The organism is Streptomyces sp. NPDC013157 (assembly GCF_042899865.1).
In the GTDB taxonomy this organism is placed as follows: Bacteria; Actinomycetota; Actinomycetes; order Streptomycetales; family Streptomycetaceae; genus Streptomyces.
This window is the reverse complement of record NZ_JBIBAK010000005.1, coordinates 450118-505602: the sequence shown is the minus strand read 5'-3', so window position 1 is coordinate 505602 and position 55485 is coordinate 450118. Positions and strand designations below refer to the sequence as shown.

Here is a 55485-nt window from a genome sequence, read left to right as displayed (position 1 = left end):
TTCCTGGACGTCGTACGGGGGCTGTGGGAGGGCAGGACGGTCGATCTGGACGGGGAGCACCTGCGGGTCGAGGACGCCAGGCTGGCAAGGGTGCCGGAGCCGGTCCCCGAGGTGTACTTCGGGGGGTCCTCGCCGGTCGCGGGCGAGGTCGCGGCCCGGTACGTCGACGTGTACCTGACCTGGGGAGAGCCGCCGGCCCAGGTCGCCGGGAAGATCGCCCGGATCCGGGGGCTCGCCGCGGCACACGGGCGCACCCTGCGGTTCGGGATCCGGCTGCATGTCATCACCCGGGACACGTCCGGTCAGGCGTGGGCCGAGGCCGGCCGGCTGCTGGACGGGTTCGACCCGGAGACCGTGCGGTCGGTGCAGTCGGGGCTCGCCCGCAGCGAGTCCGAGGGACAGCAGCGCATGCTGGCCCTGCACGGCGGTCGGCGGGACGCGCTGGAGATCCACCCCAACCTGTGGGCCGGCATCGGGCTGGTACGGGGCGGCGCCGGGACGGCCCTGGTCGGCTCCCACGACGAGGTCGCCGAGCGGATCAGCGAGTACGCGGCGCTGGGCATCGAGGAGTTCGTGCTGTCCGGGTACCCGCACCTGGAGGAGGCCTACTGGTTCGGGGAAGGGGTACTGCCCCGGCTGGCCGCGCAGGGCGTGTGGCGGCATCCGGCCGGGAAGAGCGAAGCGCCGTCGGCGCAGGTGCCGTTCGCCTCCTGAGGGCCGCTTCGCCCCGGTCGCCCGAAGAGAGCAGCAGAACGTGCGTCACTCGTCCGGCGGGCCTGGCGTGCAGTCGATCGGAGTAGCCGGGAGTCTAGGATCCATCACCGGGCAAACGGGGCATCTGCCGCCTTGTCGGCATGGGCGGGTCCACCTCACGACCGAAGGAGACGACGGGATGTCGCACCGCGCCGGGAGAACCCGCTGGAGACGCTTCGCGGTGATTCTGGTGCCCGGCGTCGCCGTCTGCGCGACCGTCGGCCTCGCCATGGCGCAGGGAGTGCTCGCCGCCTCGTTCTTCATCTCCGGCCAGAAGTTCCAGCTCTACGCCGAGACGCTGACCGCCCGTGGGTTCAGCCTCTACGGCATGGTCGACGTGACGAGGAAACACGAACTCGTCCCCGTCGTGGTCTCCGGTTTCCGGCATGCCACGATCAACACGCTGTGCCAGTCCGTCGTCGTCGACGTCCCGGTGCTGGGCACGCAGACCCTGCGGGTCACCGGCGGTTCCGGCCGGCCGGTCGAGACCTCGAACTTCTACATCGACGCGACGGCCGAGTCGGTCGGTGAGGGGAACTTCACCGGCCTCGACATCGGCGTCGCCCAGGGAGCCCTCACCAAGGGCCCGGTCAGGTCCGGTGACCGGAACTCGCAGTTCTTCGATCCCGACGGCGTCGGCCAGCAGGCGACGTCGACCGTCCTGAACGACGTGCGGGTGACCGCGGTCGCGGTCTCCGCGGGCACGTTCAGCATTCCCGGCCTGCGCGTGCGGCTCCGGCAGGGCGACCACGCCTGCTTCTGACCCCGGCGGCCGCACGCCGGGGACCCGACTCCTCCGCCCGGCACCAGAACCCCATCCACCAGGACAGGACGCGTGATCACCAATCCCTTCGCCGGAGGACGTGAACTGCTCGCCAGGGCGCCGGAGTTCCGGCGCAGATTCCGCACCTGGCGCGGTGAACGTCCCTTCTGGGCCGGGCTGTTCACCTTCGCCGCCGGTCTGCCCATCCTCTACTGGCCCTACGCGAACCTGAACCTGGGCGGGATTCCGCTCGCCCTGTCGACCACCTCCGGCGCCGGGTCCCTGGTGATCGGAACCCTGCTCCCGACCCTGGGCATCGCACTGTGCTGCCGCCCCCATCTCCGGGTGTTCGCCGGGATCGCCACCCTCCTGCTCGCCATCGTCTCCTTCCCCGTCGCGAACTTCGGCGGCCTCTTCCTCGGTGTGGCCTTCGGTCTGGTCGGCGGTTCCCTGGCCTGCGCCTGGCTGCCGCCCCCGGCCGACGGGCCGTCGACGGCGCCGGACGACCGGCCGGCCGCGACGGTCGCCACCGATGCGACGGATGCGACGGATGCGACGGCCGTGACGGCTGCGGCGGGGGAGGGGTGCAGTGACGCCTGACCCGCGCGCTCGTACGGCCGGTCCCGTGCCCGGTCGGGTGGCCCTGCCCCTCGCGGGTGCCCTGGCCGTGGTCGCCGTGGCATTGCTCCTGCGCCCCGACGTGCCGCACATGCCCGGCGGCGGTTCCGGTGCCCGGCTCGGTTCGGCGCCCCCGGTCCGCCCCGCCAAGGGCCCCTGCGTGCTACGCGCCGACCGGCTCGTACTCCACGGCGCGAGGTTCCGCGGGGTGGTCTCGGTGCGTACCGGGACCGGCAGCGTCCGCGCCCTGAAGTTCACCGTACGGTCGCTGGACGCCGTCAGCCTCGATCTGACCGCGGGCCGGGGCCGTGCGGCGATGCGCCTGCGGGCGAGGCCGGCGACCACCTCCACCCTCAAGGGGTCGGGTGCCGGCGGGGTGGCGACCCTCTACGTCCGCAAACTGACCGGCAGGGTCACGGGCCTCGGCGGCGGCCGGCTCCCGGCGGACCGCACCGTCTCCGTCACCCCCGACGCCGTACCCCGCTGGCTCTCGCACCCGGTCACCCGCACCCGGACCATCACGCTCGCCGGGGCGACCGCCTCCCAGATCACCCAGTTCGGCGGGCGGCTGTCCATCAAGGGCCCGGAGCTGCGGACGACGGCACGGGTCCCGCGCGGTGCGTGACACCGGGTGTGACCCGTGCAGGAGATGACCAACGGATGTGGCAGGAAAGGCCGTTGAGGGACGTGCCGTCGGCGGGGCCATCAGACGGGTGCCGGACACGGACGGGGTGTCAGACGCCGGGACACCTCGTGGCGGCTTCCTCGAAGCGCCGGCCGCCCGGGAGCGTGACCGTCACCGGCTCGGGTTCGGCACCGGGGTCGGCGACGTGCTGTGCCGCGTCGGCCGTGCAGGCGATCTGTGCGGCCGCGAGGCCGGGATCGCCCGCGTCGCCGGCCGCGGACGACAGCCGGACGGAGATCCGGTGGTCGGCCGCCGTCACCTTCACGAGGCCGGCCCAGGCGGACGCCTCCGGTACGACGGTGGCACCGCCGTCCGCCGGGACGGCCGGGACCGCCGTCGGCAGGCCCGTGGGCAGGGGCAGCCGCGTGGTCACTCCCTTGCGCAGCTCCGCCTCGGTCGGGCCCCGGAGCAGATCCAGCACCGCCGACCCGACGTCGCCCGGCGCGTCGGTCGGGCGCAGGACGGCGAACAGGGCGCCGTTCCGCACGAAGTACAGCCGTGCCTTCGGCACGACGCCGACGGCGGGACCGCCCGCCTGCACGACACCGGTCGCGGGGATGGAGCAGGAGGCCAGGACGTACATGGCCGCGGGGACCAGGAGGGCGAGCCGGGCCCGGCGCCGGAGGGTCACCACCGGTCCCCCCGGAGCGGCTCGTCGGCCGGCAGGGGAAGCCGTACGGTGAAGACGGCGCCGCCCTCGGGCCGGTTCGCGGCGCGCACCGTGCCGCCGTGCACCCGGACGTTCTCCGCGGTGATCGCGAGGCCCAGGCCGCTGCCCTCGGTGCGGGTGCGGGCGGCGTCCGACTTGTAGAAGCGTTCGAAGACCTGCGGCAGCACGTCGTCCGGGATGCCGGGCCCGCTGTCCAGGACCTCGATCACCGCGAGCCGTGCCCCGCCGGACTCACCGCCGGGTTCCCCGCCGTCGTACAGGCGCAGTACGACGGGCCGGGCGCCGTGCCGCAGCGCGTTGCCGACCAGGTTGGCCACGACGACGTCGAGGCGGCGTGGGTCGACGCGGCCGCGCAGGGTGCCGGGCGGCGGCAGGTCGCACTCCACCAGGCCGGTCCAGGCACGGGCGTCGAGGGTGCGCCGCAGGGACTCGGCGAGGTCGATCTCGTCCAGGTGCAGCACCGCGGCGCCCGCGTCGAAACGGGAGATCTCCATCAGGTCGTCCACCAGCCGGGCCAGCTTCACGGTCTCCTCGCTGATCAGCCGGACGGCGGTGGCGGTGTCCGGGTCCAGGCGGGCGGCGTCCTCGTCGAGGACGTCGGTGACGGCGGACATGGCGGCGAGGGGCGTGCGCAGTTCGTGGGACACGTCCGCGGCGAACCGGCGGGCCCGGGCTTCCATGCCGCGCAGCTCGGCCACCGACTTCTCCAGCGCGGCGGCCGTCTCGTTGAACGTGTGGGAGAGATCGGCGAGTTCGTCGGATCCTTCGACGGCGAGCCGGGTGTCCAGGTGCCCCTCGGCGATGCTGCGGGTGGCGCGGCGCAGTGCCCGCACCGGGCGCAGCACCCCGCGGGCGGCGAGCAGCGCCAGCAGCACGGCGAGCGTCAGCGCGGGCACGGCGGCGCGTTCGGCGGCGGTGACCAGGGCGTCGACGTAGGCGCGTTCCGTGGTCTGCGGCACGGTCAGGAAGACATGGACACCGGAGGTGTAGACGCCCTTCGCGGGTGCCTCGGCGAAGGTGACCGACATGCCGACGACGAGTGCGGTGCGGTCGCCGACGGCCACCCGCTGGAAGACCGTGGCCATGCTGGAGCCGACGGCCTCGCGGACGGCCGGGGTCAGCTCCGGGAAGCGGTCGCCGGGTGTCGAGGTGGCGCTCAGGCTGCCGTACGTGGCCAGCACCCGCCAGGTCCCGGAGGGCTCGGAGTCGGCCACGTCCGCCGCGAAGCCGGCCAGTGCGGCCCGGTCCGGCGGGAAGGCGAGGTCCCGGGCGAGGCGCCCGACCTGGGTGCGCAGCTGCTGGATCACGGCGTCCTGGCTCTGCTGGAGCACACCCGTGCGGGCCTCGCGGAAGGTCAGGGCGCCGGTGGTGGCCGCCGTGACGGCGGCCACCAGCGTGAAGGCGAGCACCAGGCGGATCCGCAGGCCGCGCAGCTGCGGCAGACGCGGGCGCCTCACCGGGCCGTGAACCGGTAGCCGAAGCCGCGCACGGTCTGGATGAAGCGCGGTTCGCGCGGCGGCTCGCCCATCTTGGCGCGCAGCCGCCGTACGCAGGCGTCCACCAGCCGCGCGTCCCCGTGGTAGCTGTGCTCCCACACCGCCTCCAGCAGCTGCTGCCGGCTGAACACCTGCCCCGGTGAGGCGGACAGGGTGAGCAGCAGCCGGAGTTCGGACGGGGCGAGCGGGATCGGCACCCCGCCGCGGGCGACCGCGAGCCCGGCCCGGTCGACGGACAGGTCCCCGTAGGTGTCGATCTTCGGTATGCCGCCCTCGGCGGGCGGGCCGCCCGCCCGGCGCAGCACCGCCCGGATGCGGGCCTCCAGCACCCGCGCCTGCACGGGCTTGACCACGTAGTCGTCGGCGCCCGCCTCCAGGCCCACGACGATGTCCTCGTCGTCGCCGCGCGCGGTCGCCATGACGATCGGCAGGGTCTGGTCGAGGCCGCGGATCCGGCGGCACACGTCGAGCCCGGGCAGCCCGGGGAGCATGAGGTCCAGCACCACGACGTCCGGCCGGAAGGACCGCACCCGTTCCAGCCCGTCCTCCCCGGTCGGGACGGCGGCGACCTCATGGCCCTGACGGCGCAGGGCGAGGGCGACCCCCTCCCGGACGGCACGGTCGTCTTCGATCAGCAGAACGCGTGGCATGCGCTCAAGTATCCGCATGGAGTCCGCACAGCTGTCCGGTTGTTACGGGATGATCATATGGGCGGACAACCCCTCGCCCGTTATCTTTTCGTTATCACTTGCGCCAGGTCCGATCACATTCCGATCACAGCCTGACCGTCATGACCACGCGCACAGCACATCCCTCCCGTGGCCGCCGTCGGAGCGGTCCCTCCCACGCAGTCCACCGCGGGCGGCAGGGGAGAGGCCCGGTCCTGGTGGCCGTGGCCGCGCTGGCGGTTCTGGGAGCCGCCGGGTTCGCGGCCGTCGACGGGGGTTCGTCCGGTACGGGGGCAACCCACGCCGGCGACAAGGGCCAGGCCACCGAGCGGGCCAGGTCCGGGCGTGTCGGTGCCGCCGGCCCGGCGCACGGCTCCCGCTCCCCGTCGCCCGGTCCGGCCACCACCTCCGCCTCCCCGAGTCCCCGCACCTCGCCCACGCCGGAGATCCCGGCCACCGGACCGGGCACGTTCGTCACCGCGGCCGGCGGCAGCACCCGGGTCGGCTCCGGCACACTCCTGCGCTACCGGGTCGACGTCGAGAACGGCATCGACCTCTCCACGGCGGACGTCGCCCGGCAGGTCGAGCGCATCCTGGCCGACCCGCGCGGCTGGACCGCCGGCGGGCGCTCGGCGTTCCAGCGGGTGTCGAGCGGTCCGACCGACTTCGTCGTCCGGGTCGCGACGCCCGGCACGGTGGACAGGATCTGCGGGGAGTACGGGCTGGACACCGGAGGCGAGGTCAACTGCGACGTGGCCCAGCAGGTCATGGTGAACCTCAAGCGCTGGCTGCTCGCGACCCCGGTCTACGCCCACCGCGTCAAGGACTACCGGGCGCTGATCATCAACCACGAGGTCGGCCACTTCCTCGGCCACGGGCACGTCGGCTGCCCCGGCCCCGGGCAGCCGGCCCCGGTGATGATGCAGCAGATCAAGGGCATGCACGGCTGCCTGCCCAACGTCTGGCCGTACGACGAGAAGGGCCGGTACCTGACCGGACCGGCCGTGTCCTGACCCGGCCGCGGACGCCATGGGCACCCCGCCGGCGTGCAGAGGACCGGGGCGGCGAGGCCGATGACGTGGGCGGTGATGCCGACCCGTGCCGGGGCGTCCGGCGCGCCGCCGACGGCGATGAGGGTGAAGCCGCCCCCCGCCGTACTGGCCGGCGTGATGCGTGCGAGGGCACGGCGGGACCCGCCGTGACGCTGCCGGCCGCGGCGGTCTCGGTGCCCGGCTCGTTGCTGGCCGGGCGGTTCGTCGAGCCGGACCGGGGCTTCACCCCGCAACACGGCTACCCGGCCCTGTCGTTGGCCGACGGGCCCACCCTGCGTGCCGCGGCGGGTTCCGTGCTCCACCTGGCTCTGATCGGCCTGCCGAGCCTGGGCCTGGCCGTCGCCGTGCGCGACTCGGCCACCGCGATCGGCATCGTGCTGGCCCTGCTGTTCGTCTTCCCGATCCTGGCCCGCGTCGTGGCCGACCCGGACTGGCAGCGGCGCCTTCAGCAGGTCGCGCCGATGACGGCCGGCCTGGCCGTCCAGGCCACCGTCGGCACCGACCGGCTGCCCATCGGCCCCTGGCAGGGACTGGGCGTCCTGGCCCTCTGGGCGGTGGCCGCCGCCGCGGGTGGGTCAGCCCTCGATCCAGCCGTGGTTCTTCGCGAACTGGGCCAGCGACCCCCGGACCCGCACGATCTCCTCTGCGGTCAGCGTGGGCGCCGACGCCAGCAGCGTCTCGGTGACCTCACGGGTGAACTCGTCCGCGCTGAGCAGATCGCACAGCGAGTCGTCGTCCGGGCCGAGCGTGCGGACGTCGGCGCCCCGCGCGAGCCGTACACCGGACGCCTTCGGACCGCGCTCGCCGGCCTCGATCTCGAACTCCACCGCCACGCCCGGGCGGACGTACGACTCCGACATCTGCATGTCGTTCACGTGCAGGAAGACATCCTCGCCACCACCGTCCGGAGCGATGAACCCGTACCCGCGCGAGCTGTCGAACCGCACCACACGACCACTGACCATGAGAAACCCCCAACCAAACCGGGCCACTTGCCCGGACACCTGGGCCCGATGGTAGTCAGGTCCGGCCAGGACGGTCGACCGGGTCCCGCCCGCCGTGCCGCGGACGCGCTCGCGGACGGGCGGCGGAGGGGGAACTCGGTGCACCGATAAAGAAGTTGATATGGAAAGCTGTCGCCAGCCGTCGGTGAGCCAAGGGGGGCCGGGACGGTCGTCGAGAGGAGCGCACGTGACGCAGGACGGCATCGGGGCCGTGGAGATCGACACCAGCAAGCCGCATCCCGCGCGGATCTACGACTACCTGCTGGGCGGCAAGGACAACTACGAGGTGGACCGCAAGGCCGGTGACCAGCTCGCCTCCGTCGCGCCCGAGGTGTGGATATCCGTCCGGGCCAACCGCGGCTTCCTGCAGCGCGCGGTCCGGCACGTCGTCGACAGCGGCGTCCGCCAGATCCTCGACATCGGCACCGGGCTGCCCACTTCGCCGAACGTGCACGAGATAGCCCAGGAGCTGGCGCCGGACGTCCGCGTCGCCTACGTCGACAACGACCCGATCGTGAAGGCCCACGGCGACGCGCTGCTCAGCCGCGCCGGCACCACCAGCATCGTCCTCGCCGACCTGCGCGACCCGCAGGCCGTCGTCGAGCACCCCGAGGTCCGCCGGATCATCGACTTCGGCGAGCCCGTCGCCCTGTTCCTCGTCGCCATCCTCCACTTCATCCGCGACGAGGAGGAGCCCGAGCGGATCGTGGCCACCCTGCGCGACGCGCTCCCGGCCGGCAGCTTCCTGGTGCTCTCGCACGCCACCGACGACTTCGCCGACGACCGCAGCGAGGCCCAGGCCGTCTACAACAACGCGACCGCGTCCATGAACCTGCGCCCGAAGGCCCGGATCGAGGGCTTCTTCGACGGGCTCGAGCTGGTCGAACCCGGCGTCGCCCAGGTCCCGTTCTGGCGCCCGGACGCCACCCCGCCGGCCGGCTCCGAGGAGATCGGCTTCTACGGCGGAGTGGCCCTCAAGAAGGCCTGAGCCGCCGTCGGGAAGGCCCGGTCCGCCGTCCGGGCGGACCGCGCTGCCGTCAGGGCACTCCGAGCTCGAACAGGGCGTAGCCCGCGTACGAGCCGGAGGCCAGCGCGGCGATGCCCAGCAGGACGCACAGGCAGGGCAGGCCGACGCGGCGCAGCGCGACCGCCAGGGGGACGAACAGCGGGAAGGCGGGCAGCAGATAGCGCGAGACGTTCGCGAAGTACTGCTGACTGCCCAGCACCAGCGCGAGGGTGAGCACCGTGTGGACGACCAGCACCGCCGGCGGCCGCAGCCGGAACAGCAGTGGCAGCAGCGCCAGGTCCAGCAGGACCACCCCGACCCCGATGACGTCCGCGAAGGGGAGCGCGAAGAGATAGCCGAAGTGGCCCACGGGGACGGAGGTCAGGACGTCCGGGGTCTGCCTGCCGTAGTCGAACTCGTGTCCCCACGCGCCCGACTGGAGCTCGAAGTAGCCGCCGTACCTGGGGACGCAGAACGCTGCACCCGGCCGGGGTGATCCGCGTCACGTGCGGGCCGGGTCCGTAATTGCCTCGCCGACCGGGGCGGGGCCGTCGTATGCTCCCGGCGATGACCACTCACTCTGCTGTCAGATTGGGGGTCCCGTCCACGTCAGGTGAGTGCTGATGGCCACTCACCTCACGGACGGGGACACCCGCCTCTCCCTGTGGCGGCGTGTGCGCGAGTTCGCCGTGCCGCCCGCCATGATCGAGACCGCGACCGCTCGCCGCGCCGCCGGCGACTGGGCGGGAGCCTGTGCCGCCGCCGGTTTCGACATCGACCTCGACCTGCGCGCACTGGCCCGTGCGTGGGGCCGGGACGTCCGGGAACGGATCCGCGCCGACCTGCGCCGGCTGGCGCCCGACCTGCTGCGCTGGCATCTGCCGAGGATCGCGCCCGACGGGTTGCTGCGGCCGGGGCTGACGATGCCGCTCGCCCGCTACGACGCCGGGGAAGGCTCCCTGTGCCTCGTGGTCCGGACACCGCCCGCCTGGGCGGACGCCGGGCAGCGCATCGGCCTCACGCTCTGGGACGGCACACTGAGCGACCCCGCCGCCCGGGGGCATCCGCATCCACGCCCCAGCCGACGGTTCCGCTTCGACCTGCACCGGCATCTGTGGGACGCGGGTGCCGCCGACGAGCTGCGGACCCGGTCGGGCGCCGACCGGTCGGCGGGCGGTGAACGGATCTTGTGCGGCACTCAACTCCCTTTTTCTGAAAAGGAGTTGTGCGCCACGGAGCGGTGGGTGGACGAGGCGCGGATCGTGCTGGGCGCCGAGGGGCGGGACAGCGGGACCGTCGTCGTACGCCTGGGCGGCCGACAGCGGCTCGCGTTGTACCTCGCGGCCGACGGAACCGTGACCACCGGCCCGGACATCGCCGTCCGGGACGCCGGTGCCGGCGCACGACCCGTCCTGCCCGACGCGGCGACCTGGATCCTCCCCGATCTGGAGCTGCTGCGCGCCGGGTTGGTCGACCCCGGCCGGCTGCATCCGCTGGTCGCCGCGGCACTCGCCCCCGGGCACTCCCCGGCCGAACGGGACCCGTACCGCGGCCCGGCCCGGCAGCCGGGCCTCGTGGAGTGCCGGGGCGGCCGGCACCGCATCGGCATGGTCGACGGGGTGCTGTCCCCGCTGGACCACTCCCCGGACGAACTGCGGCGCGAGGAACTCCTGGTGGCGCTCGGCGGTCCGCCCCTGCCCTGCCTGCGGGTCATCGACGAGGCGCACCGCCGCCCCGACTGCCTCACCGGCGTCCGTGAACGCCTCGACCACGGGGACATCGCCGGGGCGCTGGCCGTCGTCGAAGGACTGCTGGGGCCCGAAGCGGTGCTCCGCGACGGCCCGTTGAAGGACGAACTGGAGGCGGCCGCGCAACGCCGGATCGCCTACGGCCTCTACCGGGCGGGCCTCGCCGGATCCCGCACCGGGCCGGTCCGGGCGCGGCGACTCCGGTCCGTCCGCGACCCGCGCCTGGGTCCACGCCTCGCCAACCGGCGCTGACACCCACCCACTTGCCCTCTCACATCCCCAGGTGATCACTCATGACCATTCATGCCCCTGACCAACTCGCCGTCGCGGACACCCTGTCGGCGTTGCTCGGCGACTCCACCACCGAACCCCGGCCCGACACGCAGCTGGAGGCGCTCACCCTCGCCGTCGCGGCCGACCTGCCCGTCCTCCTGTGGGGCGAGCCCGGCATCGGCAAGACCGCCGCCCTGAACCGGCTGGCCGAGGCGCTCGACCTGCCGCTGACCACGGTGATCGCCAGCGTCCACGAGCCGTCCGACTTCTCCGGTCTGCCCGTCGTGGGCGACGACCCCGCCGTCCAGGGCGTCCCGATGGCCCCGCCGGACTGGGCGGTACGACTGGTGCAGGCCGGCCGGGGCCTGCTGTTCCTCGACGAGCTGTCCACCGCGCCCCCCGCCGTACAGGCCGCCCTGCTCCGGCTGGTCCTGGAGCGTCGCGTGGGCGCTCTCCGGCTCCCGCCCGGCGTACGGATCGTGGCCGCCGCCAACCCGCGGTCCTCGGCCGCCGACGGCTGGGAGTTGAGCCCGCCGCTGGCCAACCGGTTCGTGCACCTCCAGTGGGCCCACGACCACGAGGTCGTCGTCCGCGGTCTCGGTGGCACCTGGCCCCGGGCCACCCTGCCCCGGCTCGACCCGGACCGGCTGCCCGCCGCCGTGGACTTCGCGCGCCGCGCGGTGTGCGGCCTGCTCGCCACCCGCCCCACGCTCGTCCACCGGCTGCCGAACGGCGAGATGCGCCGGGGCGGCGCCTGGCCGTCGCCCCGGAGCTGGGACATGACCCTGCGCCTGGTCGCCTTCGCGCACGCCGCCGGCTCCTCCCGGGACGTGCTCTCCCTCCTGGTCAGGGGAACGGTCGGGGACGGCCCGGGGCTCGAACTGCTGGCGAGCGTCGACCGGATGGAGCTCCCGGACCCCGAGACGCTGCTCGCGGACCCGGCCGCGGCCGACCTGCCCGAGCGCGGTGACCTGCGCCAGGCCGTGCTCGACGGCGTGGTCGCCGCGGTCCGCGAACGGCCGGACCGGGCCCGCTGGGACGCGGCCTGGGCCCTGCTGGTGCGGGCCCTGGACACCGGAGCCCCCGACCTCGTCGTCGTCCCCGCCACCACCCTGGCCTCGCTGCGCCGGGACGACTGGGACGTCCCGGCGGCGATCGAACGGCTCGCGGGCGTGGTGTCCGTGTCCCGCCGGGCCGACCGGGCCGCCGACCGCGTCGCGGCGAAGGCGGGCCGATGAACCCCGAACCGGGCGCCGAACCGGGTGCCGAGTCGACCGCCGCACCGGACACGGCACCGGGCGCCGTCCCGGCCGGGGCACTGGACCTGGACAAGCTCTACGCCGCCCGGCTCCAGGCCGCCCGGGCCCGGCCCTACCTCGCCACGGCGCTGTTCGCCCTGCACGTAGTGGCGGACCGGCAGGTGCCGACCATGGCCGTCGACAAGCACTGGCGGTGCTACGTCTCGCCCGCTTTCGTCGACCGGATGCCGGAGGAGGACCTGGCCGGCGTGTGGGTGCACGAGGTGTCCCACCTGCTGCGCGACCACCACGCGCGCAGCGACCGGGTCGCGCGGGAACGCGGGCTGACCGGGGCCGGCGAGCGGCTGCGGATGAACATCGCGGCGGACCTGGAGATCAACGACGACGCGTACGGCGACGGGCTGGTGCAGCCCCGGGGCGCCGTCCGGCCGTACATGCTGAGGCTGCCCGAAGGCCAGTTGATGGAGGACTACCTGCGCCAGTTCCGGCTCGGGCCGCTGACGCAGGACCTCACCTGGCTGGACTGCGGCAGCGGGGCCGACGGCCGGGACCGGGAGTGGGACCTGGGGCCGGACGGCGCGCACGGCCTCAGCGAGCAGGAGCGGGACGGGGTCCGGTTCCGGGTGGCGCAGGCCATCACCGGCCGCCCGGGCAGCACCCCGGACGGCTGGCGGCGCTGGGCCGAGGACGCCTTCCATCCGCCGCAGCCCTGGCGGGAGTTGCTGGGTGCGGCGGTCCGCTCGGCGGCCTCGGCCGCGGGTGCCGGCGACGACTACAGCTACGGCCGCCCGTCGCGCCGCTCGGCCGGCCTGCCCGGTGTCGTCCTCCCGAGCCTGCGCCGCCGCCCGCCCCGGGTCTCGGTCGTCATCGACACCTCCGGCTCGGTCAGCGACGCCGAACTGGGCAGCGCCCTCCTGGAGGTGGCCGCGATCGCCCGCGCCGTCGGCGGCCGCCGGGATCTGGTCTCCGTGCTGTCCTGCGACGCGGCCGCCCGGACCGTGCAGCCGCTGTGCCGCGCGGAGGGCATCGCACTCGTCGGCGGTGGCGGCACGGACCTGCGCGCGGGCTTCGCCAGGGCGCTGCGGGCACGGCCGGCCCCCGACGTCGTGGTGGCGCTCACCGACGGTCAGACACCCTGGCCCAGGACACAGCCCGCCTGCCGGACGGTGGTGGGCCTCTTCCCCCGGCAGTACGGCGGCACGTCGTGGCAGGAGGACGAGCCCGACTACGTACCGGACGCGCCGCCACACTGGGCGCGGGTGGTCGACATCGGCTGAGCGCTCCGCTGGAAGTGCCGCGATCTGCCGTCTGCCGTCTGCCGTCTGCCGTCTGCCGTCAGCCGTCCGTCTGCGGCGCCGTTGTGGCTGGTCGCGCAGTTCCCCGCGCCCCTTCGGGGCGCTGCCGTGCCGCGGACAGGTAGGTGTACGCGGAGGCCCGGGAGATGCCGAGGCGTCCGGCGACCTGCTGGACCGCGCCGCGCACCGCGAAGACGCCCTGCCGGTCGAGGTCCCGGAACAGCTCCAGCCGTTCCTCGCGGCTGAGCTGGGGCCACGGCTTGGGCCGGCGCAGCTGGCGGGCGTCGACGATCGAGTCCAGTACGGCGGCGATGTCGTCGCCGAACGTGGTGGTCGGCGGTGCCTCGGGGACGGCGGTGACGTCGGCGAGGCCGCCGATCAGCGCGTGCACCTGGTGCACGGCCGTGACGTCGAGGTTCACGCAGAGCGCCCCGAACGCCGTACCGGCCGAGTCGCGCAGCACCATCGTCGACGACTTGACCAGCTTCCCGTCCCCGGTGCGGGTCAGGTAGTTCAGCTCGTCGCGCGCGTCGTCGCCGGCCGCCAGCAGCTTCATGCCGATCTCGCTCATCGACCCGCCGACACCCCGGCCGGTGACCGACCCGGCGAGGGCCACGACGGAGCGTTCCGGGCGGCGGAAGTCGTGGACGACGACCTCGCAGAAGGAGCCGAAGGTCGCCACGATCCCGTCGACGACCGGGGACAGCGCCGCGATGATCGCGTCCTGCTCGGCCCGCGTCGCGTCGGCGCCGCTCGCTGCCGCCGCTCCGTCTGTCATCGCTGCCCCCAACCGGGATCGGGTCTGGACTTCCCGTCCAGATGATAGACAATATTTCCAGACCGTCGACACTCACCCGGCGCCCGCCGGCGCCCGGAACGGAGGACGAAGATGCCCGACACCCCGCCCGTGACCCTCCAGGACGTGCACGACGCGGCCGCACGGATCAAGGGGGTGGCCCACCGCACCCCCGTACTGCGCTCGCGCACCCTGGACGAGCTGGTCGGCGCCGAGGTCTTCCTGAAGTGCGAGAACCTCCAGCGCATCGGCGCGTTCAAGTTCCGGGGCGCCTACAACGCCGCGTCCCGGCTCTCCGCCGGACAGCTGGCCAAGGGCATCGCCGCCTACTCCTCCGGCAACCACGCCCAGGCCGTCGCCCTCGCCGCCCGTGAACTCGGCACCACCGCCGTCATCGTGATGCCCGAGGACACCCCGCGGGCCAAGCTGGAGGCGACCGCCGGATACGGCGCGGAGATCGTGACGTACGACCGCTACACCGGTGACCGGGTCGCGATCGGCGAGGCCCTCGCCGCCGAACGAGGGCTCGCGCTCATCCCGCCGTACGAGCACCCGCACGTCATCGCCGGGCAGGGCACGGCCGCTCTCGAACTCATCGAGGAGGTCGGCGAACTGGATGCTCTGGTGGTGCCCGTCGGGGGCGGCGGGCTGATCGCGGGCAGCGCCACCGCGGCCAAGGGCCTGCTGCCCGGGATCCGGGTCGTCGGCGTCGAGCCGGAGGCCGGTGACGACACCAGGCGGTCCCTGGCGGCGGGGCACCGAGTAGCGATCCCGGTGCCGAGGACCATCGCCGACGGCCAGGCGGCCGACATCCCCGGCGAGCTGACCTTCTCCGTCAACCAGCGCCTGGTGGACGACATCTCACTGGCCACCGACGACCAGATCAAGGACGCGATGCGGTTCGCCTTCGAGCGGCTGAAGTCCGTGCTGGAGCCGAGCGGTGCCAGCGGCCTGGCCGCGCTGCTCGCCCACCGGGTGGCGCCGCTGCCGCGCCGCATCGGGGTCGTCCTGTCCGGGGGCAACGTCGGCGCGGAGCGGTTCGCCGAGATCGTCGTCGGCTGAGCCGGGTAAGGGCGGCGGGACCCCGACGGGATGCCTCCGCCCGGAGCGGGGCTCAGGAGGCGGCGCGTTCCTGCTCGGCGAGCCGGCGATCGAGTACTACCTCCGCGAGGGCCTGCTCCCGACGGGCCGTCGGACCGCCGCCACCCAGGCCGGGTACGTCGAGCAGCACCTGCGGCGGCTCCCGCCGATCCGCGCCCTGACCGCAGGCCCGGGCCGCGGCCGGTGCGGTTTCCCGGAGCCTGCATGGCCGACCGGCAACTCAGCAGTCGCGGAACTCCGGCGACTGGTTGAGGATCTGTGCGCGCGTCGAGGTGAAGCGGGTGTGCGTCTCGCCGCCCCGCGCCTCCGGCGGGAACACCGCGACCCGGTGGCAGTTCTGGAAGGCGAGGGCGACCCCGAAGTGCCGTTCCAGGCTGCCCCGGATCGCGTCGGAGGACAGCGCCCGCAGCAGCTGCCCGCGCTCCTTCTCCGAGGGGGGCGGGGTCTGGTTGTCGGCGAACTCGGCGGTGCCGCCGCGCAGTTCAGTGGTGAGCCGGGCGACGAGGTCGTACGCGTACGGCAGCGAGCTGCGGACGGTTTCCACGAATTCCTCCTCCCGCACCGCGCCGTTCTCGGCTTCGGCGAGCAGCTGCGGGGAGACGTCGAGCGACATGTGGCGGTGTCCTGTTCTTCTCAAAGTGGTTGTCGGAAAGGGATGTTCGAAGGTCGGCCCGGCCCGGAGGCCGATCGGGGGCGCTCAGGCGAAGGCGGGCAGCGCCGCCGGTCCGTGCCGGAAGTCCGGATCGACCTGGGCGGCCAGGTCCTGGCCCGTCGCCGCGTCGGCCCAGGCGGCGGCGTTGCGCAGATGGAACTCGACGGCGTGCCGTTGGAAGGCCTCCCAGTCCTTGCCCCGCGCGTCCACCGCGGCCCGCAGCCGTTCCAGGGTCCGGGAGTTGTGCTCCTCCAGCGCGCCGCTGCCGCGCCCCTGTTCCTGGGCGCGGACGTACGGCGACAGCTCGCAGTGGGCCAGCAGATCGTCGCCCACCCGCTCGCGCAGGAAGGCGATGTCGTCCGCACCGGTCACCTTGTTGCCGACCACGGCGACCGGGATGCCGAACTCGGCGGCGTGGTCCCGGTACTGGCGGTACACGGACAGGCTCTTGCGGGTCGGCTCGACCACCAGGAAGGTCATGTCGAAACGGGTGAACAGACCGGAGGCGAAGGCGTCGGCGCCCGCCGTCATGTCGACGACCACGTACTCGCCGGGGCCGTCCACCAGATGGTTGAGGTACAGCTCCACCGCGCCCAGCTTGGAGTGGTAGCAGGCCACCCCGAGGTCGCTCCCGGCGAACGCCCCGGTGACCATCAGCGGCACCCCGCCGACCTCCTGGACGTGCCGGGAGTGCACCTCGTCGTCGCCCAGCAGCCGCAGCAGCCGTGAGCCGTGCCCCGGCGGCGTCGTCTTGACCATGGCCTCCCGGGACGTGATCCGGGGGTTGGTGCCGCGCAGGTAGTCCTTGATCTCACCGGTCCGCGCGCTCAGCGGCGGCGCCGCGAAGAGTTCGTCCTCGTCGAGGCCGAGGGCGTGGGCCAGGTGCTGGTTGATGTCACCGTCGATCGCGACGACCGGTGCGCCGGACCGTGCCAGGTGACGGGTGAAGAGGGCGGACAGCGTCGTCTTGCCGCTGCCGCCCTTGCCGACGAAAGCCACGCGCATCGCTAGCCGGCCCTCCTTTTGAAAATGGATTTCATGAGCACAGACTGGAGCCGGTCGCCGGCGGTGTCAAATCGGGGTGGTCCAACCGGGTTGCGCACCCGTGCGGTTGACGGAGCCGCAGGTCCGGCGGGTGCGGAGTGGAGCCCTGCCGGGCGCCGCGGGCCGGTTCGGGTCCGATCCGGTCTGATCGTTCGTCCTTGACCCCTGTCGCCGGGCCGACCTAGCCTCCAGCCAACACACCTGGACAGATGGGCCGACGATGGCGGACGCACGGGAACCCGGCAGACAGCTCCAGGTCGAGACGCACGGGCTCGACGTGATCGGCGACGCCGACCGCAAGGGCACCCCGCGCACCCTGTTCTGGCCCTGGTTCGGCGCGAACGTCTCCGTCCTCGGGATGAGCTACGGTGCCTTCGCGCTCGGCTTCGGCATCTCCTTCTGGCAGGCGCTGGCCGCGGGGGTCCTCGGCATCCTCGCCTCCTTCCTGCTCTGCGGCTTCGTCGCGGTCGCCGGGAAGCGGGGCTCGGCACCCACCATGGTGCTCAGCCGGGCCGCGTACGGCGTCCGGGGCAACCGGCTGCCGTCGGTCGTCTCCTGGGTGCTCACCGTCGGCTGGGAGACCGTCCTGATCGCCCTCGCCACCATGGCCACCGCGACCGTCTTCACCCGTCTCGGCTGGGGCGGCGGCACCGGGACCGAGGTGGTCGCGCTGATCGTGGTGTGCGCGCTGACCGTGCTCGGCGGGGTGATGGGCTTCGACCTGATCATGCGGCTGCAGACCGTGATCACGGTGGTGACCGGCGTCCTCACCGTCGTCTACGTCGTCCTCGTCGCCGACCACATCCACTGGGCGACGGTGAACGCGATCCCGTCCGGCTCCGCCCAGGAGTTCGTCGGCGCACTGGTGTTCATGATGACCGGCTTCGGCCTCGGCTGGGTCAACGCGGCCGCCGACTACTCCCGTTACCTCCCGCGCGCCTCCTCCGGCCGGGGCGTGATCGGCTGGACCACCTTCGGCGGCTCCGCCGCCCCGCTCCTCCTGCTGGTCTTCGGCCTTCTTCTCGCGGGCTCCTCCGCGACCCTGGACAAGGCGGTCGCCGCCGACCCCATCGGCGCGCTCACCACGATCCTCCCCACCTGGTTCCTGGTCCCCTTCGCCGTCGTCGCCGTCCTCGGTCTGGTCGGCGGCGCCGTCCTGGACATCTACTCCTCGGGACTGGCCCTCCTCTCCGCGGGGCTGCCCGTGCCCCGCTACCTCGCCGCCCTGGTCGACGGCGTCCTGATGATCGCCGGCTCGGTCTACATCGTCTTCTTCGCCGACGACTTCCTCGGCCAGTTCATGGGCTTCCTCACCACTCTCGGCGTGCCGATCGCCGCCTGGTGCGGGATCGTCCTCGCCGACCTGGTGCTGCGCCGCCGCGACTACGACGAGACCGACCTCTACCGCCCCGCCGGCCGCTACGGCGACGTCCCCCTCCTGCCCCTGCTCCTCACGCTCGCCGCCACGGCCCTCGGCTGGGGCCTGGTCACCAACACCGCCGCGAGCTGGCTGACCTGGCAGGGCTACCTGCTGGCCCCGCTCGGCCTCGGCGGCAGGTCAGGAGCCTGGGCGTACGCCAACCTGGGCGTCCTGGCCGCCCTGGCGCTCGGCTTTTTTGGCACCCTCGCCCTGGGGCGCGGCCGGGTCCGGGCCCAGGAGAACCTGCCCGCGAGCACCCCGGCGACGACCGCATGAGCACTCCTCCCGGCCTCCTGGCCGTCATCGACATGCAGCACGTCTTCGCCGACCCCGCCGGCCCCTGGGGCGCCCCGCGCTACGCCGAGGCGGCGGCGGGCGTACGACGCCTGCTCCCGGCGTTCGGCAACCGCACGGTCTTCACCCGCTTCGTCGCCCCCGCCCACCCCACCGGAGCCTGGCAGGCGTACTACGACCGGTGGCCGTTCGCCCTCCAGCCCCCGGACGCCGAACTGTGGCGCCTGACGGACGAGTTCGAGCGGCAGGCCGAAGTCGTCCTGGACGCACCGACGTTCGGCAAGTGGACCCCCGAACTCGCCGAACTCACCGCCCCGCACGGACGCCTGGTCCTGGCCGGCGTCAGCACCGACTGCTGCGTCCTGTCCACCGCCCTGCCGGCCGCCGACGCCGGCACCGAGGTCCTGGTCGTCGCGGACGCCTGCGCGGGCGCGGACGGCGACTCCCACGCCAAGGCGCTGCACCTGCTGGACCTGTACCGCCCGCTGATCCGGGTGACGACCACTGCCGAACTGCTGGCCTAGTCCCGGCGGGACACCTCCACGTTCTCCAGGATGCCGAGGGCGTCCGGGACCAGGACGGCGGCCGAGTAGTAGGCGGTGACCAGGTAGGAGGCGACCGCCTGTTCGTTGATGCCCATGAAACGGACGGTCAGGCCCGGCTCCGTCTCGTCCGGCAGGCCCGTCTGGAGGAGGCCGATCACGCCCTGGTTCTGCTCGCCGGCGCGCAGCGCGATGACGGACGAGGTGCGGGCCCCGGTCACCGGGATCTTGCCGCAGGGGAGCAGCGGGACGCCCCGCCACGCGGGGAGGTGGTGGCCGTCGACCTCGACGCCGCCGAAGTACAGGCCGCGCCTGTTGCACTCCCGGCCGAACGCGGCGATCGCCCGGGGGTGGGCGAACAGGTGCGTGGTGTCCCGCCGCATGGCGAGGAGTTCGTCGAGGTCGTCCGGGGTGGGCGGGCCCGAACGGGTGGAGATCCGCTGGCCGTGGTCGGCGTTGTGCAGCAGGCCGAAGTCCCGGTTGTTGACCAGCTCGTGCTCCTGGCGCTCCCGCAACACCTGCACGGTGAGCCTCAGCTGCTGTTCGGTCTGGTCCATCGGCCGGCTGTAGAGGTCGGCCACTCGGGTGTGGACGCGCAACACGGTCTGGGCGACGCTCAGTTCGTACTCGCGTGGCGCCGGCTCGTAGTCCACGAACGTGTGCGGGATGTCCGGCTCGCCGGCATGCCCCGCACTGAGCGCGACCTCCGCCTCGCCGAAGGCGTTCGTCTCCCGGTGCCCGTCCAGCCCGGCCAGTTCCACGTATGCCCGCAGGTCGGGGTGGCGGGCCGCGACCTCCTGGTACGCCGTGTGCGGCAGCGCCAGCACGGTGGTGGCCGTCGCCGCGCGGGCCGTGAACTCCCAGGCGCCGTCGAGTCCGGCGAGCACCCGGCCGCCGAAGGTGTCACCGTCCGCGAGGAGACCGACGACCGCCTCGCCGCCGTAGGGTCCCTCCCCGACCTGCTCCACCTTGCCGTGTGCGACCAGGTACACGTGGTCGGCCGGGCGGCCCGCCGCCGCGATCACCTGCCCCGGCGCGTACTCCCGCTGCTCGAACCGCGCCGCCAGCGCCTGCAGCGCCGTGCCGTCCTCGAAGCCGCGCAGCAACGGCAGTTCGCCCAGCTCGGCGGGGATCACCGCGACCTGCGCACCGGTCTGCACGAAGCTCACCCGGCCGTCGCCGACCCGGTACGACAGTCTGCGGTTGACGCGGTAGGTGCCGCCGGGCACGTCCACCCACGGCAGCGCCCGCGTCAGCCACCGTGAGCTGATCTCCTGCATCTGCGGTGCGGACTTGGTCGTCGTGGTGAGGTTCCGAGCCGCGGCGGTACCGAGGCTCTGCTGCTCCCGCTCCTCGGCGTCCGCCGCGGGCGTCGTACCGGTCTCGACCGACATCGCTGTCCCTCTCTCGTGTCGCAAGGGCGACGGGCCGGATGCGGACCGTCACCGTCCGCGGCTACCCCTACCCCCGCACCCGCGCCGCGAGTGGTGCCGGGGGGACGGAGCGCGAGGCACGTGCCACCGGGAACTGCCCCCGCACCACCCCTCACTCCGCCCCGACCACCCCCGGCCGCCGGTTTCCGGGTCGCGAGCCGTCGCCGTTGCGGATTCGGGCGCGCTCTTCCCAGGGGTGGCGAAAGCCCTGGTGGTCCCCGGTGCATGCCCCGGCCCCGACCGGGTACGCGTGCCGTGGCCGCCCGGTGCCCGCCGGACCCGCGGCCTGTACCACCACCGCTACCTGGGGATCTGCCATGGAGACACCCGCACACGACGACTTCCCGACGCCGGCCCAGCGGGCGCTCGACACGCTGGCCGTGAACGCCGAGGACAGCACCGCCCTGGACACGCTCGCACACAGCGACGTCCTGGTCCCGGTCCCGGACGACGCCGCCGAGGCGGCCGACCCCGCGATGATCGCCCTGCCCGTCCTGGAACGCCCCGACGGCGACCCCGTCGTCCCCGTGTTCACCTCGGAAGGGGAGCTGACCGGCCTGCTGCCGACGGTCTCGCGCTACCGCGTGGTGCCGCTCGGCGCGCTCGCCTCGCAGTGGCCCGAGGACAACCTCTCGCTCGCCATAGACGGCAGCTCCGCGCACGCCCTGACGCTCACCTCGGAGGGCGTACGCACCCTGCTGGCCCGGCCGGCGGGCTGAACTGGGCGCTCCGGTCACCGGGAGGCCGCCGTGCGGGCCAGAATGGCGCCATGGAATGGATCTCCGGGGTGGCCGGGGGACTGGTACTGATCCTGGTCCTGCGCAGCATCCTGCGCACGCTCGTGGTCCCCCGGGGCCTGTACTCCGTGCTGGTGTACCGGCTGTGGTGGGGCCTGCGCCGCGTGCTCTGCTTCACCGCGCACCGCGGCGGCTACCGGTCCATCGACCGCGCGCAGACCTGGCTCGCCCCGCTCATGCTGGTCGGCATGCTCGCCGCCTGGCTCGGCGGGGTGTTCCTCGGCTTCGGGATGCTGCTGTACGGGTTCTCCCCGCTCTCCTGGAGCACCGCGTTCCGGGAGGCGGGCTCCAGCCTGTTCACCCTCGGGTTCGCCAGCGGCGCCCGGCTGCGCCTGTCCGCGCTCGACTTCGTCGCCGCCGCCACCGGCCCCGTCGTCATCGCGCTGCAGATCGCCTACCTGCCCACGCTGTACGCCGCCTACAACCGCCGCGAACTGGAGGTCACCCTCCTGCAGTCCCGGGCCGGCGAGCCCGCCTGGGGACCGGAGATCCTCGCCCGGCAGTGGCTGGTCGACACCGAGACCGCGCTGCCCGAGCTGTACCGCTCCTGGGAGCGGCTGGCCGCGGACATGGGGGAGAGCCACGCCACCTACCCGGTTCTGCTGGCGTTCCGCTCGCCGCGCCCCTACCGCAGCTGGCTGGTCGGCCTGATCGCCGTCATGGACGCGGCGGCCATGCAGCTCGCGCTCGCCCCGCGCTCCGCCCCGCCGGAGGCCCGGCTGGTGCTGCGCGCCGGGTTCACCGCACTGCGTGACATCGCAGCCTCCGTGCGGGCCACCTTCGACACCGACCCGGCCCCGGACGCCCCCATCGAGCTGACCTACGGGGAGTTCGAGGAGGCCGTGACCATGCTGGAGAAGACCGGTTTCCGGGCCGAACGCGGCACCGCCGAGGCCTGGCCGCACTTCCACGGCTGGCGGGTCAACTACGAGGCGGTCGCCTACGAGCTGTGCCGCCGCTGCGACGCCGTACCCGCGCTGTGGACCGGTGACCGCGACTTCCCCTCGGAACCGATCCCGCCGCTCCGCCCGGTGGACCGGCGGCCGCCCGAAGGACGGCCGGAAGTTCCCCCCGTCGACGGGTAGCGCGGCGCATCCTGAGGGAAGATCCCAGCAGGGGCCGGGGAGACCGAGAGGGGCGGATCGTCGTGAGGGTCGTCCTGCTGGGCACCGCCGCCGGGGGCGGGTTCCCGCAGTGGAACTGCGCCTGCGCGCTGTGCGCCGCCGCCCGGGACGGCAAGCTGCCCTCCCGGACCCAGGAGTGCGTCGCGCTGACCGGCAACGGCCGGGACTGGTGGCTGCTCAACGCCTCCCCGGACATCCGCGCCCAGCTCACCGCCACGGCCGCGCTGTGGCCGGGACCGGGCCCCCGGGACACCCCGGTGCGCGGCGTGCTGCTCACCGACGCGGAGGCCGACCACGTCACCGGCCTGACCGTGCTGCGCGGCGCGCCGGACCTCAAGGTGTACGCGGCCCCGCCGGTGCGGACGGTGCTGGCCCCGGCCCGGGGCGCCCTGGACAGCTACGCCCCATGGGAGTGGGCCGACAGCCTGGCCGACGGCGGCTTCGTGCTGGCCGGCGGCCTGGTCGTCACCGCCCATCCGGTCGGCGCCAAGGTCCCGGCGTACGTCCCGGCCGCGCTCGCCGAATCCGACGGCCGCTGGGTCACGGCGTACCGCATCGAGGACCTGGCCACCGGGGGAGTGCTGCTGTACGCCCCCTGCGTCGGCTCCTGGAGCGACGTCCTGGACGAGCTCTGCGCGGAGGCCGACTGCGTCCTGCTGGACGGCACTTTCTTCACCGCCCGCGAGATGGGCACCACGGTCCGCTCCGGTCCCCGCCGGCAGGCGGCGATGGGCCACCTCCCGGTCTCCGGCGCCCACGGCAGCCTCGCCGCCCTGGCCCGCCATCCCCGCACCCGCCGGATCTACACCCACCTCAACAACACCAACCCCCTGGTCGACCCGGCCTCCAGGGCCCGCGCCCAGGTGGCCGCGGAGGGCGTCGAGGTCCTCCCCGACGGGATCGAGTTCGCGCTCTAGCCCTCCGCGCCTTCGAGCATCCGCCCCAGTACCGCCCGCTGCAGCGGGCGGACCTCGGCGTGCAGGGCGCGGCCCTTCGGGGTGAGCGCGACCCATACGCCCCGCCGGTCCTCGACGCAGACCGAACGCTCCACCAGGCCGTCCTTCTCCAGCCGTCCGATCAGCCGGGAGAGGGCGCTCTGGCTCAGGTGGACCCGGCCCACCAGGTTCTGCACCCGGCAGTGGTCACCCTCGGCCGGGGTCTCGGTGGCGAGCAGGTCGAGCACCTCGAAATCGCTCGCGCCCAGCCCGTGCGGATGCAGCACCCGGTCGATCTCGCACATGGTGCGCGCGTGCACCGACAGGATGTCCCGCCACTGTTCCTCGAGCCGGGCCTCGGCCGTCTTCACTGCCATACCCGCACCGTAACACCGATCAAGCCAATTGTTGAGTGCGCAACTAGTGCGGGTGCAAGCAGTCTCAGGCCACCGGGTCCTGGAGCAGCCCCACCATGTTTCCGTCGGCGTCCTTCACCGAGGCGACCAGCCGCCCGTTGCCGACGTCCCGTGCGTCCTGGACCAGCTCGGCGCCCGCCGCCAGCAGCGCCGCGAGCCGCTCCCGCAGATCGGTGACGTGCCAGAACGGCGTCGGCCCGGTCAGGCCCTGGGCGTGCCCGTTGGGGTCGAGGCCGACATCCTGCCCGGCGGCCTTGAACCCGATGTAGTACGGCTCGTCGGCATACGGCTCGACGCCCAGCAGCGCACCGAACAGGGCCTTGGCCCGCGCCGTGTCCTTGACGGGGTAGATGATCGTCTGCACGCCTTCGCTCATGGCGCTCTCACTCCTCGCGACAGGGGAACCGGCGCTTTCCGGCCGGTGATCCCACGCTAGGACGGCGCCGCCCACCGCGGCTTCTCCAATCCTGACCGCTTGAGGAAGCGCCCCGAAGGGGCGCTGGGGGTACCCCCGGCCGAAGGCCGGGGGAGGAACTGCGCGACCAGCCCCCACGCGGCCGCAGCTGCCCGACAACGCCCCCCCCGGCACCCCGGAGCGCGCCCGGCTCACGCGGACTCGCGCCGCACCAGCTCCGTCGGCAGGATCACCGCCGCCGGGTCCTCGCCCCCTATCTGGGCGAGCAGCACCCGGACCATCTCGTTGCTGATCCGGTCCCACGGCTGGCGGATGGTGGTGAGCTGGGGGGTCACCGCGGTGGCCGCCGGGGAGTCGTCGAAACCGCCGACAGCGATGTCATCCGGCACCCGCCGGCCGGCCCGCTGGAGCACCGCCAGCACGCCCTGCGCCATCAGGTCGGAGGCCACGAACACGGCGTCCAGGTCCGGGGCCTGCGCGAGCAGCCGCTCGGCCCCCGCCTCGCCGCTCGCCTTGCTGTAGTCCCCGGGCACGACGAGCGCCTCGTCGACCGCGATGCCCGCCTCGGTGAGGACCTCCTTGTACCCGGCGAGCCGCTCCACACCGCCCGGGGTGTCCAGCGGCCCGGTGATCATGCCGATCCGGCGGCGCCCCACGTCCAGCAGGTGCCGGACCATGTCCCGGGCGCCGTCCCGGTCGTCGGCGGCCACGTAGCTCACCTTCGAGCCGAGCCCGATCGGCTTGCCGCAGGCCACCAGCGGCACGCCCGCCTCGCGCAGCTCCTCCGCGACCGGGTCGCCGGAGTGACTCGACACCAGCAGCACCCCGTCGACGTGCCCCGCGGTGATGTACCGGGTGATCCGCCGCCGTTCGTCCTTCGTGCCCGCCAGCATCAGCAGCACCGGGATGTCGTGGCTCGCCAGCGCCTGCGTGCAACCGCTCAGCAGCACGTTGAAGTTCGGGTCCTCGAAGAACCGCTCCTGCGGCTCCGTCAGCAGGAAGCCGACCGAGTCCGAACGTCCGGTGATCAGCGAGCGGGCGTGCCGGTTCACGACGTAACCCGTCCTGCGGATGGCGTCGTTGACCGCCTCCGCAGCGGCCGGGCTGACGTAGTGCCCGCCGTTGAGCACCCGCGAGACGGTGCCCCGTGAGACACCGGCCTCGCGCGCCACGTCATGGATCGTCGGCGGTTTGCGCCGGCCCCCCGCACTACTGCTCATGGTCATGACTTTACGGCCCCGGACAGCAGGTCAAGGCTCCAGAAGCGCTGAATGACCAGGAAGAGTGCGATCAGCGGCAGTACGGCCAGGAACGCGCCGGTGATCACCAGGGTGTACAGCGCCGGGGTGTTGGCGCCCTGCTCCAGGAGCGTGTACAGACCGAGGGTGAGCGGGAACCTCTCGTCGTCGCTCAGCATGATGTAGGGCAGCAGGAAGTTGTTCCAGACGGCCACGAACTGGAACAGGAACACCGTGACCATGCCCGGGACCATCATGGGCAGCGCGATCCGGGTGAAGATCCGCCACTCGCTCGCCCCGTCCATCCGCCCGGCCTCCACCACGTCGGAGGGCACGGCCGCGGCCGCGTAGATCCGCGAGAGGTAGACGCCGTACGGCGAGAGGATCTGCGGCAGCAGCACGGACAGGTAGGAGTCCGTGAGGTTCGCCTTGGCGAGCAGCAGGTACTGCGGGATGGCGAGGATGACCGGGGGCATCAGCACGCCGGCGAGCAGCACGTTGAAGATTGTCTCGCGGCCGCGGAAGCGGTAGGTCGCGAGCGCGTAGCCGCTGAAGGCGGACACCGCCGTCGACAGCAGGGCACCCAGGCCGGCGTAGAGGGCGGAGTTGCCCATCCAGTGCCAGTAGATGCCCGCGCGGTAGGCGTTGAGGTCCTTGAGGTTGTCCAGGAAGCCGGTGCCGGGCAGGAAGGTGAACGTGGAGAACAGCTCGCTGCCGGACTTGGTGGAGGCGATCACCACCCAGGCCACCGGGAGGAGCGTGTAGATCGCGCCGAGGACGAGCGTGAGCGTCGGGACCAGGGCGATGCGGCGGCGCAGCGGCGGTCCCTGGGCGGTGCCGGGCGTCGTTCCGGCGGCCGGGGCGGCCTTGCGGACGGCAAGAGAACTCATGCCGGTGCCTCCTGCTTGTTGCGGCGGTTCGCGGCCCGCAGGAAGCCGAAGGACAGCATCAGCGTGGCGAGGGCGATGAGGGTCGCCTCGGCCGCCGCGGAGTAGATGTCCCCCTTGGCGAAGGCGTCGACATACACCTTCATCAGCGGGCTCCAGGTCGTGTTGACCGAGTTGGTCAGGGGCTTGAGGGTGGTCGGCTCGTTGAACACCTGCAGCGTCGCGATGATCGAGAAGAAGAAGGTGAGCACCAGCGAGGGCGCCACCATCGGGATCTTGATCCGCAGGGCGGTCTGCAGCGGGGTGGCGCCGTCCAGCTTCGCCGCCTCGTGGACCTCGGCCGGGATCGACCTGAGCGAGGTGTAGATGACGATCATGTTGAAGCCGGTGCCGCCCCACACCGCGATGTTGGACAGGGCCAGGTACAGCGGCCCGCCGTCCAGCAGGTCGGGCTGCGGCAGGTGCAGCTTCGCGAGCACGTAGTAGAAGGGGCTGACGTCCGGCAGGTACAGGAAGCCCCACAGCAGCGCGGCCACCACGCCGGGGATGGCGTACGGCAGGAAGATCGCGAGCCGGGTGAACGGGGCGAGGCGGACCCGCTCGGAGTCGAGCATCAGGGCGAACAGGAGGGCGAGGCCCAGCATCACCGGGACGACGATGCAGCCGTAGCCGAGGACGCGCAGCGCACCGTCGTAGAACTCGTTGTCGGTGAGGGCGTCCTTGTAGTTCTCCAGGCCGGCCCAGACCTCCGTGCGGGCGCCCGCACCCAGGCCCAGCCCGGAGACGTGCACCTTGCGGAAGCTGAGCCAGACCGCGTACCCGATGGGCAGGGCGAAGAACAGGGCGAAGAGGATCGCGGCGGGGATGAGGAAGGCATACGGGGCCCCCTTGACCCCGTACGGCTTCCGGACGGTGGGGCTGGTCACTGAGAGACCTCGAAGCCCTGCTTCTTCATGTCGGCGACCGTGTCGTCCTGCATCTTCTGCAGGGCGGCGGCGAAGTCCGATTTGTTCTTCGCGGCGGTGCCGAAGGCGTCGTTGAAGGACGTGTACGCGACGTTCACGTTCGGGCCCCAGGCGGAGGGCGCCGTGGTCTTCGCGATCTCGGCGGCCTTGGTGTAGAAGTCCGACTGGTTCGAGAAGTAGGCGGGCGGGCTGGCGAAGGCACCGCTGGTCTGGGCGTTCGTGGCGGCCGGGTAGATGCCGCTCTCCTTGGCCAGCGCGTTGAGCGCCTCGCCGTCGGTGTTCAGCCAGGCCGCGAACTTGGCGGCGGCCGCCCGGTGCTTGGAGTCGGTGGTGACGGCGGTCGAGGAGCCGCCCCAGCTGCCGGTGACGTTCTCGGACGCGGACCACTGGGGGAGCGGGGCCATCGCCCACTTGCCCTTGGTGTCGGGCGCGGCCGTGGTCAGCGTGCCCGGCGCCCACACGGCGGAGACCCAGGCGATCTGCTTGCCGGTGTCCAGCGCCTTGTTCCAGGCCGGGGTGTACATCGGCTGGTTGTCGATGACGCCCTCCTTGACCAGACCGCCCCAGAACGTGGCGACCTTCTGGGTGGCCGCGTCGTCGATGGCGACCTTCCACTTGTCGCCGGAGGTGGTCCACCACTTGGCGCCGGCCTGCTGGGCGAGGCCCGCGAAGAGGCCCGAGTCGTTGGCGGAGAACGTGGTCAGGTCGAGGCCGGGTGCCTTCTTCTTCAGCTGACGGGCGTCCTGGGCGAACTCGTCCCAGGTGGTCGGCACCTTGAGGCCGTACTTCTTGAACAGGTCCGCGCGGTAGTAGAACATCATCGGGCCGATGTCCTGCGGCACCGCGTACACCGCGTCCGTGCCCAGCGTGACCTGCTGCCAGACGCCGTCGGCGAACTTCGCCTTCGCGTCGCCGACCGATGTGGATATGTCGGCGACCGCGTCGTTGCTGACCAGCGTCGGCAGCGCCTGGTACTCGGCCTGCACCAGGTCGGGGCCGTTCTTCGCCTTGTGCGCGGTGAGGATCTTGGTGACCAGCGTGTCGCCGGACGCCTGCTTCTTCACCGTGACGGTGATCTGGTCCTTCTTGCCCTCGCCCTTGTTCCACAGGTCCACGACCTTGTCCATACCGGGCGCCCAGGCCCAGTACGTCAGCGAGACCGGACCGGAGTCCGCCTTGCTGTCGTCGTCGGACGAGCCGCAGGCGGCGAGGGCGGTGGCGCCGAGCGAGACGGCGACGGCGGTTGTCACGAGGCGGCGGCGCTTCGTGTGCGGCATGGATCTCTCCCCTGACCTGGGCCCCCGCCCGTGGCGGGGGCCTGCCATGCAGATGTGTGAGCGTTCTCAGACCCGGATCATCGCCCGTCGCGAGTCCGTGTCATGCTCTGTGAGCGTTCACAGTAGAGAAACATCCCGGACACTTGTCAATGGTTGTTGCTGTGCGGTTATGTTGGGCTCGCGCCACGATCGATGTGTGTGAACGTTCCCAAATGATCGATTAAACGGGAGAGATCCAATGCCGGACACCACCCCCAGGGGCCTGACCAGGCTCGCCTTCGGCGGGGACTACAACCCCGAGCAGTGGCCGGAAAGCGTCTGGCACGAGGACGTCCGGCTGATGCGCGAGGCCGGGGTCACGATGGTGAGCGTCGGGATCTTCTCCTGGGCCCTGCTGGAGCCGGCGCCGGGGGAGTACGACTTCGGCTGGCTCGACCGGGTCCTCGACCTGCTGCACGAGAACGGCATCCGCGTCGACCTCGGCACCCCCACCGTGGCACCGCCCGCCTGGTTCTACCGCGCCCACCCCGAGGCCCTGCCGGTGACCGCGGAGGGCGTGCGCTACGAGTTCGGCTCGCGCGGCGCCATCTGCCACTCCAACGCCGACTACCGCGCCGCCGCCGCGAACATCACCACCCGTCTGGCCGAGCGCTACGGCCACCACCCGGCGCTCGCGCTGTGGCACGTCCACAACGAGTACGGCGTCCCGGTCTCGGCCTGCTACTGCGACTCCTGCGCCGCCCACTTCCGCCGCTGGCTCGCGGGCGCCCACGGGACCGTCGACGCCGTCAACGAGGCCTGGGGCACGGCCTTCTGGGGTCAGCACTACACCGACCTGGCACAGATCAACCCGCCGCGCGTCACCCCGACCGTGGTCAATCCCGGCCAGGCCCTCGACTACAAGCGGTTCGCCGACGCCACCATCCGCGAGAACTTCCGCATGGAGCGGGACATCCTGCACCGCCTCTCGCCCGGCGTCCCGGTGACCACCAACTTCATGACCGCCCTGAGCCAGTGCGACTCCATGGACTACTGGGCCTGGGGCCGCGAGGTCGACCTGGTCACCAACGACCACTACCTGATCACCGACGGGCGCCGCACCCACGTCAACCTCGCCATGGCCGCCGACCTCACCCGCTCGGTCGCCGGCGGCGCCCCCTGGCTGCTCCTCGAACACTCCACCTCGGGCGTCAACTGGCAGCCCCGCAACCCCGCGAAGGGCCCCGGCCAGATGGCCCGCAACTCCCTCGCGCACGTGGCCCGCGGCTCCGACGGCGCCATGTTCTTCCAGTGGCGGCAGTCCCGGCGCGGCGCCGAGAAGTTCCACTCCGCGATGCTCCCGCACGGCGGCACGGAGACCCGGGTGTGGCGCGAGGTCGTCGGACTCGGCGCCTCCATCGACTCGTTGACCCGGATCAGGGGCACCCGAACCCAGGCCGACGTCGCCGTCCTGTGGGACTGGCAGTCCTGGTGGGCGCAGAACCTCCAGTGGCGCCCCAGCGAGGACCACGACCCGCGCGAACGCGCCGACGCCTTCTACGAGGCCCTCTACGACCGCCACCTCACCGTCGACTTCGCCCACCCGGAAAGCGACTTGTCGGCCTATCCCCTTGTCGTCGTACCGGCCCTGTACCTGATGACGGAGGCGGCCGGGAACAACCTTCGCGAGTACGTCGCGAACGGCGGCACGCTGGTCGTCTCGTACTTCTCGGGGATCGTCGACGAGCACGACGCGGTGCACGAGGGCGCCTACCCCGGCACCCTCCGCGAGACCCTGGGCCTCACGGTCGAGGAGTTCTCCCCGCTCCTGAAGGACCAGCGGGTGCGGCTGACCGGCACCGACGGCTCCGAGCTGACCGGCGACGTGTGGACCGAGTTCGTCGTCCCGGACGGTGCCGAGACCGTCTGGAGCTACGCCGACGGCCTCACCGCCGGCCGGCCCGCGGTCACCCGGCACCGGCTGGGGGAGGGCACCGCCTGGTACGTGTCGACGCGCCTGGACGCGCACGGCCTCGACGCCCTGCTCGGCCGGGCCGCCGAGGACGCACGGGTCGCGCCCCGCGCCGAACTGCCCCGCGACGTCGAGGTGGTCCGCCGCACCGGCGAGTCCGGGAGCTTTCTCTTCGCGATCAACCACACCGCCACCGACGCCAAGGTGCCGCTGGAGGCGCACGGCACCGAGCTGCTGACGGGCGAACGCGCCGCGGGCCGCCTCGCGGTCCCCGCGGGCACCGTCCGGGTCGTACGACTCGACGGCTGAGCCCGTCCGCCGGGCCGGGCAGCGCCGCCGGCCCGGACCCGCCGAGACTCCCCTCCGTCCGCGAGTGCCACGAGAGCCGCGGGCGGAGGGGCCTCTCCTCCGGCCCCCCGGAGGACACCCCACCCCAGTCACGTCGAAGGGACGACGGACGATGATGTTCCATCCCAGACGCACCCTCAGAGCCCTGCTGCTGCCGCTCCTGGCCGGGCTCGCCCTCACCGCCCTCCCGGCGCAGACCGCCCAGGCGGCGAGCACCCTCACCAACGGCGGCTTCGAGTCGGACGGTGCGGGCGTGGCCACGCCCACCGGCTGGTCGGAGTACGGCGACACGGGCGCCTCGTACACCGAGTCCGGTGGCCACAGCGGCAGTTACCGCCTCAGCCACTACTCGGCCTCCGCCTACAAGGTGGAGACGTACCAGTACCTGTCGGGGCTGACCAACGGCAACTACACGCTCACCGCCTGGACCCGCTCCAGCGGCGGGCAGAACTCCGCGTACATATCCCTGAAGAACTGCGGGAGTTCGGAGCAGCGGACCGACCTGCCGGTCTCCACCGGCAGCTGGGTGCGGATCGTCACCTCGATCGCGGTCACCAACAACCAGTGCACCATCAGCGTCTACTCCGACGCCAACGCCGGCAACTGGATCAACGTCGACGACCTGACCTTCGCCTCGGGGTCGACCGGCCTGTCCATCAAGGGCGCCGACATCTCGTCACTGGCCAAGAGCGAGGCCAAGGGCGGGGTCTACAAGACCAGCTCCGGCACCACCGGGGACGCGGTCACCATCCTCAAGAACGCCGGGATGAACTACGCGCGCCTGAAGGTCTGGGTCAACCCGGCCGACGGCTACAACGACAAGGCGCACGTCCTCGCCATGGCCAAGCGGATCAAGGCCGCCGGAATGAAGCTGCTGGTCGACTTCCACTACTCGGACACCTGGGCCGACCCGGGCAAGCAGACCAAGCCCGCCGCCTGGTCCGGCCACTCCTACAGCCAGCTCAAGACCGACGTCTACAACCACACCTACGACGTCCTCAACGCGCTGAAGGCGCAGGGCACCACCGCCGACATGGTGCAGATCGGCAACGAGATCAACGGCGGCATGCTCTGGTCCGAGGGCTCCACGAGCAACTGGTCCCAGCTCGCCGGCCTCATCAACTCCGGCTACAGCGCGGCCAAGGCGGTCTCCTCCGCCACCCGGGTCGCCCTGCACCTGGCCAACGCGGGCGACGACGCCACGGTCCGCTGGTGGTTCGACAACGCCAAGACCTACGGCATCGACTACGACGTGATCGGGCTGTCCTACTACGGCTACTGGCACGGCTCGCTGGCCGCCGCCCAGACCACCCTGGACGACGTGGCCTCCCGCTACTCCAAGCCGGTCTTCGTCGCCGAGACCGCCTACCCGTTCACCCTCGCCCAGGACGACTCCCTGGAGAACCAGATCGACACCAGCAGCGAACTGGTCACCGGCTACCCGGCCACCGCCGCGGGCCAGCTGGCCTGGATGAACGCCGTCGCGAACATCGTCGAGGCCGTCCCGAACGGCCGCGGCCTCGGCGTCTTCTACTGGGAGGCGACCTGGACCGCCGTCACCGGCAACGGCTGGGACCCGACCGACGCCACGTCCGGCAACGGCTGGGAGAACCAGGCCCTGTTCGGCTACGACGACAAGGCGCTGTCCTCCATGGCGTGGTTCAGCCACCGCTGAACCACCACTGACGGGGGCCCGGCCGTAAGGGGACGGCCGGGCCCCTCCGCCCCGTCCGGGAGCCGGTGTGCCGGCAAGCCCACGACCGGCCGACCCCGTACGGCCGTTCGATCTCGGACATCGCGCCCGGACTCCGTCCCGCGGGCGCTTCGGCTGCGGGACAGTGGGAACACACACTGCGAGGAGGCAGGGACGGAGGCCGGTCGGATGCTGAGGAACGCCACGAGCGCAAGCCGCCTGGAGATCCTGGACTGGCTCAAGGATCCGGTGGCCCACTTCCCGCCCCAGCGCCACGCCGACCTCGCCGAGGACGGCGTCACCGTCCGGGCCGTCGCCGCCAAGCTCGGGGTCTCCCGCAAGGTCGCCGGCACCCATCTGGGCCTGCTGGCCCGGCTCGGCCTGCTCCGCACCAAGCGCATCCGGCACCGGGTCTACTACCGGCGCGACGAGGTCCGGATCGCCGAAGTGGCCCGGATGTTCGAGAAGGGCTGGTGAGAGCGGTCACCCCTGCCACCATGGCTCCCATGGACCGACCCACGCGCCTCGTCCCCCTCCACTACGTCGCCGTCGGCGGCCGCGGCCCGGAGGACGTGGTGACGGATCCGGACGGCCGGATCCTCACCGGCGTCGAGGACGGCCGGATCCTGCGCCTGGACGGGCTCGGCGACCCGGACACCGCCCGGGTCCGCACCCTCGCCCGGACCGGCGGCCGCCCGCTCGGGCTCGACCTCCTCCCCGACGGCGACCTGCTGGTCTGCGACGCGGAGCGGGGCCTGCTGCGCGTCGGACTCGCGGACGGCGCCGTCCACGTGCTCGCCGACACGGTCGAGGGCGAGCCGCTGCGGTTCGCGAGCAACGTGGTCGCCCTGCCCGACGGCACCGTGTACTTCACCGCCTCCAGCCGCCGGTACCCCCTCGCCCAGTGGATCGGCGACATCGTCGAGCACAGCGGCACCGGCCGCCTGCTGCGTCTCGCACCGGGTGCGCGCACGGCCGAAGTGGCCTGGGAGGGCTTCCAGTTCGCCAACGGGCTGACCGTGAGCGGCGACGGCACCTTCCTGATCGTCGCCGAGACCGGCGGGTACCGCCTCACCCGCTACTGGCTCACCGGCCCGCGGGCCGGCCGCGCCGAGTTCTTCGCCGAGCTCCCCGGCATGCCCGACAACATCTGGCGCGACGGAGACCTCCTCTGGGTCGCCCTCGCGGGCCCGCGCAACCCCCCGCTCGACGTCTTCCACCACAGCCCCCTCGCCGTCCGCCGGGTGGCCGCCCGGGCCGCCGTGCACGCCCCCTACCGCCCCGTCGGCACCGTGGCCGTCATCGCGGTCGACGACCACGGCCGGGTCGTCCACCACCTGGCCCGCCGCAACTCCGGCTTCCGCATGGTCACCAGCGTCTGCCGGACCGGCCGGCACCTGGTTCTCGGCAGCGTCCGGGAGCCCGGCGTCGCGATCTGCGCGGCCCCCACGGCGAAGTGACCGCCGGGTACGCCCGGCGGTACCCTGAGGCACCCGTAAGGGGCGGTGCCGAACAGGAGACGTACGACCATGACAGCCCCGGAAGCCGAGAGCCTCCGAGTCCAGCCGAGCCCCCGGCGGCGGCCCGAGTGGCGTGCCCAGGCACCGGTCGTCGCGGTGGTCGCCGTCGGCGGCGCGATCGGCGCGGTGGCCCGCTACGGCCTGGCCCTGGGCCTGCCCACGGCCGCCGGGGGATTCCCCTGGGCGACCTTCTGGACGAACGTCATCGGCTGCGCGGTGATCGGCGCGTTCCTGGTCCTGATCACCGAGGGACTCCCCGCGCACCGCCTGGTCCGCCCGTTCTTCGGCACCGGCGTGCTCGGCGGCTTCACCACCTTCTCCACCTACGCCGTCGACATCCAGAAACTCGTCGACCACGGCCGGCCCGCCACCGGGCTGGCGTATCTCGCCGCGACCCTGTGCGCGGCCCTCGCGGCGGTGTGGTGCGCGGCGACCGTGACCCGCCGTGTCCTCACCCGGAGGCAGCGATGACGAGACTGACCGGCCGCGCCCTGCGCCTGACCGTCTACATCGGCGAGGACGACATCTGGCACCACAAGCCCCTCTACACGGAGATCGTGCACCGCGCCCACGCGGCCGGACTCGCGGGCGCCAGCGTCTTCCGGGGCATCGAGGGCTTCGGCGCCTCCTCCCGCATCCACACCTCCAGGCTCCTGTCGCTGAGCGAGGACCTGCCGGTGGCGGTCGTCGTCGTGGACACGGAGGAGCGGGTCCGGGCGTTCCTGCCGCAGCTCGACGAACTGGTGACCGAGGGGCTCGTGACCTTGGACGAGTGCGAGGTCATCCGGTATGTCGGCCGGTCGGAAGAAAGCGGCGAATCGGACGTGAAGGGTAAGAAGTCGTTGTGAACTGGCTGTTGGTGGTACTGGGTGCCATGGTCGGTGCTCCGCTCCGCTACCTCACCGACCGTGCCGTCCAGGCCAGGCACGACTCCGTCTTCCCCTGGGGCACCTTCGTGGTCAATGTCACGGGTTGTCTGATTCTTGGCCTCCTGACCGGTGCGGCCTCGGCGGGCGCCGCGAGTCCGCACCTCCAGCTGCTCCTCGGCACCGGGCTGTGCGGGGCGCTGACGACGTACTCGACGTTCTCCTACGAGACCCTCCGGCTGACCGAGACCGGCGCCGGGCTCTACGCTGCCGCCAACGTCGTCGCGAGCCTCGCGGCGGGGCTCGGGGCGGCCTTCGCCGGGGTGGCGATCGCCCCGTCGGTGTGGGCCTAGGACTTGCTTCACACCCGCCCGCTGTAGGACTGTCTACAGCACTGTCGACCAAACTCTGCAGAACTGGATCCCATGAGCGCCATCTCCGTCGGTCAGGCCGCCGTCCTCGGGGTAGTCGAGGGGGTGACCGAGTTCCTTCCCGTGTCCTCCACCGGTCACCTCAAGATCACCGAGGGGCTCATGAACATCCCCGTCGACGACCAGTCCGTCGTCGGGTTCTCCGCCGTCATCCAGGTGGGCGCCATCGCCGCCGTGCTGGTCTACTTCTTCAAGGACATCAAGCGGATCGTCTCCGCCTGGTTCCGGGGCCTGACGAACAAGGAGGAGCGGTTCCACCACGACTACAAGTTCGCGTGGTGGGTCATCTACTCGACCATCCCGATCGTCCTGGTGGGCCTCGCGGCGAAGCCGCTGATCGACGGACCGCTCGGCTCCCTCTGGGTGGTCGGCGGCTCGCTGATCGCCGGCTCCGTCGTGATGTGGTGCGCGGACCAGATGGGCCGCCACAAGCGCGGTGAGGACGACACCTCCTTCAAGGACGCGATGCTGGTCGGCTGCTCGCAGATCCTCGCCCTGCTCTTCCCCGGCTTCTCCCGCTCCGGCGCCACCATGTCCACCGCGCTCATCCTGGACCTCGACCGCGTCGCCGCCACCCGGCTCTCCTTCTTCCTCGGCATCCCGGCCCTGACCGGCGCCGGCATCTACGAGCTCAAGGACGCGCTCGGCGCGGGGGTGGGCGCCGCGCCGCTGGCCGTCGGCACGATCGTCTCCTTCGTCGTCGCCTACGCGTCCATCGCCTGGCTGCTGAAGTTCGTCGCCAAGCACTCCTTCAACGCGTTCGTGATCTACCGCATCGTCATCGGCCTGGCCCTCTTCGGCCTCCTCGCCGCCGGAACCATCAGCGCCTGACCGGCCCGGGCCGCTTCGCGCCCACCGGTCACCGCTCCGCCACGGGGTGTGACGCCTGCGCATTCAGGTGTCGCACCCCGTGAATGTTTCCTTTCGCGACACCTTGACAGCCTCGTCCCGCAACCCGGAACATCTCCCTCGTGAACCTGTCAGACAGCCCGACAGCCGGACAGCCTCCGCGGCGCGTGAGCGCCATGGAGGCGGTACTGGCGCACCTGCGCGGCGCCATCGAGCGCGGCGAGTACGCCGTGGGCGACAAGCTCCCCTCCGAGGCGGAGCTCTGCCGCAGCCTGGAGATCAGCAGGCCCGTCCTGCGCGAGGCCCTGCGGGCCCTGCAGACGATGGGCCTGACCGTCTCCAAGACCGGCAAGGGCACCTTCGTGGTCGCCAGCGCCGTCGAGGACCCCACCTTCGGCGACTACGCGGCCAGCGACCTGCTCGAAGTGCGCCGGCACATCGAGATCCCGGTCGCCGGGTACGCGGCGCTGCGCCGCACCCCGGAGAACCTGGACCACCTGGCCCACCTGCTCGACCGCATGGAGCGGGAGACGGACACCACCGCGTGGGTCGCGATGGACACCCTCTTCCACCTCGCCGTGGCCGAGGCCGCCCAGAACCCGGTCTTCCGCCGGGTCATCGAGGAGATCCGGGACGCACTGGCGCGTCAGTCGGCCTTCCTCAACGAGCTGGGCGGCCGCCGCGAGCAGTCCAACCGGGAGCACCGGGCCATCGTCGAAGCGCTGATGGACGGTTCCGAGACCGACGCCGTGGACGCCATGAGCCACCACCTCGACCGCGTCGAGACCACCCTCACCCACATCGTGCGCCCCGCGCGCACGGACCAGCACCAGGAAGGCGGAACCGAGGCGTGAGCGAACAGCACCTCAAAGACGAGACGCGCCCCTCGTCCCGTCACGTCGACGCCGGGGACCACGGCTACAGCAAGTCGCTGAAGCACCGGCACGTCAACATGATCGCCATCGGCGGCGCCATCGGCACCGGCCTCTTCCTCGGCGCCGGCGGCCGCCTCGCCGACGCCGGCCCCTCCCTCTTCGTCGCGTACGCGGTCTGCGGCATCTTCGCCTTCCTCGTCGTGCGCGCCCTCGGCGAACTCGTCCTCTACCGCCCCTCCTCCGGCGCCTTCGTCTCGTACGCCCGGGAGTTCCTGGGCGAGAAGGGCGCGTACACGGCCGGCTGGATGTACTTCCTGAACTGGGCCACCACCGGCATCGCCGACATCACCGCGGTCGCCACCTACACCCACTACTGGGGGATGTTCTCCGACATCCCGCAGTGGGTGATCGCCCTGATAGCCCTGGCCGTGGTTCTCACCGTGAACCTGATCTCGGTGAAGATCTTCGGCGAACTGGAGTTCTGGTTCGCGATCGTCAAGGTCAGCGCCCTGGTCGTCTTCATGGTCATCGGCATCTTCCTGCTGGTCACCCAGCACCCGGTGGACGGCGCGACCCCGGGCCCGTCCCTGATCACCGACAACGGCGGCGTCTTCCCGAACGGCCTGCTGCCGATGCTGCTGATCATCCAGGGCGTGGTCTTCGCCTACGCGTCGGTCGAGCTGGTCGGCGTCGCGGCGGGCGAGACCGAGAACCCCGAGAAGATCATGCCCAAGGCGATCAACTCGATCATGTGGCGCGTGGGCCTCTTCTACGTCGGCTCCGTCGTCCTCCTCTCGATGCTGCTGCCCTGGAACAAGTACACGGCGGGCCAGAGCCCCTTCGTCACCGTGCTCTCCCACATCGGCGTCCCGGCGGCCGGCGGCGTGATGAACCTCGTCGTCCTCACCGCGGCCATGTCCTCGCTCAACTCCGGCCTCTACTCCACCGGCCGCATCCTGCGCTCGATGGCCGTCAACGGCTCCGCCCCGAAGTTCACCGCGAGGATGAGCCGCAGCCAGGTCCCGTACGGCGGCATCCTGCTCACCAGCGGTATCTGTGTCCTCGGCGTCGGCCTCAACTTCGTGGTCCCCGCCGACGCGTTCGAGATCGTCCTGAACTTCGCTGCCATCGGCATCCTCGCCACCTGGGGCATGATCATGCTCTGTCACCTGCTGTTCTGGCGGAAGACCCAGAACGGCGAACTCTCCCGCCCGGGCTACCGACTGCCGGGCTCTCCCTGGACCGAGATCGTGACGCTGGCGTTCCTCGCCTCCGTCCTGGTCCTCATGTACGCCGACGGCGGCGCCGGACGCACCACCGTGCTGTGCCTGCCGCTGATCGTCGCCGCGCTGGTCGCCGGCTGGTACGCCATCCGCGGCCGCCTCGCGCGCACGTCCACCGGATCCGACGCGTGAACCGCGTACCGGTCCGCCCCACCTCACCCGAGACCAGGCAGTGATGTACAGCAGTTCCCCCGCGGCCGCACCCATCGTCCGTGAACCCCTCCACGCCCCCGTCGCCCATCTCATCCGCGGCGGGGTCGTCGAGGGCATCCACTACGGCTCCGTCGTCGTCCTCGGCGCCGACGGGCAGGTCCAGTTCCAGCTCGGCGACATCGAGGCGGCGTTCTACCCGCGCTCGGCCCTCAAGCCCGTCCAGGCCGTCGCCATGCTGCGGGCGGGGCTGCCCCTCGACGGCGACCTGCTCTCGCTGGCCGCCGCGAGCCACTCCGGCGAGGAGCGGCACCTCGCCGGGACCCGGCGGATCCTCGACCTCGCCGGGCTCGCGGAAGCCGACCTGCGCAACGTGCCGGACATGCCGTACGGCTCCGCCGTGCGCGACACCTGGATCCGCGAGGGACGGCAGCCGTCCCGCCTCGCCCAGAACTGCTCCGGCAAGCATGCGGCGATGCTGTGGACCGCGAAGCTGAACGGGTGGTCGCTGGACGACTACCTCGATCCGGCGCACCCGCTGCAGCAGGCCATCGCCGAGATCGTCGAGGACCTGACCGGGCAGCGGGTGGCGGCGACGACCGTGGACGGTTGCGGGGCGCCGCTGTTCTCCGTCTCCCTGCACGGGCTGGCGCGCGCGGTGTCGCGGATCGTGTCCGCCGCGCCGGGTACGCCGGAGGCGCGGGTCGCCGACGCGATGCGGGAACACGCCGAGATGGCGTCCGGTGCCGGGCGTGACGTGGCCGCGCTGATGGCGGCCGTGCCGGGGCTGCTGGCCAAGGACGGCTTCGAGGGCGTCGAGGTCGCGGCGCTGCCGGACGGGCGGGCCGTCGCTGTGAAGATCGCCGACGGGGCGAACCGGGCGCGGGTTCCTGTGACGGCGGCTGCGCTGGCCAGGGCCGGAGTCGATCCGGAGCTGCTGCGCGGGTTCGACGGGGAGGCGCTGCTCGGCGGCGGCAAGGAGGTCGGGCGTGTGCGGCCCGTTCGTTCCCTGGAGCCGGTTTCGGTTTGCGCCTAGGGGCTGGGTGGCCATGTCGTGGGCGGCTGCAGGCCGCTTGCGGCTGGTCGCGCAGTTCCTCCCCCAGCCTTCGGCCGGGGGTACCCCCAGTGCCCCTTGCGGGGCGCTTCACCCTCACTCTCTTTGAAACAGGACTCATGACTGTTCGTAGCGAACACGACCTGCTCGGCGACCGTGATGTGCCCGCCGACGCCTACTGGGGCGTGCACACCCTCCGTGCGACCGAGAACTTCCCGATCACCGGCATGACGATCTCCGCCTACCCGCATCTGATCGAGGCCCTGGCCGCCGTCAAGGAGGCCGCCGCCCTCGCCAACGAGGAGCTGGGGCTGCTGGCGCCGGAGAAGGCCGCCGCGATCGTCGCCGCCTGCCGGGAGATACGGGACGGCAAGCTGCACGACCAGTTCGTCGTCGACGTGATCCAGGGCGGTGCCGGGACGTCGACGAACATGAACGCCAACGAGGTCGTCGCCAACCGGGCGCTGGAGCTGATGGGGCACCGGAAGGGGGAGTACCGGTACTTGCACCCCAACGAGGACGTCAACCTGGGGCAGTCGACCAACGACGTGTACCCGACCGCGGTCAAGATAGCGACCGTGTTCGCGGTGCGCGGGCTGCTCAGGGCGATGGCCGTGCTGCAGGACTCCTTCGGGCGCAAGGCCGTCGAGTTCCGGGACGTGCTGAAGATGGGCCGTACGCAGTTGCAGGACGCGGTTCCCATGACGCTCGGGCAGGAGTTCTCCACCTTCGCCGTGATGCTGGACGAGGACCGCAGCCGGCTCGCCGAGGCCGTCGAGCTGATCCACGAGATCAACCTGGGCGCCACCGCGATCGGGACCGGGCTCAACGCGCCCGCCGGGTACGCCGAGTCGGCCCGCCGGCACCTCGCCGAGATCACCGGGCTGCCCCTGGTCACCGCCGCCAACCTGGTGGAGGCGACCCAGGACTGCGGGGCGTTCGTCCAGATGTCCGGTGTGCTCAAGCGGATCGCGGTCAAGCTCTCCAAGAGCTGCAACGACCTGCGGCTGCTGTCGTCCGGGCCGCGTGCCGGGCTCGGCGAGATCAACCTGCCGCCCGTGCAGGCCGGTTCGTCGATCATGCCGGGCAAGGTCAACCCGGTGATCCCCGAGGTCGTCAACCAGGTCGCCTTCGAGGTCATCGGCAACGACGTCGCCATCACCATGGCCGCCGAGGCCGGGCAGCTCCAGCTCAACGCCTTCGAGCCGGTCATCCTGCACTCCCTGTCGGAGAGCATCACGCACCTGCGGAACGCGTGCCTCACGCTCGCCGAACGATGCGTCGACGGCATCACCGCCAACACCGAGGTGCTGCGGGCCACCGTCGAGAACTCCATCGGCCTGGTCACGGCCCTCAACCCGTACATCGGCTACACGGCGGCCACCGACATCGCCAAGGAGGCCCTCGTCACCGGCCGGGGCGTGGCCGAACTCGTCCTGGAAAAGGGCCTGTTGCCCGCCGAGCGGCTCGCCGGCCTGCTGCGTCCCGAGGTCGTCGCCGGCACCGGCTCACCCCTCGCCTGACCTGCGACTGCGCGCCAGGACCGGTCCGGAGGCACAATGGTGATCATGACAATGACGTCGTCCCGAACCTTCCTGCCGGTCCTGGAGCGCATCGCCGAGGAGATAGGCCGCACGCCGGGCCGCGGCCGCCCCGCCGACTACATCGCGGCCCTCGCCGCCTGCGACCCCCGCAGCTTCGGCATGGCCGTGGCCGAGCTGGACGGCACGGTCTACGGCGTCGGCGACTGGCGGCAGCCGTTCTCCACGCAGTCCATCACCAAGGTCTTCACCCTCGCCCTCGACCTGGCCCGCGAGGGCGACGAACTGTGGGAACACGTCGGCCGCGAACCCTCCGGCAACCCCTTCAACTCCCTGGTCCAGCTGGAGTACGAGAACGGCATCCCGCGCAATCCCTTCATCAACGCGGGCGCCCTCGTCGTCACCGACCGCCTCCAGACCCGAACCGGCGACGCGGCCGGCGAACTCCTGGGCTTCCTGCGGGCCGAGAGCGGCAACGCCTCCCTGGACTTCGACAAGGAGGTCGCCGCCTCCGAGTCCCAGCACGGCGACCGCAACGCGGCGCTGGCCCACTTCATGGCCTCCTACGGCAACATCGACAACGACATCCCGGTCCTCCTCGACCAGTACTTCCGCCAGTGCTCCGTCGCCGCCTCCTGCGCCGACCTGGCCCTCGCGACCACCTTCCTGGCCCGCCACGGCATCCGCGCCGACGGCACCCGCCTGCTGACCAGAAGCCAGGCGAAGCAGGTCAACGCGGTGATGCTGACCTGCGGGACGTACGACGCGGCGGGCGACTTCGCCTACCGGGTCGGCCTGCCGGGCAAGAGCGGGGTCGGGGGCGGCATCATCGCCGTGGTGCCGGGCCGTTGCACGCTGTGCGTGTGGAGCCCCGGTCTGGACGAGCGGGGCAACTCGGTGGCGGGAGTTGCGGCGCTCGACCGCTTCACGACATTGACCGGCCTGTCAGTGTTCTAGGAACGGCACTGGTGCGCCCCTTTTTTTGGGGGGGCTGGGGGTACCCCCGGCCGAAGACTGGGGGAGGAACTGCGCGACCAGTCCCCACCTGACCCGCACCCGCCCACGACCCACTGGTCAGTCACAGCCAGGTCTCTCGCAGGAAAACACCCCGTCGTTTCCCGGCCACCCACCATTGACACGCTGACCCAGTGTTGGCCATGGCTTTTCCCTTCGATCTCCGCCGCTGCCAGGTACTCGGCCTGGCCGGCACCGCCTTCCTTGCCCTGGGAGGTGAGACAGCCGGTGCCCTGCCCGTGGAGGATCTGCTCGCACCCAGCTCCGTGCAGGCGGCGTTCGGCCTGGTCGGCGTCTACTTCGGCGTCGTGCTGCTGATCGCGGCATGGCTGCTGCTGGGCCGCCTCGTACGCGGTTCCGAACCGCCCACCCCGCGACAGCTGTTGCTGGTCCTCGCCGTCTGGGCGGCCCCGCTGCTGCTGGCGCCCCCGCTGTTCAGCCGGGACGTGTACAGCTACCTCGCGCAGGGCGCCATGGTCGACGCGCACATGGACGTCTACACGTCGGGACCCGCCCAGCTCGGCGGCCCGCTGGCCGACGAGGTCGCCCCGGTGTGGCAGAACACCGCCGCCCCCTACGGCCCCGCGTTCATGGGCGTGGCCTCGCTGCTGTCCGGCCTGACCCGCGGCGAACTCCCGGCCGGGCTCTTCGGGATGCGGCTGGTCGCCCTGCTCGGCGTCGGCCTGATGGCGGCCGCGCTGCCCCGGCTGGCCCGGCACAGCGGCGCCGACCCGGCCGCCGCGCTCTGGCTCGGCGCCCTCAACCCGCTGGTGCTGCTGCACCTGGTCGCCGGCGCCCACAACGACGCGATCATGCTGGGTCTGCTGGGGCTCGGCCTGGTCGCGGCGCTCGGCCGCTGGCCGGTCCTCGGCGCCGTGCTCGTCACCCTTGCCGCGCTGGTCAAGGCGCCCGCGGCGCTCGGGTTGCTCGCGGTGATCGTCGTACAGGCGCGCAAGGGCCGCAGTCCCGTGCGGGCCACCCTGACGACGGCGCTCGCCTCCGGGGCGACGACGGTGGTGGCGACCGCCGTCGCCGGAACCGGGTACGGGTGGATAAGGGCGCTCGACACGCCCGTCTCCCCGCACAACTGGGCGCTCAGCAGCCTGCTGGGCCGGGCCACGGGCCGGGTCCTCGAACACTTCGGCAGCGATCTGGCGCCGCTCGCCGTCCCGGCCTGGCACCTGCTCGGGCTCGCGCTCACCGCGGTGACCGTGCTGCTGATATGGGTCCGGCTGCGGCCCCGCCCGGTCTACGCCCTCGGCCTGAGCCTCGCCGCGGTCGCCGCCTTCGGGCCGGCGATCCGCCCCTGGTACGCCATCTGGGGCCTGTTCCTGATAGCGGCCGCGGCGCCCAGCACCTCGGTGCGGCACCGGGTGGCGGCCGTCACCGGCGTGCTCGCCCTCGCCGTGCTGCCCAGCGGCGGCCCCGCCGACATCGGCCAGCTGGTCCTCGCCGTCTCCGGCGGGGTGCTCGGCGTGGTCGTGCTCTGGCAGGCCCACCAGGCCGCGCAGGCCCCGGCCGTGGGGCGTACGGCATGACGGGCCCGCTGCGACCGCGGACCGACCGGGGGAGGGTGCTGCTCGTCCTGGTCCTCGTCGCCGCCGTGACGGTGTTCACGGCCACCGTGCCGTTGCTGCGCGACTGGTTCGACCTGCGCGTGTACTACGGCACCGTGCACACCTGGGTGCACCACGGCGGGCGGATCTACGACTACCGGGTGCCCGGGACCACCTACGGGTTCACGTATCCGCCGTTCGCCGCCGTCGGCATGCTGCCCATGGCGCTGGTGGGGCTGCACCTGGCCATCGCGGCCTCGCTGCTGCTGAACCTGGCCGCGCTGGCGTTCGTGCTGCGCGTCCTGGCCGGGCCGGGCTGGCGGCGCTGGGGCTGGTACCGGTGGGCGCTGGCCCTGTGCGGGCTGGCGCTGTTCGAGCCGCTGCGGGACACCTTCAGCTTCGGCCAGGTGAACCTGATACTGCTGGCCCTGGTGCTCGCGGACTGCTGTCTGCTGCGCAGCGGGCGGGGCCGCTGGGCCGGGGCCGGCATCGGGCTCGCCGCCGCGATCAAGCTCACGCCGGCCCTGTTCATCTTCATGCTGCTGATCGGCCGCAGGTGGCGGGCGGCCGGTGTCGCCACGGCCGTGGCGCTCGCCGCGACCGGGCTCGCGGCCTGGGCCGACCCGAGGGCGTCCCGTTTCTACTGGACCCGGGCGCTCTGGGACACCAGCAGGGTCGGCCGGCTCGACTACGTCTCGAACCAGTCGCTGCAGGGCGTGCTGGCCCGGCTCGGCCACCCGGACAAACCGCTGTGGGCGATCGTGGTGGCGCTCACGCTGGCCGTGTGGGTGTGGCGTACCCGGAAGGCGGTGGCGGCCGGCGACTGGACGGCCGCCTTCGCACTCACCGGTCTCGCCGCCTGCCTGGTCAGCCCGATCACCTGGGTGCACCACCTGGTGTGGGTGCTGCCGTCGTTCGTGCTGCTGGCGCGTGCCGGGCACCCGCGGACCGCGGGCGCCCTCTACGCGGTGATGTGCACCAGCGTGGTGTGGCTGTGGTTCGACGACGCGTCCGGTGTCGACGGGTTCCTCGGCAGCAACGTCTACACCTGGATCACGCTGGGTCTGCTGCTGGGCCTGCCGGTCGGTCAGTCCCGCCCGGAGCGTTCGCTCCTGAGCCGCACCGCCAGGGTGACGGCGCCCGCGCCGAGCACCGCGAAACCCGCGACGACGGCGGTCTCCCACCAGTCGGAGCCGTCCTCGGGTGGCGTGGCCACCGCCATCGGTACGGTGCTCGGGCCCGGCCGGGGCCTGGCCCGCAGACCGTCCAGCGAGCCCACCGGGTCGACCCGTCCGGCCGCCTCGAAACCCCAGTCGAGCAGCTGACGGGCCTCGTCGTACACGCTGCCGTCCTGCGGGTTCATCACCGTCACGAGGAGGGTGCGGCCGCCGCGCCGGGCGGCGGCGACGAGGGTGTTGCCGGCGTTGCTGGTGTAGCCGTTCTTGATCCCGATCAGGCCGGGATACCGCCCCACACCGTCCTCGCCGGTCAGCAGCCGGTTGGTGTTCTCGATGCCGAACGACCAGCCGGCACCGTCGGGGAAGCGGGCCTCGGCGGTGGAGCAGTACCGCGCGAAGTCGGGGTTGCGCAGCCCCTCCCGGCCGAACACCGCCAGGTCGAACGCGGAGGAGACCTGCCCCGGCGCGTCGTAGCCGTCGGGGGACACGACGTGGGTGTCGAGGGCGCCCAGGGAGAGGGCGTTGGCCTGCATCCGGGTGGTGGTGCGCCGCCAGCCCCCGTCGAGCGCGGCGAGGACGTGCACGGCGTCGTTCCCGGAGCTGAGGAAGACCCCGCGCCACAGGTCGGACACCTGGTAGGTGTGGCCCGCCTCGACGCCGACCAGGCTGCTGTCCTCGGGGACGTCCGCCAGCTCCGCCGACGTCACCCGGTGCGGGAGGTCGGCGGGCAGGACGGGCAGCACGGTGAGGGCGAACAGGGTCTTGAGGGTGCTGGCCGGCGGGAGTCTGCGGTGTGCGTGGTCGGCCGCCAGCACCTGGCCGGTGTCCGCGTCGGCGACCAGCCAGGAGAGCGCGGAGAGGTCCGGGACCGGCGGGGTGCCGGGGTGCGGCCGCACCTGCGTGCCGGAGTGGTAGAGCAGCGACGGCCCGGGCACCACCGCCCTCGGAGGCGGGGCCGGGGCCGGCCCCCGGGTGCCGGCGGCGGCCGTGCCGGGCGTCAGCGCCAGCAGGCCCGCCAGGCAGACGGAGCAGGTCGTCACCGCCGCTCGCCGAGGGAATCGGTCAGGGAATCCGATCGTCATATGATCAACGTAGGAACGGGGGCGGCGTCCTGCGCGCTGCCAGGGCCGGTCGGAGGCCGTGAGCAACCCGGATGCCGCACGCCCGGCCCGGGCGTGTGCCCGCCGGGAGGGGCGCCGGGGTCTCAGCCCGCCGGCAGGGTCGGCTGCACGCGCCGCAGGAAGGTCGCGTTGTCCGGGGTCTCCCGCAGCCGCTCCAGGAGCGTCTCCAGGCCGCCCGGGGTGCCCTCCCGGCTCTGCAGGACCCGGCGCAGTCCGCGTACGGCGGTCAACTCGGCCGGGGTGAGCAGGAGTTCCTCGCGGCGGGTGCCGGAGGGAGCGATGTCCAGGGCCGGGAAGACCCGCCGGGAGGCCAGCTCGCGGTCCAGGCGCAGCTCCATGTTGCCGGTGCTCTTCAGTTCCTCGAAGAAGTAGCCGTCGGCCCGGGAGCCGGTGTCCACCAGGACGGTGGCCAGGATGGTGAGCGAGCCGCCCTCCTCGGCCGTGCGGGCGGCGCCGAAGAACCGCTTCGGGCCGAGCAGCGCGCCGGCGTCGACACCGCCGCTGAGGGTACGGCCGTTGGAGGCGGCCGCGTTGTTGTGGGCCCGGCACAGCCGGGTCAGGGAGTCCAGGAGGATGACGACGTCCCGGCCGTCCTCGACGAGCCGCTTGGCGCGCTCGACGACGAGTTCGGCGAGGGCGATGTGCTCCTTGGCGGGCCGGTCGAAGGTGGAGGCGTACACCTCGCCGCGCACGGAACGCCGCATGTCGGTGACTTCCTCCGGGCGCTCGTCGAGCAGCAGCACCATGAGGTGGCAGTCCGGGTGGTTGCCGGCGACGGCGGCCGCGAACTGCTGGAGCAGCACGGTCTTGCCGGTCTTCGGAGGGGCCACGATCAGCCCCCGCTGCCCCTTGCCGACGGGCGCGAACAGGTCGGTGACCCGTCCGGCGAGCCCGGCGGCGGGGTGTTCGAGGCGGAGCCGCTCGTGCGGGTGCAGCGGGGTGAGGTCGCGGAAGTGGCGGCGGCCGCGCAGTTCCTCGGGCGTACGGCCGTTGACGCGCGTGACCTCGGTCAGCGTGCGCCGGTCGCCGCGGACGCCCTCGACGAGGTCGCCCTTGCGCAGGCCGTGACGGCGGATCAGCGCCGCGGAGACCTGCGGGTCGGCGGGGGAGGGCAGGCAGCTCGGGGCCCGCAGCTGCCCCTTCCCGCCCGCGTCGATGTCGAGGACACCGGTGACGGGCCGGGTGGCCGGCCGGTCCTGCTGCTGTACCGGGGGTTCGAGTGTGGTGGTCATGAGAGGTGGTCCTTTCGCGGACGGAAGACAGCGGTGAAGGGGGAGTGGGCCGCGAGCGGGAGGGCGTGTGCGCAGGCCTCCGTGCGGCGGGGAACGGCACCTCGGGAACGGCGGAAAGGCCCTGGTCACGAGGTGGTGCTGAGAAGCCGACGGCCGGTCGGGAAGCGACGGGCGATGCGGCTGGAGGAGTGGAACCGGCACTCGGCGCCCGATCGAAGGGCGCTCACACGTGCTGATCGCACTATACCCGGGGTTCCGCCATCGTCAACATGGCACCGGTCACCGGTATTCCCGCATGGCACCGGTCACGGTACTCCCGCCGCCGACCGCTCCGTCCCGGGCCGCACCGGCCGGGAAAAGCCTCTTCCCGCAGGCCCGCGGGCGCCTACGATCGGCTCTGTCCGCGTCGTATCGCTGTCAGGAGCCCCTGGTGGAGACCCCGCCCGTGCCGCACCGCCTGGACCCCGCCGGAGGCTGTCCGCACGCCGACAACGCCGGGCTGCTGGCGCGCGGTGCCGTGGCCCCGGTCGTGCTGCCCGGCGGCGTCGAGGGCATGGCCGTGCTCGGGCACGAGGCGCTCAGGGAGTTCCTCCAGCATCCCGAAGTCGCCAAGGACGCCCAGCACTTCACGCAGCTGCGGGAGGGCCGCATCCCCGCGGGCTGGCCGCTGCTGACCTTCGCCACCGTGCGGGGCATGACCACCGCCGACGGCGCCGACCACCGCAGGCTGCGCGGACTGGTCAGCAGGGCCTTCACACCACGCCGGGTCGAGGAACTCCGGTCCTGGATCGAGGAATTGACCGGCACCCTGCTCGACGACCTGGAGCGGGCCGCGGCCGGCGGTGACGGCGTCGCCGATCTGCGCCGGCACTTCGCGCTGCCGCTGCCCATGGGCGTGATCGGTGAACTCCTGGGCGTGGACGCGGAGTTCCGCGACCGGCTGCACCACCTGACCAACCAGGTAGTGGCCACCGACATCGGCCCCGCCGAGGCCGTCGCCGCCAACCGGGAGCTGGTCGCCGTCCTGGCCGCCGTCGCCGCCGCCCGTGCCGAACGTCCGGGCGACGATCTCACCAGCGCCCTGATCGCCGCCCGCGACGAGGACGGCGACCGGCTCGGCCAGGAGGAGCTGATCGGCACCCTGGTGCTGATGATCATCGCCGGGCACGAGACCACCCTCAACCTGATCACCAACGCGGTGCGTGCCCTGTGCGGCCACCGCGACCAGCTCGAACTCGTCCGCAAGGGTGACGCGAGCTGGGCGGACGTGGTGGAGGAGACGCTGCGCTGGGACGCACCGGTCAGCTACTTCCCGTTCCGCTACCCGGTGCGGGACCTCACCGTCGACGGGACGGTGATCCCCGCGGGCACCCCGGTGCTGGCCGGCTACTCGGCCGCCGGACGCGACCCCGCCGCGCACGGCCCGGACGCCGGCCGGTTCGACGTCACCCGGCCCGCCCGCCCCGACGCCGTCCGCCACCTCTCCCTCGGTCACGGCGCCCACTACTGCCTGGGCGCCCCGCTGGCCCGCCTGGAGGCCACGGTCGCCCTGGAACGGCTCTACGACCGCTTCCCTGCCCTGGACCTCGCCGTCCCCGAGGTCGGCCTCGCCCGGCAGGCCAGCTTCGTCGGCAACAGCGTGCGCGCCCTCCCGGTACGGCTGCGCCCCCGGCCCGGCGGCTGAGGCGCATACCAGCCATACGAACCCCCGATGGCGTTTCGCTGACGCATTTCTTGTTCTGGCCATAGGCCCTACCTACGCTGCCACCACCGCACTTCGGCGGCATGGACAAGGGACTTGGCAATCATGGGTCGACTGGCCGGAAAAATCGCTTTCATCAGTGGAACGGGGGCTGGAATCGGCCGGGCCGCGGCACAGGTGTTCGCGGCGGAGGGTGCCACGGTATTCGGCTGCGACATCGACGAGAAGAACGCCGCGGAAACCGTGGAACTCGTTGAGAAGGCCGGCGGTGTCATGCGTTCCCTGGCGCCGGTCGACCTTTCCACCGAGGCCGGGGCGCGGGAGTGGATCGAGGCCGGGATCGCGGAATTCGGCGCGATCGACATCCTCTACAACAACGCCTCCGCCCTGCGCAACGGCCCCTTCGAGACGATGCCCGCCGAAGACTGGTACTTCACCATCAGGAACGAGCTGGACATCCCGTACTTCTGCACCCGGGCAGCCTGGCCGCACCTGATCGCACGCGGCGGCGGGGCCGTCCTGAACGTCGCCTCCGTGGCCGCCGTGCGCGGCGCGCCGTTCATGCCGATGGTGCCGCACGGCGCCGCCAAGGGCGGGGTCCTCGCGATGAGCAAGCACCTGTGCGCGGCCGGCGCCCCGCACCACATCCGCGTCATCACCATCGCCCCCGGCATGACCCGCACCTCGGCCACCGCACCCTTCCTCGACGACCCGAACGGCCCGAAGGACCGGCTGGAGGCACGGATCCCGGTCGGCCGGGTCGGACAGCCCGAGGACATCGCCCGCGCGGCGGCCTTCCTCTGCTCCGACGAGGCGGCCTTCGTCAACGGCGCCGACCTCATGGTCGACGGCGGCGACAGCGCGATGGCGGGCTGAGCGCGGATGCACGCACGACTCGACCACGTGGGCGTCAACGTACGCGACCTGCCCGCCCAACTCGACTGGTACAAAACGGCCTTCGGTCTGAAGACCGTCTTCGAGTTCCGTCTCGACGGCCCCCGACTGACCGGTGTCGTCCTGGAACACCCGCACGGCTGGCGGCTCGAACTGCTCGCCAGGCCCGGATCCGCGCCCGGCCTCAGGGCACCGGACCCGATGATCGCCGTCCTCACCGAGGGGTACGGGCACTTCGCGGTCACCACCCCCGAACTCGACCCCGTGTACGCCGCGTTGACGGCCCTCGGGGCAGGCGAGGTCCTCGCCCCCGGCCCGTCCCCCGAACCCGGGGTGCGGATGGCCTGGGTCAGGGACCCCGAGGGAAATCTCATCGAACTCATAGAACGCGGCGAACTCGGCGAGGACGGCGAACTCGCCGAAGCCGAAGAGCGCGGCACCACCGTCAACCCGTGAGATGGAGCAGGGAATGACCAAAGCTGTGAAAAGACTGGACGTGGGCACGCTCATAGCCTGTTGTCTGGCAGTTGCCGCCGCGCAGCTGTGCATTACCGTCCCCTCGCCCATCAACGGGGAAATCCAGAGCGCATTCGGAGCCTCGGGATCTCAGGTCGCCTGGGTCACCTCGGCATTCATTCTGCCCACCGCGATCCTGGAACTGAATTTCGGCGTGGTGGGCGACCTGTTCGGCCGTAAGCGGCTGCTGGTCCTCGGCGGATTCGTGCTGGCGGTCGGTGAACTCCTCAACGCCACCTCCCAGAACATCACCATGCTCTGGATCGGGCAGGCCCTCGCCGGCATCGGCGCCGCCGCGCTCTTCCCCAGCTCCCTCGCCGTCATCGCGGCCGCGACACCGGAGGAGAAGGACCGTGCCAGGGCGGTCTCGACCTGGGCGCTGAGCATCTCCCTCGCCTCCGCCGTGGGCCCGCTCTCCTCCGGCATCCTGGCCACGGTCGCCGACTTCCGCTGGGCGTTCGTGCCGCCGGTCGTCCTCGGCATCGCGGTCGGCATCTCCTGCTGGGCCCTGGTCACCGACTCCAAGGCGCCCGAGGGGCGCGCCCTGGACTGGCCCGGCCAGATCAGCATCGCCGTCGGCCTCACCGCCCTGCTGTGGGGCATCATCGAGGGCGGCGACCGAGGCTGGAGCAGCCCCGCCATCGTCTTCGCGCTGGTCCTCGCCGCCGTCGCCCTGGTCGGCTTCGTGATGGCGGAACGGCGCGCCGCCTCCCCGATGTTCAACCTGGAGCTGCTGAGGATCCCGTCGTTCGCGGCGGCCGCGGTGGTCGCGCTGACCGGCATGTTCGGCTTCATCGGCACCGCCTACTGCGTCTCCATCCGGCTCGGCGCGGTGATGCACCTCAGCGCCCTGCGCGCGGGCATGCCGTTCGTCATCCTCCAGCTGATCCCGCTGCTCCTCGCGCCGGTGCTCAGCAAGATGCTCACCCGCGTCGAGCCGCGCTGGCTGCTGATGGGCGGCCTGCTGCCGATGGCCGCCGGCCAGTTCTGGATCGCCGCGCTGCCCATCACCACCACCTCCCTCGCGGCCTTCATCGGCCCGGTGCTGCTGCTCGGCATCGGCTTCATCTGCGTGGTCTCCTCGCTGACCTCGGCCGCCGTCAACGCGGTGCCGATCGAGATGACCGGCATGGCGAGCGGCGCCACCAGCCTGGTCCGCGAGTTCGGCCAGGGCCTCGGGCCGGCCGTGATCAGCACCATCGCGATGAGCGCGGCCTCCTCCGCGCTGGTCGGCAAGCTGAGCGGCGCCGACGCCGGCATGGAGGCCGCGGCCGGTCCGCTCGCGGTGGTCAACGCGGGCAGCGACAGCGCCAGGGCCGCCGCGCAGGACGCCCTCGCGCACGGGATGGCCCTCGGCGTGGTGATCTGCGGCTGCGCCTCGCTGCTCGGCGCGCTGGTCACCCTGCTGCTGGTCCGCAGGAACACCGCGCGAGCGGCGGCGCAGGTGCCGGTGCAGCCGGCGTCCGCCTGACCGCCGACGTGACGAGAAGGCCGGGGCGTCCGCCCCGGCCTTCTCCGCGTGTCCACCCAACTGACGTGTAGCGAGCGGGGCTTGGCCGGTAACGGTTGTCCCCGGAGCATAACGATCCCGGTCCTGACGGGGACTTGACGTCCGGTTATGCCGTATCTTCACGACATGTCCACGCCACCGCAGCAGCCGCCGTCCTCTTCGCAGCAGCAGCCGTCGTCGTCGGCCCCGCAGCAGTCCTCGCCGCCCCCGCCGCAGCCGGACCAGCCCCCGGCGGCACCGCCGCAGCCCCAGCCGACCGCGTACCCGTACCCGAACCCGCAGTCGCCGCCTGGGCCGAACCCCTACGCCCAGCCCACCGTCGCCGGCCAGCCCGCCCCGCCGCAGCAGGGCAACCCCTATGCCGTGCAGCCCGGTTACGGCTACCCGCCCCCGGCCGCACCGCCCGCGACCGGCGGCAACGCGGCAGGGAGAGCCGTGCTGTGGGCCGTCGTGGGCGCGGTGGTCGCCTCCGCGGCCTGGGCGGGCGGCCTCTTCCTGACCGGAGGCCTCGGGAGCAGTGCGGACCTGCGCGGCTACCGCGCGCCCGCGAACCTCTGCTCCAGCGCGGACTACTCGTCGTTCAAGGACGAGTACCCCGTGGACGACTCGTCCCCGACGAAGAACGTGATGAAGGACCCCGCGCTGGAGCAGAGTTACTGCAGTCTCAGTCTCAAGAAGACCAGCTCCAGCTACGGGGACGCCTACCTCTCCCTGGAGGTCGACCTGCACAAGAAGACCGACCCCGCACCGGAGTTCACGGCCACCTGGAAGAACTACGGCGACAGCCACAGCGACTACGACGTCACACCGGTCCAGGGCATCGGCGACGAGGCGTACCTGGTCACCCAGGACACCAGCAACGGCTCCACCACCAGCGGCTCGCGGTACGCCACGCTGGCGGTGCGGGACGGCTGGATGACGTTCACCATGTACTACAGCGCGTACTTCTCCTCGTACGACAGCGACACCGACCCGCCGACCCTCGACGACGTGACCGGCTGGCTGAAGACCGACACCAAGTCCACGCTGGAGCAGCTCAAGGACTGAGGCTCAGTCCTGGTCGAGGGCGTTGGTGATCGCCTTCACCGGGCCGTGCGCCGCGTAACCGCCGTCGACGGTGATCTCCGCGCCGTTGACGTACGAGGCCTCGTCGGAGAGGAGGTAGACGACCAGCGGCGCCACCTCGTCGACCGTGCCCGGACGGCCCTGGGGCGTCATGGCGAGGTGGGCGGCGACGAACACCGGGTTGGCGGTGGCCATCAGCGGGGTCTCGATGTAGCCGGGGTGGATGACGTTCGTCCGGATGCCGCGCGGGGCCAGCTCCAGGGCCGCCACCTTGGACAGGCCCCGCAGCGCCCACTTGCTGGTCGTGTACGCCACCGCGTGGTGCGCGGTGAGCCCGGCGACCGAACCGACGTTCACGATCGAGGAACCGGCCGGCATCAGCGGGGCGAGGGCCTGGATGCCGAGCAGGGCGCCGGTGGTGTTCACGGCGAACGCCCGGTTCCAGTCCGCGAGCTCGACGTTACCGAGCCGGGCCCGCATCGGGATGCCCGCGTTGTTCACCAGGCCGTGCACGGCGTCAAGGGAGGCCGCCAGGGCCGCCCAGCCGTCCGGCGAGGTCACGTCCAGGTGGACGTAGCGGACGTCCAGGCTGTCGGCGCGCAGGGAGGCGGCGAGCTTCTCGCCGGCCTCGTCGAGCACGTCGGTCGCGACCACCGTCGCGCCCTCCCGGGCGGCCGCGGCCGCCTCCGCGGCCCCCTGGCCCTGTGCGGCTCCGGTGACGACGACGGTACGGCCCGCCAGGCGCGTGCGGCTCACGGCATCCTCCAAGAGGGGTACGGGAGAGGTCCTCCCGTCCACGCTAGGAAGCCGCGGACAGCTCCGGAAACGCGCTCTCGGGATGGCTGGCATCCGCCACCGCGATCTCCGGCGGCGCCTCCTCGCCCAGCGCCGCCCCGACCCTGCGGACCGTGTCCCGCAGCCAGCGGTGCGCCGGATCGGCGTGCCGGTTGTGGTGCCAGTACATGGCCTCCACCAGCGGCACGTCCGGGAACGGCGCCGGTACGACCGCACAGCGCGCGAAGCCCTCGTAACGGCGGGCCAGCCGCTCCGGGACCATGGCCACCAGATCCGTACCGCTCACCAGGAACGGCAGCACACTGAAGCCGGGCGTGCTGACCTGCACCTTCGGGGTGATCCCGAGGGTCTCCAGCTGCCGCTCGGCGGGCGTGTGGCTCTTGCCGATGGCGCAGGCGGCGTGCGGCATCTCGGCGAGGTCGCGGAGGGTGAGCCGCCCGTCCACCAGGCGCGGGTTGCCCGGGTCGACGATGCACACGAACCGGTCGTGCATCACGGCCTCGCTGACGCCGGGAAGCTGGTAGCCGAGCGGCACGATCATCAGGTCGTGGCAGCGCAGGTGCGTCTCGGTCTCCAGCTGCCCGTCCACGATCGGGTGGAAGTCGATCCGCACGCCCGGCGCCTCGGCCGCGATGACCCGCAGCAGCGGCTCCACGAACACCGTCATCACGTAGTCCGACATGACCACGGAGAACCGCTGGCGGCTGCGGGCCGGATCGAAGTGCCGGGTCAGCGACAGCGCCTCCTCGGCCTTCTGCAGCGAGCCCTGGACCACCGGCAGCAGCCGCTCCGCGAGCGGCGTCAGCTCGTACTCGCGGCCCACCCGGATCAGCAGCTCGTCGTTGAAGTGCCGGCGCAGCCGGGCCAGCGAGCCGCTCATCGCGGACTGGCTGGTGGACAGCCGTACACCGGCGTGGGTGACGTTCTTCTCCTCCAGGAGCGCTTCCAGTGCCACCAGAAGATTGAGATCGATCGCTCCGAGACCCACGAGTGTCCCCTTCCGGCCGGCCACGTCCTTGAAGCTTCGGTGAAACGCGAGGTTAACCAGCGGACGCCCGTCGAGGAAGGGGGTCGGGGCGACTGAGAGGAAGACGCGATGCCAGGCATCCCGTCGCCGGATACCCGCAGGTGGGGAGCCTGAGCGCACCACAGGCCCCCCACAGCTTCGGGTGCTAGGGGCGCGGGGTGCGGCCCCTCTTGCGGGCCCGCGGAAGGTACGCGTCCGCCCGTCCGGGCACGATCCGGTTGGACACCGTGCCCAGCCCCTCGACGGTCAGCGTCACCTCGTCGCCGGGCTTCAGCGGGGGCGGGGTGCGTTCCCCGAGCCGCCCCCAGAACTCGGCCAGCGCGCCCCAGCCGCAGGTGCCCGAGCCGAGGATGTCACCGGGGCGCACCCAGGCGTCCCGGCTGGCGTAGGCGATCATCTCCTCGAAGGTCCAGGAGACGTTGGCGAGGGTGTCCCGGCCGATCAGCTCCCCGTTCAGGGTGACCGTCATCTCCAGGTCCAGGAACCCGTCCGCGTCGCGCCGGTCCTCGACCTCGTCGGCGGTGACCAGGTAGGGGCCGAGCGTGTTGGCGAAGTCCTTGCCCTTGGAGAAGCCCAGGCCGAGGTTCTTCTCCGGCTTCTGCAGATCACGGGCCGACCAGTCGTTGAAGACCAGGTAGCCGATGACGTGGTCCCTCGCCTGCTCGGGGGTGAGGTCCCGGCCGCTGCG

53 protein-coding genes and 3 pseudogenes (2 of these 56 cut by a window edge) are annotated in these 55485 nt (G+C 72.3%); 36 read left to right on the top strand and 20 right to left on the bottom strand.

Annotation, left to right across the window (positions count from 1 at the left end; translation table 11 throughout):
* The 4 genes from ACFY6U_RS18775 to ACFY6U_RS18760 form a co-directional block, all read left to right on the top strand.
* A protein-coding gene (locus ACFY6U_RS18775; protein WP_390039506.1) for an LLM class flavin-dependent oxidoreductase crosses the window boundary here: on the top strand, window positions 1-714 show its 3' portion. Its footprint begins 429 nt before the window's first position; only the last 714 of its 1143 coding nucleotides appear in the window; its start codon lies off the left edge, out of view; it ends in the stop codon at window positions 712-714.
* Between the two features lie 178 nt (window positions 715-892).
* Entirely contained in the window at window positions 893-1516 is a 624-nt protein-coding gene (locus ACFY6U_RS18770; RefSeq protein WP_390039504.1) for a DUF6230 family protein, read from the top strand.
* A gap of 72 nt (window positions 1517-1588) precedes the next feature.
* Complete coding sequence (locus tag ACFY6U_RS18765) at window positions 1589-2116, top strand: DUF6114 domain-containing protein (RefSeq protein WP_390039502.1); 528 nt, start codon at window positions 1589-1591, stop codon at window positions 2114-2116.
* Between the two features lie 25 nt (window positions 2117-2141).
* Entirely contained in the window at window positions 2142-2759 is a 618-nt protein-coding gene (locus ACFY6U_RS18760; protein ID WP_390039500.1) for a hypothetical protein, read from the top strand.
* 109 nt (window positions 2760-2868) lie between these two features.
* Here ACFY6U_RS18760 and ACFY6U_RS18755 read toward each other — a convergent pair whose 3' ends face one another.
* Genes ACFY6U_RS18755 through ACFY6U_RS18745 form a run of 3 tightly spaced genes read right to left on the bottom strand, consistent with a single transcriptional unit; the run spans window position 2869 to window position 5635 of the window.
* Window positions 2869-3450 (bottom strand): hypothetical protein, encoded by a 582-nt coding sequence (locus ACFY6U_RS18755; protein WP_390039498.1) that lies wholly within the window; start codon window positions 3448-3450, stop codon window positions 2869-2871.
* Window positions 3447-4946 (bottom strand): ATP-binding protein, encoded by a 1500-nt coding sequence (locus tag ACFY6U_RS18750; protein WP_390039496.1) that lies wholly within the window; start codon window positions 4944-4946, stop codon window positions 3447-3449. The genes ACFY6U_RS18755 and ACFY6U_RS18750 overlap by 4 nt, the downstream gene beginning before the upstream one ends.
* Window positions 4943-5635: a response regulator transcription factor gene (locus ACFY6U_RS18745; protein WP_351487893.1), complete on the bottom strand. Its 693-nt coding sequence runs from the start codon at window positions 5633-5635 to the stop codon at window positions 4943-4945. Before ACFY6U_RS18745 ends, ACFY6U_RS18750 begins: the two co-directional genes overlap by 4 nt.
* A 140-nt stretch (window positions 5636-5775) precedes the next feature.
* Here ACFY6U_RS18745 and ACFY6U_RS18740 point away from each other — a divergent pair, with 140 nt between their 5' ends.
* Window positions 5776-6666 carry a DUF3152 domain-containing protein gene (locus ACFY6U_RS18740; RefSeq protein WP_390039494.1) on the top strand — a complete coding sequence of 297 codons (891 nt, stop codon included), beginning with the start codon at window positions 5776-5778 and terminating at the stop codon, window positions 6664-6666.
* A gap of 614 nt (window positions 6667-7280) precedes the next feature.
* Here ACFY6U_RS18740 and ACFY6U_RS18735 read toward each other — a convergent pair.
* Entirely contained in the window at window positions 7281-7670 is a 390-nt protein-coding gene (locus ACFY6U_RS18735; protein WP_351487877.1) for a cold shock domain-containing protein, read from the bottom strand.
* 226 nt (window positions 7671-7896) lie between these two features.
* Between ACFY6U_RS18735 and ACFY6U_RS18730 the strand changes: the two genes are divergently transcribed.
* Window positions 7897-8697, top strand: a complete 801-nt coding sequence (locus ACFY6U_RS18730) for an SAM-dependent methyltransferase (RefSeq protein WP_390039492.1) — start codon at window positions 7897-7899, stop codon at window positions 8695-8697.
* A 49-nt stretch (window positions 8698-8746) separates the two neighbouring features.
* Here ACFY6U_RS18730 and ACFY6U_RS18725 read toward each other — a convergent pair.
* Window positions 8747-9175: pseudogene (locus tag ACFY6U_RS18725) on the bottom strand (hypothetical protein); the annotation flags it as partial.
* Between the two features lie 163 nt (window positions 9176-9338).
* Here ACFY6U_RS18725 and ACFY6U_RS18720 point away from each other — a divergent pair.
* From ACFY6U_RS18720 to ACFY6U_RS18710, 3 genes are read left to right on the top strand one after another with little or no spacing between them, the layout of a single operon-like run.
* Window positions 9339-10715, top strand: coding sequence for a hypothetical protein (locus ACFY6U_RS18720; RefSeq protein WP_390039490.1), 1377 nt, complete (start codon window positions 9339-9341; stop codon window positions 10713-10715).
* Between the two features lie 41 nt (window positions 10716-10756).
* Window positions 10757-11974 (top strand): AAA family ATPase, encoded by a 1218-nt coding sequence (locus ACFY6U_RS18715; protein WP_390039489.1) that lies wholly within the window; start codon window positions 10757-10759, stop codon window positions 11972-11974.
* Window positions 11971-13272 carry a VWA-like domain-containing protein gene (locus ACFY6U_RS18710; RefSeq protein ID WP_390039487.1) on the top strand — a complete coding sequence of 434 codons (1302 nt, stop codon included), beginning with the start codon at window positions 11971-11973 and terminating at the stop codon, window positions 13270-13272. The genes ACFY6U_RS18715 and ACFY6U_RS18710 overlap by 4 nt, the downstream gene beginning before the upstream one ends.
* A 58-nt stretch (window positions 13273-13330) precedes the next feature.
* On the opposite strand, the gene ACFY6U_RS18705 is transcribed toward ACFY6U_RS18710, so the two are convergent.
* On the bottom strand, window positions 13331-14068 hold the full coding sequence (locus tag ACFY6U_RS18705) for a transcriptional regulator (RefSeq protein ID WP_390039485.1): 738 nt from the start codon (window positions 14066-14068) through the stop codon (window positions 13331-13333).
* 111 nt (window positions 14069-14179) lie between these two features.
* Here ACFY6U_RS18705 and ACFY6U_RS18700 point away from each other — a divergent pair, with 111 nt between their 5' ends.
* Complete coding sequence (locus ACFY6U_RS18700; protein ID WP_390039483.1) at window positions 14180-15148, top strand: pyridoxal-phosphate dependent enzyme; 969 nt, start codon at window positions 14180-14182, stop codon at window positions 15146-15148.
* Window positions 15149-15218: 70 nt separating this feature from the next.
* A pseudogene (locus ACFY6U_RS18695) lies at window positions 15219-15347 on the top strand (MerR family transcriptional regulator); the annotation flags it as partial.
* Window positions 15348-15407: 60 nt separating this feature from the next.
* On the opposite strand, the gene ACFY6U_RS18690 reads toward ACFY6U_RS18695, so the two are convergent.
* Together ACFY6U_RS18690 and ACFY6U_RS18685 are read right to left on the bottom strand one after the other, a co-directional pair.
* Window positions 15408-15800, bottom strand: coding sequence for an SCO5389 family protein (locus ACFY6U_RS18690; RefSeq protein ID WP_390039481.1), 393 nt, complete (start codon window positions 15798-15800; stop codon window positions 15408-15410).
* Window positions 15801-15884: 84 nt separating this feature from the next.
* Window positions 15885-16844: an adenylyl-sulfate kinase gene (locus ACFY6U_RS18685; protein ID WP_390039479.1), complete on the bottom strand. Its 960-nt coding sequence runs from the start codon at window positions 16842-16844 to the stop codon at window positions 15885-15887.
* Window positions 16845-17103: 259 nt separating this feature from the next.
* Between ACFY6U_RS18685 and ACFY6U_RS18680 the strand changes: the two genes are divergently transcribed.
* Entirely contained in the window at window positions 17104-18579 is a 1476-nt protein-coding gene (locus ACFY6U_RS18680; RefSeq protein ID WP_390039477.1) for a purine-cytosine permease family protein, read from the top strand.
* Complete coding sequence (locus ACFY6U_RS18675; RefSeq protein WP_390039475.1) at window positions 18576-19121, top strand: cysteine hydrolase family protein; 546 nt, start codon at window positions 18576-18578, stop codon at window positions 19119-19121. The genes ACFY6U_RS18680 and ACFY6U_RS18675 overlap by 4 nt, the downstream gene beginning before the upstream one ends.
* On the opposite strand, the gene ACFY6U_RS18670 is transcribed toward ACFY6U_RS18675, so the two are convergent.
* Window positions 19118-20533 (bottom strand): family 2B encapsulin nanocompartment shell protein, encoded by a 1416-nt coding sequence (locus ACFY6U_RS18670; protein ID WP_390039473.1) that lies wholly within the window; start codon window positions 20531-20533, stop codon window positions 19118-19120. The two genes, ACFY6U_RS18675 and ACFY6U_RS18670, sit on opposite strands and share 4 nt — an antisense overlap.
* A 356-nt stretch (window positions 20534-20889) precedes the next feature.
* On the opposite strand from ACFY6U_RS18670, the gene ACFY6U_RS18665 reads away from it, so the two are divergent.
* The 3 genes from ACFY6U_RS18665 to pqqB all read left to right on the top strand — a co-directional run bounded on the left by ACFY6U_RS18665 (window position 20890) and on the right by pqqB (window position 23410).
* Complete coding sequence (locus ACFY6U_RS18665) at window positions 20890-21291, top strand: SseB family protein (RefSeq protein ID WP_388917429.1); 402 nt, start codon at window positions 20890-20892, stop codon at window positions 21289-21291.
* A gap of 50 nt (window positions 21292-21341) precedes the next feature.
* Window positions 21342-22454 carry a hypothetical protein gene (locus ACFY6U_RS18660; protein ID WP_390039471.1) on the top strand — a complete coding sequence of 371 codons (1113 nt, stop codon included), beginning with the start codon at window positions 21342-21344 and terminating at the stop codon, window positions 22452-22454.
* A 62-nt stretch (window positions 22455-22516) separates the two neighbouring features.
* Window positions 22517-23410: a pyrroloquinoline quinone biosynthesis protein PqqB gene (pqqB, locus tag ACFY6U_RS18655; RefSeq protein WP_390039469.1), complete on the top strand. Its 894-nt coding sequence runs from the start codon at window positions 22517-22519 to the stop codon at window positions 23408-23410.
* Here the strand turns inward: pqqB and ACFY6U_RS18650 are convergent.
* The 6 genes from ACFY6U_RS18650 to ACFY6U_RS18625 form a co-directional block, all read right to left on the bottom strand.
* The gene (locus ACFY6U_RS18650) at window positions 23407-23805 is read right to left on the bottom strand and encodes a MarR family winged helix-turn-helix transcriptional regulator (RefSeq protein WP_390039467.1); all 399 of its coding nucleotides are present in this window, start codon (window positions 23803-23805) and stop codon (window positions 23407-23409) included. The two genes, pqqB and ACFY6U_RS18650, sit on opposite strands and share 4 nt — an antisense overlap.
* A gap of 64 nt (window positions 23806-23869) precedes the next feature.
* Entirely contained in the window at window positions 23870-24220 is a 351-nt protein-coding gene (locus tag ACFY6U_RS18645; RefSeq protein ID WP_390039465.1) for a VOC family protein, read from the bottom strand.
* A 230-nt stretch (window positions 24221-24450) separates the two neighbouring features.
* Complete coding sequence (locus tag ACFY6U_RS18640; protein WP_351492932.1) at window positions 24451-25485, bottom strand: LacI family DNA-binding transcriptional regulator; 1035 nt, start codon at window positions 25483-25485, stop codon at window positions 24451-24453.
* A complete protein-coding gene (locus tag ACFY6U_RS18635; RefSeq protein WP_351492930.1) occupies window positions 25482-26387 on the bottom strand; it encodes a carbohydrate ABC transporter permease in 906 nt (301 codons plus the stop codon). The genes ACFY6U_RS18640 and ACFY6U_RS18635 overlap by 4 nt, the downstream gene beginning before the upstream one ends.
* The gene (locus tag ACFY6U_RS18630; protein WP_390039462.1) at window positions 26384-27310 is read right to left on the bottom strand and encodes a carbohydrate ABC transporter permease; all 927 of its coding nucleotides are present in this window, start codon (window positions 27308-27310) and stop codon (window positions 26384-26386) included. The genes ACFY6U_RS18635 and ACFY6U_RS18630 overlap by 4 nt, the downstream gene beginning before the upstream one ends.
* The gene (locus ACFY6U_RS18625) at window positions 27307-28626 is read right to left on the bottom strand and encodes an ABC transporter substrate-binding protein (protein ID WP_390039460.1); all 1320 of its coding nucleotides are present in this window, start codon (window positions 28624-28626) and stop codon (window positions 27307-27309) included. Before ACFY6U_RS18625 ends, ACFY6U_RS18630 begins: the two co-directional genes overlap by 4 nt.
* 238 nt (window positions 28627-28864) lie before the next feature.
* Between ACFY6U_RS18625 and ACFY6U_RS18620 the strand changes: the two genes are divergently transcribed.
* From ACFY6U_RS18620 to ACFY6U_RS18550, 15 genes are all read left to right on the top strand, one after another.
* On the top strand, window positions 28865-30886 hold the full coding sequence (locus ACFY6U_RS18620; RefSeq protein WP_390039458.1) for a beta-galactosidase: 2022 nt from the start codon (window positions 28865-28867) through the stop codon (window positions 30884-30886).
* A 154-nt stretch (window positions 30887-31040) separates the two neighbouring features.
* Entirely contained in the window at window positions 31041-32600 is a 1560-nt protein-coding gene (locus tag ACFY6U_RS18615; RefSeq protein ID WP_390039723.1) for a glycosyl hydrolase 53 family protein, read from the top strand.
* A 207-nt stretch (window positions 32601-32807) separates the two neighbouring features.
* Window positions 32808-33095: an ArsR family transcriptional regulator gene (locus ACFY6U_RS18610; RefSeq protein ID WP_351492922.1), complete on the top strand. Its 288-nt coding sequence runs from the start codon at window positions 32808-32810 to the stop codon at window positions 33093-33095.
* 29 nt (window positions 33096-33124) lie between these two features.
* Window positions 33125-34078 (top strand): SMP-30/gluconolactonase/LRE family protein, encoded by a 954-nt coding sequence (locus ACFY6U_RS18605; RefSeq protein ID WP_390039456.1) that lies wholly within the window; start codon window positions 33125-33127, stop codon window positions 34076-34078.
* A gap of 69 nt (window positions 34079-34147) precedes the next feature.
* Window positions 34148-34609, top strand: a complete 462-nt coding sequence (gene crcB / locus ACFY6U_RS18600; protein ID WP_390039454.1) for a fluoride efflux transporter CrcB — start codon at window positions 34148-34150, stop codon at window positions 34607-34609.
* A complete protein-coding gene (locus ACFY6U_RS18595) occupies window positions 34606-34986 on the top strand; it encodes a DUF190 domain-containing protein (protein WP_390039452.1) in 381 nt (126 codons plus the stop codon). The genes crcB (ACFY6U_RS18600) and ACFY6U_RS18595 overlap by 4 nt, the downstream gene beginning before the upstream one ends.
* Window positions 34983-35357: a fluoride efflux transporter CrcB gene (crcB, locus tag ACFY6U_RS18590; protein WP_390039450.1), complete on the top strand. Its 375-nt coding sequence runs from the start codon at window positions 34983-34985 to the stop codon at window positions 35355-35357. Before ACFY6U_RS18595 ends, crcB (ACFY6U_RS18590) begins: the two co-directional genes overlap by 4 nt.
* A gap of 72 nt (window positions 35358-35429) precedes the next feature.
* The gene (locus tag ACFY6U_RS18585) at window positions 35430-36266 is read left to right on the top strand and encodes an undecaprenyl-diphosphate phosphatase (RefSeq protein ID WP_390039448.1); all 837 of its coding nucleotides are present in this window, start codon (window positions 35430-35432) and stop codon (window positions 36264-36266) included.
* 194 nt (window positions 36267-36460) lie between these two features.
* Entirely contained in the window at window positions 36461-37138 is a 678-nt protein-coding gene (locus ACFY6U_RS18580) for a FadR/GntR family transcriptional regulator (RefSeq protein ID WP_390039722.1), read from the top strand.
* Window positions 37135-38574 (top strand): amino acid permease, encoded by a 1440-nt coding sequence (locus ACFY6U_RS18575; protein WP_390039446.1) that lies wholly within the window; start codon window positions 37135-37137, stop codon window positions 38572-38574. Before ACFY6U_RS18580 ends, ACFY6U_RS18575 begins: the two co-directional genes overlap by 4 nt.
* Before the next feature lie 43 nt (window positions 38575-38617).
* Entirely contained in the window at window positions 38618-39628 is a 1011-nt protein-coding gene (locus ACFY6U_RS18570) for an asparaginase (protein ID WP_390039444.1), read from the top strand.
* Window positions 39629-39765: 137 nt separating this feature from the next.
* Window positions 39766-41169, top strand: coding sequence for an aspartate ammonia-lyase (aspA, locus tag ACFY6U_RS18565; RefSeq protein ID WP_390039442.1), 1404 nt, complete (start codon window positions 39766-39768; stop codon window positions 41167-41169).
* 36 nt (window positions 41170-41205) lie between these two features.
* Entirely contained in the window at window positions 41206-42144 is a 939-nt protein-coding gene (locus ACFY6U_RS18560) for a glutaminase (RefSeq protein WP_390039440.1), read from the top strand.
* A gap of 200 nt (window positions 42145-42344) precedes the next feature.
* A complete protein-coding gene (gene mptB / locus ACFY6U_RS18555) occupies window positions 42345-43739 on the top strand; it encodes a polyprenol phosphomannose-dependent alpha 1,6 mannosyltransferase MptB (RefSeq protein ID WP_390039438.1) in 1395 nt (464 codons plus the stop codon).
* Window positions 43736-45082, top strand: coding sequence for a glycosyltransferase 87 family protein (locus ACFY6U_RS18550; RefSeq protein ID WP_390039436.1), 1347 nt, complete (start codon window positions 43736-43738; stop codon window positions 45080-45082). Before mptB ends, ACFY6U_RS18550 begins: the two co-directional genes overlap by 4 nt.
* A gap of 89 nt (window positions 45083-45171) precedes the next feature.
* On the opposite strand, the pseudogene ACFY6U_RS18545 reads toward ACFY6U_RS18550, so the two are convergent.
* A pseudogene (locus tag ACFY6U_RS18545) lies at window positions 45172-46017 on the bottom strand (D-alanyl-D-alanine carboxypeptidase family protein); the annotation flags it as partial.
* Between the two features lie 122 nt (window positions 46018-46139).
* Entirely contained in the window at window positions 46140-47288 is a 1149-nt protein-coding gene (gene rho, locus ACFY6U_RS18540) for a transcription termination factor Rho (RefSeq protein WP_390039434.1), read from the bottom strand.
* 430 nt (window positions 47289-47718) lie between these two features.
* On the opposite strand from rho, the gene ACFY6U_RS18535 reads away from it, so the two are divergent.
* The 5 genes from ACFY6U_RS18535 to ACFY6U_RS18515 all read left to right on the top strand — a co-directional run bounded on the left by ACFY6U_RS18535 (window position 47719) and on the right by ACFY6U_RS18515 (window position 52957).
* The gene (locus ACFY6U_RS18535; protein WP_390039432.1) at window positions 47719-48972 is read left to right on the top strand and encodes a cytochrome P450; all 1254 of its coding nucleotides are present in this window, start codon (window positions 47719-47721) and stop codon (window positions 48970-48972) included.
* 123 nt (window positions 48973-49095) lie between these two features.
* Window positions 49096-49866 carry an SDR family NAD(P)-dependent oxidoreductase gene (locus ACFY6U_RS18530; RefSeq protein WP_390039430.1) on the top strand — a complete coding sequence of 257 codons (771 nt, stop codon included), beginning with the start codon at window positions 49096-49098 and terminating at the stop codon, window positions 49864-49866.
* 6 nt (window positions 49867-49872) lie between these two features.
* Complete coding sequence (locus tag ACFY6U_RS18525) at window positions 49873-50340, top strand: VOC family protein (RefSeq protein ID WP_390039428.1); 468 nt, start codon at window positions 49873-49875, stop codon at window positions 50338-50340.
* A gap of 13 nt (window positions 50341-50353) precedes the next feature.
* Complete coding sequence (locus ACFY6U_RS18520) at window positions 50354-51871, top strand: MFS transporter (protein WP_390039426.1); 1518 nt, start codon at window positions 50354-50356, stop codon at window positions 51869-51871.
* A gap of 165 nt (window positions 51872-52036) precedes the next feature.
* Window positions 52037-52957 carry a hypothetical protein gene (locus tag ACFY6U_RS18515; protein ID WP_390039424.1) on the top strand — a complete coding sequence of 307 codons (921 nt, stop codon included), beginning with the start codon at window positions 52037-52039 and terminating at the stop codon, window positions 52955-52957.
* Window positions 52958-52960: 3 nt separating this feature from the next.
* On the opposite strand, the gene ACFY6U_RS18510 is transcribed toward ACFY6U_RS18515, so the two are convergent.
* From ACFY6U_RS18510 to ACFY6U_RS18500, 3 genes are all read right to left on the bottom strand, one after another.
* Window positions 52961-53731, bottom strand: coding sequence for an SDR family NAD(P)-dependent oxidoreductase (locus ACFY6U_RS18510; protein ID WP_390039422.1), 771 nt, complete (start codon window positions 53729-53731; stop codon window positions 52961-52963).
* Window positions 53732-53774: 43 nt separating this feature from the next.
* Complete coding sequence (locus ACFY6U_RS18505; protein WP_390039420.1) at window positions 53775-54758, bottom strand: LysR family transcriptional regulator; 984 nt, start codon at window positions 54756-54758, stop codon at window positions 53775-53777.
* A gap of 184 nt (window positions 54759-54942) precedes the next feature.
* Window positions 54943-55485: the 3' portion of a fumarylacetoacetate hydrolase family protein gene (locus ACFY6U_RS18500; RefSeq protein WP_390039418.1), read on the bottom strand. The gene runs 414 nt beyond the window's last position; the window shows 543 of its 957 coding nt (coding positions 415-957); the start codon falls outside the window, past its right edge; the stop codon is at window positions 54943-54945.

Bases quoted from the DNA above. Each gene is read 5' to 3' on its own strand.
- ACFY6U_RS18770 (WP_390039504.1), top strand. From the start codon at position 893: ATGTCGCACCGCGCCGGGAGAACCCGCTGGAGACGCTTCGCGGTGATT.
- ACFY6U_RS18745 (WP_351487893.1), bottom strand. From the start codon at position 5,635: ATGCCACGCGTTCTGCTGATCGAAGACGACCGTGCCGTCCGGGAGGGG.
- ACFY6U_RS18740 (WP_390039494.1), top strand. From the start codon at position 5,776: ATGACCACGCGCACAGCACATCCCTCCCGTGGCCGCCGTCGGAGCGGT.
- ACFY6U_RS18735 (WP_351487877.1), bottom strand. From the start codon at position 7,670: ATGGTCAGTGGTCGTGTGGTGCGGTTCGACAGCTCGCGCGGGTACGGG.
- ACFY6U_RS18720 (WP_390039490.1), top strand. From the start codon at position 9,339: ATGGCCACTCACCTCACGGACGGGGACACCCGCCTCTCCCTGTGGCGG.
- ACFY6U_RS18715 (WP_390039489.1), top strand. From the start codon at position 10,757: ATGACCATTCATGCCCCTGACCAACTCGCCGTCGCGGACACCCTGTCG.
- ACFY6U_RS18710 (WP_390039487.1), top strand. From the start codon at position 11,971: ATGAACCCCGAACCGGGCGCCGAACCGGGTGCCGAGTCGACCGCCGCA.
- ACFY6U_RS18705 (WP_390039485.1), bottom strand. From the start codon at position 14,068: ATGACAGACGGAGCGGCGGCAGCGAGCGGCGCCGACGCGACGCGGGCC.
- ACFY6U_RS18700 (WP_390039483.1), top strand. From the start codon at position 14,180: ATGCCCGACACCCCGCCCGTGACCCTCCAGGACGTGCACGACGCGGCC.
- ACFY6U_RS18690 (WP_390039481.1), bottom strand. From the start codon at position 15,800: ATGTCGCTCGACGTCTCCCCGCAGCTGCTCGCCGAAGCCGAGAACGGC.
- ACFY6U_RS18685 (WP_390039479.1), bottom strand. From the start codon at position 16,844: ATGCGCGTGGCTTTCGTCGGCAAGGGCGGCAGCGGCAAGACGACGCTG.
- ACFY6U_RS18680 (WP_390039477.1), top strand. From the start codon at position 17,104: ATGGCGGACGCACGGGAACCCGGCAGACAGCTCCAGGTCGAGACGCAC.
- ACFY6U_RS18675 (WP_390039475.1), top strand. From the start codon at position 18,576: ATGAGCACTCCTCCCGGCCTCCTGGCCGTCATCGACATGCAGCACGTC.
- ACFY6U_RS18670 (WP_390039473.1), bottom strand. From the start codon at position 20,533: ATGTCGGTCGAGACCGGTACGACGCCCGCGGCGGACGCCGAGGAGCGG.
- ACFY6U_RS18665 (WP_388917429.1), top strand. From the start codon at position 20,890: ATGGAGACACCCGCACACGACGACTTCCCGACGCCGGCCCAGCGGGCG.
- ACFY6U_RS18660 (WP_390039471.1), top strand. From the start codon at position 21,342: ATGGAATGGATCTCCGGGGTGGCCGGGGGACTGGTACTGATCCTGGTC.
- ACFY6U_RS18650 (WP_390039467.1), bottom strand. From the start codon at position 23,805: ATGGCAGTGAAGACGGCCGAGGCCCGGCTCGAGGAACAGTGGCGGGAC.
- ACFY6U_RS18645 (WP_390039465.1), bottom strand. From the start codon at position 24,220: ATGAGCGAAGGCGTGCAGACGATCATCTACCCCGTCAAGGACACGGCG.
- ACFY6U_RS18640 (WP_351492932.1), bottom strand. From the start codon at position 25,485: ATGACCATGAGCAGTAGTGCGGGGGGCCGGCGCAAACCGCCGACGATC.
- ACFY6U_RS18635 (WP_351492930.1), bottom strand. From the start codon at position 26,387: ATGAGTTCTCTTGCCGTCCGCAAGGCCGCCCCGGCCGCCGGAACGACG.
- ACFY6U_RS18625 (WP_390039460.1), bottom strand. From the start codon at position 28,626: ATGCCGCACACGAAGCGCCGCCGCCTCGTGACAACCGCCGTCGCCGTC.
- ACFY6U_RS18620 (WP_390039458.1), top strand. From the start codon at position 28,865: ATGCCGGACACCACCCCCAGGGGCCTGACCAGGCTCGCCTTCGGCGGG.
- ACFY6U_RS18615 (WP_390039723.1), top strand. From the start codon at position 31,041: ATGTTCCATCCCAGACGCACCCTCAGAGCCCTGCTGCTGCCGCTCCTG.
- ACFY6U_RS18610 (WP_351492922.1), top strand. From the start codon at position 32,808: ATGCTGAGGAACGCCACGAGCGCAAGCCGCCTGGAGATCCTGGACTGG.
- ACFY6U_RS18605 (WP_390039456.1), top strand. From the start codon at position 33,125: ATGGACCGACCCACGCGCCTCGTCCCCCTCCACTACGTCGCCGTCGGC.
- crcB (WP_390039454.1), top strand. From the start codon at position 34,148: ATGACAGCCCCGGAAGCCGAGAGCCTCCGAGTCCAGCCGAGCCCCCGG.
- ACFY6U_RS18595 (WP_390039452.1), top strand. From the start codon at position 34,606: ATGACGAGACTGACCGGCCGCGCCCTGCGCCTGACCGTCTACATCGGC.
- ACFY6U_RS18585 (WP_390039448.1), top strand. From the start codon at position 35,430: ATGAGCGCCATCTCCGTCGGTCAGGCCGCCGTCCTCGGGGTAGTCGAG.
- ACFY6U_RS18580 (WP_390039722.1), top strand. From the start codon at position 36,461: ATGGAGGCGGTACTGGCGCACCTGCGCGGCGCCATCGAGCGCGGCGAG.
- ACFY6U_RS18570 (WP_390039444.1), top strand. From the start codon at position 38,618: ATGTACAGCAGTTCCCCCGCGGCCGCACCCATCGTCCGTGAACCCCTC.
- aspA (WP_390039442.1), top strand. From the start codon at position 39,766: ATGACTGTTCGTAGCGAACACGACCTGCTCGGCGACCGTGATGTGCCC.
- ACFY6U_RS18560 (WP_390039440.1), top strand. From the start codon at position 41,206: ATGGTGATCATGACAATGACGTCGTCCCGAACCTTCCTGCCGGTCCTG.
- mptB (WP_390039438.1), top strand. From the start codon at position 42,345: ATGGCTTTTCCCTTCGATCTCCGCCGCTGCCAGGTACTCGGCCTGGCC.
- ACFY6U_RS18550 (WP_390039436.1), top strand. From the start codon at position 43,736: ATGACGGGCCCGCTGCGACCGCGGACCGACCGGGGGAGGGTGCTGCTC.
- rho (WP_390039434.1), bottom strand. From the start codon at position 47,288: ATGACCACCACACTCGAACCCCCGGTACAGCAGCAGGACCGGCCGGCC.
- ACFY6U_RS18530 (WP_390039430.1), top strand. From the start codon at position 49,096: ATGGGTCGACTGGCCGGAAAAATCGCTTTCATCAGTGGAACGGGGGCT.
- ACFY6U_RS18525 (WP_390039428.1), top strand. From the start codon at position 49,873: ATGCACGCACGACTCGACCACGTGGGCGTCAACGTACGCGACCTGCCC.
- ACFY6U_RS18520 (WP_390039426.1), top strand. From the start codon at position 50,354: ATGACCAAAGCTGTGAAAAGACTGGACGTGGGCACGCTCATAGCCTGT.
- ACFY6U_RS18515 (WP_390039424.1), top strand. From the start codon at position 52,037: ATGTCCACGCCACCGCAGCAGCCGCCGTCCTCTTCGCAGCAGCAGCCG.